This is a genomic window from Desulfogranum marinum, assembly GCF_963675105.2.
GTDB classification, from domain to species: domain Bacteria; phylum Desulfobacterota; class Desulfobulbia; order Desulfobulbales; family Desulfobulbaceae; genus Desulfogranum; species Desulfogranum marinum.
Window position 1 is genome coordinate 1 of sequence record NZ_CAXXRO010000004.1, and the last position, 57,671, is coordinate 57,671.

43 protein-coding genes and 11 pseudogenes (1 of these 54 running past the window's edge) are annotated in these 57,671 nt (G+C 43.0%); 26 read left to right on the top strand and 28 right to left on the bottom strand.

Going from position 1 to position 57,671, the window contains the following annotated elements:
- A partial coding sequence (locus ACHZCY_RS08800; protein ID WP_319548627.1) for a transposase occupies positions 1-578 on the top strand: 578 nt, incomplete at its 5' end.
- Positions 579-695: 117 nt separating this feature from the next.
- Here ACHZCY_RS08800 and ltrA (ACHZCY_RS08805) read toward each other — a convergent pair.
- On the bottom strand, positions 696-2,042 hold the full coding sequence (ltrA, locus tag ACHZCY_RS08805; RefSeq protein ID WP_319548628.1) for a group II intron reverse transcriptase/maturase: 1,347 nt from the start codon (positions 2,040-2,042) through the stop codon (positions 696-698).
- Between the two features lie 1,303 nt (positions 2,043-3,345).
- On the opposite strand from ltrA (ACHZCY_RS08805), the gene ACHZCY_RS08810 reads away from it, so the two are divergent.
- Entirely contained in the window at positions 3,346-5,058 is a 1,713-nt protein-coding gene (locus tag ACHZCY_RS08810; protein ID WP_319548629.1) for an IS1634 family transposase, read from the top strand.
- Between the two features lie 232 nt (positions 5,059-5,290).
- Here ACHZCY_RS08810 and ACHZCY_RS08815 read toward each other — a convergent pair whose 3' ends face one another.
- The 10 genes and pseudogenes from ACHZCY_RS08815 to ACHZCY_RS08860 form a co-directional block, all read right to left on the bottom strand.
- Positions 5,291-6,961, bottom strand: a complete 1,671-nt coding sequence (locus ACHZCY_RS08815; protein WP_319548630.1) for a putative transposase — start codon at positions 6,959-6,961, stop codon at positions 5,291-5,293.
- 55 nt (positions 6,962-7,016) lie between these two features.
- A complete protein-coding gene (locus ACHZCY_RS08820; RefSeq protein WP_319548631.1) occupies positions 7,017-7,496 on the bottom strand; it encodes a helix-turn-helix domain-containing protein in 480 nt (159 codons plus the stop codon).
- A gap of 235 nt (positions 7,497-7,731) precedes the next feature.
- Positions 7,732-8,928 (bottom strand): polysaccharide pyruvyl transferase family protein, encoded by a 1,197-nt coding sequence (locus tag ACHZCY_RS08825; RefSeq protein WP_319548632.1) that lies wholly within the window; start codon positions 8,926-8,928, stop codon positions 7,732-7,734.
- A gap of 483 nt (positions 8,929-9,411) precedes the next feature.
- Positions 9,412-9,807, bottom strand: a pseudogene (locus ACHZCY_RS08830) (integrase core domain-containing protein); the annotation flags it as partial.
- A 45-nt stretch (positions 9,808-9,852) separates the two neighbouring features.
- Positions 9,853-11,565 carry an IS1634 family transposase gene (locus ACHZCY_RS08835; RefSeq protein ID WP_319548633.1) on the bottom strand — a complete coding sequence of 571 codons (1,713 nt, stop codon included), beginning with the start codon at positions 11,563-11,565 and terminating at the stop codon, positions 9,853-9,855.
- 164 nt (positions 11,566-11,729) lie between these two features.
- Positions 11,730-12,297: pseudogene (locus tag ACHZCY_RS23605) on the bottom strand (transposase family protein); the annotation flags it as partial.
- Between the two features lie 7 nt (positions 12,298-12,304).
- Positions 12,305-13,690: an IS4 family transposase gene (locus tag ACHZCY_RS08845; RefSeq protein WP_319548634.1), complete on the bottom strand. Its 1,386-nt coding sequence runs from the start codon at positions 13,688-13,690 to the stop codon at positions 12,305-12,307.
- A gap of 88 nt (positions 13,691-13,778) precedes the next feature.
- Positions 13,779-13,910 (bottom strand): hypothetical protein, encoded by a 132-nt coding sequence (locus tag ACHZCY_RS08850; RefSeq protein WP_394713395.1) that lies wholly within the window; start codon positions 13,908-13,910, stop codon positions 13,779-13,781.
- A gap of 290 nt (positions 13,911-14,200) precedes the next feature.
- Positions 14,201-15,343, bottom strand: a complete 1,143-nt coding sequence (locus tag ACHZCY_RS08855; RefSeq protein WP_319548636.1) for an alkaline phosphatase family protein — start codon at positions 15,341-15,343, stop codon at positions 14,201-14,203.
- Positions 15,344-15,345: 2 nt separating this feature from the next.
- Positions 15,346-16,533 carry a hypothetical protein gene (locus ACHZCY_RS08860; RefSeq protein WP_319548637.1) on the bottom strand — a complete coding sequence of 396 codons (1,188 nt, stop codon included), beginning with the start codon at positions 16,531-16,533 and terminating at the stop codon, positions 15,346-15,348.
- A gap of 380 nt (positions 16,534-16,913) precedes the next feature.
- On the opposite strand from ACHZCY_RS08860, the gene ACHZCY_RS08865 reads away from it, so the two are divergent.
- Positions 16,914-18,131: an ISL3 family transposase gene (locus ACHZCY_RS08865; protein ID WP_319548638.1), complete on the top strand. Its 1,218-nt coding sequence runs from the start codon at positions 16,914-16,916 to the stop codon at positions 18,129-18,131.
- On the opposite strand, the gene ACHZCY_RS08870 is transcribed toward ACHZCY_RS08865, so the two are convergent.
- From ACHZCY_RS08870 to ACHZCY_RS08885, 4 genes are all read right to left on the bottom strand, one after another.
- On the bottom strand, positions 18,079-18,771 hold the full coding sequence (locus ACHZCY_RS08870) for an IS66 family transposase (RefSeq protein ID WP_319548639.1): 693 nt from the start codon (positions 18,769-18,771) through the stop codon (positions 18,079-18,081). The two genes, ACHZCY_RS08865 and ACHZCY_RS08870, sit on opposite strands and share 53 nt — an antisense overlap.
- A 73-nt stretch (positions 18,772-18,844) precedes the next feature.
- Positions 18,845-19,162, bottom strand: a complete 318-nt coding sequence (gene tnpB / locus ACHZCY_RS08875; protein ID WP_319548640.1) for an IS66 family insertion sequence element accessory protein TnpB — start codon at positions 19,160-19,162, stop codon at positions 18,845-18,847.
- On the bottom strand, positions 19,159-19,344 hold the full coding sequence (locus tag ACHZCY_RS08880) for a hypothetical protein (RefSeq protein ID WP_319548641.1): 186 nt from the start codon (positions 19,342-19,344) through the stop codon (positions 19,159-19,161). The genes tnpB and ACHZCY_RS08880 overlap by 4 nt, the downstream gene beginning before the upstream one ends.
- A 242-nt stretch (positions 19,345-19,586) precedes the next feature.
- Complete coding sequence (locus ACHZCY_RS08885; RefSeq protein WP_319548642.1) at positions 19,587-20,714, bottom strand: UPF0236 family transposase-like protein; 1,128 nt, start codon at positions 20,712-20,714, stop codon at positions 19,587-19,589.
- 918 nt (positions 20,715-21,632) lie between these two features.
- Between ACHZCY_RS08885 and ACHZCY_RS08890 the strand changes: the two genes are divergently transcribed.
- The 3 genes from ACHZCY_RS08890 (at position 21,633) to ACHZCY_RS08900 (ending at position 25,549) form a co-directional block, all read left to right on the top strand.
- Positions 21,633-22,790: a glycosyltransferase gene (locus ACHZCY_RS08890; protein ID WP_319548643.1), complete on the top strand. Its 1,158-nt coding sequence runs from the start codon at positions 21,633-21,635 to the stop codon at positions 22,788-22,790.
- A gap of 103 nt (positions 22,791-22,893) precedes the next feature.
- Positions 22,894-23,841 carry an IS1595 family transposase gene (locus tag ACHZCY_RS08895; RefSeq protein WP_319548644.1) on the top strand — a complete coding sequence of 316 codons (948 nt, stop codon included), beginning with the start codon at positions 22,894-22,896 and terminating at the stop codon, positions 23,839-23,841.
- A gap of 475 nt (positions 23,842-24,316) precedes the next feature.
- Positions 24,317-25,549, top strand: coding sequence for an ISKra4 family transposase (locus tag ACHZCY_RS08900; protein WP_319548645.1), 1,233 nt, complete (start codon positions 24,317-24,319; stop codon positions 25,547-25,549).
- Here ACHZCY_RS08900 and ACHZCY_RS08905 read toward each other — a convergent pair.
- Entirely contained in the window at positions 25,546-26,931 is a 1,386-nt protein-coding gene (locus ACHZCY_RS08905) for an IS4 family transposase (RefSeq protein ID WP_319548646.1), read from the bottom strand. The two genes, ACHZCY_RS08900 and ACHZCY_RS08905, sit on opposite strands and share 4 nt — an antisense overlap.
- Positions 26,932-27,070: 139 nt before the next feature.
- Here ACHZCY_RS08905 and ACHZCY_RS08910 point away from each other — a divergent pair.
- Positions 27,071-27,256 (top strand): annotated as a pseudogene (locus ACHZCY_RS08910) (ISKra4-like element ISDau4 family transposase); the annotation flags it as partial.
- Here the strand turns inward: ACHZCY_RS08910 and ACHZCY_RS08915 are convergent.
- Complete coding sequence (locus ACHZCY_RS08915) at positions 27,249-27,626, bottom strand: transposase (protein ID WP_319548647.1); 378 nt, start codon at positions 27,624-27,626, stop codon at positions 27,249-27,251. The pseudogene ACHZCY_RS08910 and the gene ACHZCY_RS08915 sit on opposite strands and share 8 nt — an antisense overlap.
- Before the next feature lie 577 nt (positions 27,627-28,203).
- Between ACHZCY_RS08915 and ACHZCY_RS08920 the strand changes: the two genes are divergently transcribed.
- The 3 genes from ACHZCY_RS08920 (at position 28,204) to ACHZCY_RS08930 (ending at position 31,037) form a co-directional block, all read left to right on the top strand.
- Positions 28,204-29,133, top strand: a complete 930-nt coding sequence (locus ACHZCY_RS08920) for a glycosyltransferase family 2 protein (RefSeq protein ID WP_319548648.1) — start codon at positions 28,204-28,206, stop codon at positions 29,131-29,133.
- A gap of 363 nt (positions 29,134-29,496) precedes the next feature.
- Positions 29,497-30,597, top strand: coding sequence for a transposase (locus ACHZCY_RS08925; protein ID WP_319548649.1), 1,101 nt, complete (start codon positions 29,497-29,499; stop codon positions 30,595-30,597).
- Between the two features lie 212 nt (positions 30,598-30,809).
- A complete protein-coding gene (locus ACHZCY_RS08930) occupies positions 30,810-31,037 on the top strand; it encodes a transposase (RefSeq protein ID WP_319548650.1) in 228 nt (75 codons plus the stop codon).
- Here ACHZCY_RS08930 and ACHZCY_RS08935 read toward each other — a convergent pair.
- The gene (locus tag ACHZCY_RS08935) at positions 31,026-32,243 is read right to left on the bottom strand and encodes an ISL3 family transposase (protein WP_319548651.1); all 1,218 of its coding nucleotides are present in this window, start codon (positions 32,241-32,243) and stop codon (positions 31,026-31,028) included. The genes ACHZCY_RS08930 and ACHZCY_RS08935 overlap by 12 nt on opposite strands.
- A 675-nt stretch (positions 32,244-32,918) precedes the next feature.
- Between ACHZCY_RS08935 and ltrA (ACHZCY_RS08940) the strand changes: the two are divergent.
- The 9 genes and pseudogenes from ltrA (ACHZCY_RS08940) to ACHZCY_RS08980 all read left to right on the top strand — a co-directional run.
- Positions 32,919-34,164: pseudogene (gene ltrA, locus ACHZCY_RS08940) on the top strand (group II intron reverse transcriptase/maturase).
- Between the two features lie 549 nt (positions 34,165-34,713).
- Positions 34,714-35,997, top strand: a pseudogene (gene ltrA, locus ACHZCY_RS08945) (group II intron reverse transcriptase/maturase).
- Positions 35,891-36,178 carry a hypothetical protein gene (locus ACHZCY_RS08950; protein WP_319548654.1) on the top strand — a complete coding sequence of 96 codons (288 nt, stop codon included), beginning with the start codon at positions 35,891-35,893 and terminating at the stop codon, positions 36,176-36,178. Before ltrA (ACHZCY_RS08945) ends, ACHZCY_RS08950 begins: the two are co-directional and overlap by 107 nt.
- 123 nt (positions 36,179-36,301) lie before the next feature.
- A complete protein-coding gene (locus ACHZCY_RS08955) occupies positions 36,302-37,249 on the top strand; it encodes an IS1595 family transposase (RefSeq protein WP_319548655.1) in 948 nt (315 codons plus the stop codon).
- Between the two features lie 286 nt (positions 37,250-37,535).
- Positions 37,536-37,838, top strand: coding sequence for a DDE-type integrase/transposase/recombinase (locus tag ACHZCY_RS08960; protein ID WP_319548656.1), 303 nt, complete (start codon positions 37,536-37,538; stop codon positions 37,836-37,838).
- Positions 37,839-38,554: 716 nt separating this feature from the next.
- Positions 38,555-39,166: a uridine kinase gene (gene udk, locus ACHZCY_RS08965; RefSeq protein WP_319548657.1), complete on the top strand. Its 612-nt coding sequence runs from the start codon at positions 38,555-38,557 to the stop codon at positions 39,164-39,166.
- Positions 39,167-39,547: 381 nt separating this feature from the next.
- Positions 39,548-39,868, top strand: coding sequence for a hypothetical protein (locus ACHZCY_RS08970; protein ID WP_319548658.1), 321 nt, complete (start codon positions 39,548-39,550; stop codon positions 39,866-39,868).
- An 810-nt stretch (positions 39,869-40,678) separates the two neighbouring features.
- A pseudogene (locus ACHZCY_RS23610) lies at positions 40,679-40,933 on the top strand (ISKra4-like element ISDau4 family transposase); the annotation flags it as partial.
- Positions 40,934-40,962: 29 nt separating this feature from the next.
- Positions 40,963-41,208: pseudogene (locus ACHZCY_RS08980) on the top strand (ISKra4-like element ISDau4 family transposase); the annotation flags it as partial.
- Between the two features lie 200 nt (positions 41,209-41,408).
- Here the strand turns inward: ACHZCY_RS08980 and ACHZCY_RS08985 are convergent.
- Positions 41,409-42,113: pseudogene (locus ACHZCY_RS08985) on the bottom strand (IS1634 family transposase); the annotation flags it as partial.
- Positions 42,114-42,209: 96 nt separating this feature from the next.
- On the opposite strand from ACHZCY_RS08985, the gene ACHZCY_RS08990 reads away from it, so the two are divergent.
- Both ACHZCY_RS08990 and ACHZCY_RS08995 read left to right on the top strand, forming a co-directional pair.
- Positions 42,210-42,518 (top strand): transposase, encoded by a 309-nt coding sequence (locus ACHZCY_RS08990; protein ID WP_319548208.1) that lies wholly within the window; start codon positions 42,210-42,212, stop codon positions 42,516-42,518.
- Between the two features lie 62 nt (positions 42,519-42,580).
- Complete coding sequence (locus tag ACHZCY_RS08995) at positions 42,581-43,555, top strand: IS3 family transposase (RefSeq protein WP_319548209.1); 975 nt, start codon at positions 42,581-42,583, stop codon at positions 43,553-43,555.
- 148 nt (positions 43,556-43,703) lie between these two features.
- On the opposite strand, the pseudogene ACHZCY_RS23615 reads toward ACHZCY_RS08995, so the two are convergent.
- Positions 43,704-43,892: pseudogene (locus tag ACHZCY_RS23615) on the bottom strand (IS1634 family transposase); the annotation flags it as partial.
- Between the two features lie 57 nt (positions 43,893-43,949).
- On the opposite strand from ACHZCY_RS23615, the gene ACHZCY_RS09005 reads away from it, so the two are divergent.
- The gene (locus ACHZCY_RS09005) at positions 43,950-44,264 is read left to right on the top strand and encodes a transposase (RefSeq protein WP_319548583.1); all 315 of its coding nucleotides are present in this window, start codon (positions 43,950-43,952) and stop codon (positions 44,262-44,264) included.
- Entirely contained in the window at positions 44,222-45,082 is an 861-nt protein-coding gene (locus tag ACHZCY_RS09010; protein WP_319548584.1) for an IS3 family transposase, read from the top strand. The genes ACHZCY_RS09005 and ACHZCY_RS09010 overlap by 43 nt, the downstream gene beginning before the upstream one ends.
- Positions 45,083-45,181: 99 nt before the next feature.
- Here the strand turns inward: ACHZCY_RS09010 and ACHZCY_RS09015 are convergent.
- The 8 genes and pseudogenes from ACHZCY_RS09015 to ACHZCY_RS09050 all read right to left on the bottom strand — a co-directional run.
- Positions 45,182-45,952, bottom strand: a pseudogene (locus ACHZCY_RS09015) (IS1634 family transposase); the annotation flags it as partial.
- A 279-nt stretch (positions 45,953-46,231) separates the two neighbouring features.
- Positions 46,232-47,437 carry an O-antigen ligase family protein gene (locus ACHZCY_RS09020; RefSeq protein WP_319548663.1) on the bottom strand — a complete coding sequence of 402 codons (1,206 nt, stop codon included), beginning with the start codon at positions 47,435-47,437 and terminating at the stop codon, positions 46,232-46,234.
- Positions 47,438-47,575: 138 nt separating this feature from the next.
- A pseudogene (locus tag ACHZCY_RS09025) lies at positions 47,576-48,571 on the bottom strand (IS4 family transposase); the annotation flags it as partial.
- Positions 48,572-49,002: 431 nt separating this feature from the next.
- Positions 49,003-49,827: an XrtA system polysaccharide deacetylase gene (locus ACHZCY_RS09030; RefSeq protein ID WP_319548664.1), complete on the bottom strand. Its 825-nt coding sequence runs from the start codon at positions 49,825-49,827 to the stop codon at positions 49,003-49,005.
- A complete protein-coding gene (locus ACHZCY_RS09035; protein ID WP_319550212.1) occupies positions 49,820-50,674 on the bottom strand; it encodes an exosortase/archaeosortase family protein in 855 nt (284 codons plus the stop codon). The genes ACHZCY_RS09030 and ACHZCY_RS09035 overlap by 8 nt, the downstream gene beginning before the upstream one ends.
- 5 nt (positions 50,675-50,679) lie before the next feature.
- Entirely contained in the window at positions 50,680-51,336 is a 657-nt protein-coding gene (locus ACHZCY_RS09040) for an exosortase C-terminal domain/associated protein EpsI (protein WP_319548665.1), read from the bottom strand.
- A gap of 17 nt (positions 51,337-51,353) precedes the next feature.
- Positions 51,354-52,772 carry a hypothetical protein gene (locus tag ACHZCY_RS09045; protein WP_319548666.1) on the bottom strand — a complete coding sequence of 473 codons (1,419 nt, stop codon included), beginning with the start codon at positions 52,770-52,772 and terminating at the stop codon, positions 51,354-51,356.
- Positions 52,773-52,785: 13 nt separating this feature from the next.
- Positions 52,786-53,544 (bottom strand): polysaccharide biosynthesis/export family protein, encoded by a 759-nt coding sequence (locus tag ACHZCY_RS09050; protein ID WP_319548667.1) that lies wholly within the window; start codon positions 53,542-53,544, stop codon positions 52,786-52,788.
- Positions 53,545-53,959: 415 nt separating this feature from the next.
- Here ACHZCY_RS09050 and ACHZCY_RS09055 point away from each other — a divergent pair, with 415 nt between their 5' ends.
- From ACHZCY_RS09055 to htpX, 3 genes are all read left to right on the top strand, one after another.
- Positions 53,960-56,251: a tetratricopeptide repeat protein gene (locus ACHZCY_RS09055; protein WP_319548668.1), complete on the top strand. Its 2,292-nt coding sequence runs from the start codon at positions 53,960-53,962 to the stop codon at positions 56,249-56,251.
- 41 nt (positions 56,252-56,292) lie between these two features.
- A complete protein-coding gene (gene hpt / locus ACHZCY_RS09060; protein WP_319548669.1) occupies positions 56,293-56,811 on the top strand; it encodes a hypoxanthine phosphoribosyltransferase in 519 nt (172 codons plus the stop codon).
- A 354-nt stretch (positions 56,812-57,165) separates the two neighbouring features.
- Positions 57,166-57,671 carry the 5' portion of a zinc metalloprotease HtpX gene (gene htpX, locus ACHZCY_RS09065; protein ID WP_205224298.1) on the top strand. It continues 328 nt past the right edge of the window, so 506 of the gene's 834 nt are visible here — the first part of the coding sequence; its start codon is at positions 57,166-57,168; its stop codon lies off the right edge, out of view.

A 57,671-nucleotide genomic window follows, 5' to 3' on the forward strand; every position in this document is an offset into this window, starting at 1 on the left:
AGCAAATCACTTTGCAGGAGTACATTGGAGCGATAGAGGAAACCAATGAACGTGTTGCCCGAATCACCAAGACAATAACCACGTATGTTAAAGAGTGGCGGCTTGAACCTGTTGTCACGGCAATACAAGCCTTGCGTGGTGTTTCGCTCTTGACAGCTGTTGTCATCGTGGCAGAGCTCGGCCCACTGACTCGCTTTGCTAAACCAACGGAACTCATGGCATACCTTGGCTTGGTTCCTTCGGAACATTCCTCTGGTCCAACCATCAAACGTGGAAGGATTACCAAGACAGGGAATGGCTATGCCAGAAGAGCACTGGTTGAATCAGCCTGGACGTATCGTTTTCCCGCACGGGTTACCCGCCATATCCGTAAACGCAGTGATCATTTGCCGATGCTAATACGGCAAATAGCCTGGAAAGCTCAAGTGAGGTTATGCGAGAAATTCAGAAGGCTTAGCGCAAAAGGGAAACCACCCCAAGTGGTGACTACGGCAATAGCCAGGGAGTTAATAGGTTTTATTTGGGCTATCAGTCAAGAGGTTGAACCTATAGGTCATTTGACAGGGGAAGCATTATAAATTTGTTGAGTAGTCATTGAATCCGTCCCACTAAGGCCCAAATCCTATCGGGTCAGAGGGAGCCCAACGGCTCCCGTCTGCCCACAGAACCGTGCGTACGGGTCCGTACACGGCTCCTCATGTAATTCGTATCCATCGATAAACACCAAACCAATGCTTCAGCATTGCATTCGACCTGAGTTGCTGTCCCAACACATCGGTAAACCAGCGGTTGGGGTAGGCCTTGTGCAAAGCCTTTGTCCACGACAATGCCCATCTTCCATTATTCGATTGCGCTGTTTTCGCAGCATGCCCTTTGGGAACACCACGCTTGATAAGTTTCTTATACAGATGGCGACGTCTCTTCTGCTGGTCGACAATGCGAGCTCGGAGTCTCCTCCTTATATGTGCTTCGATTTTAACGAACTGTGATGGATATTGGGTCATCAGGTAATAACCCGACCACCCCATATACCATTCATTTATTCGCTTCATTGTCTGTTCCAGCGATAAGTACGTACCTCGAGGTGTCAGCTCCTTTACTTTCTGCATAGCCCGTTGCATCGATTGGCGGGAAATAGCTACCGTCCCATCGATAATGGTCATGCCCAGGAACTTCACTTCCCGACTTAGACCAACCTTGCTTTTCTCTCGGTTGATCTTCAACTTGAGTTTCTGTTCGATGAACTTGCTGATGCTGGTCATCACTCGGTTCGCTGACTTCGGCGACCTAACGAAAATATTACAGTCATCAGCATAGCGGCAGTACTCAAGGCCACGTCGTTCTAACTCCCTATCAAGCTCATCGAGCACCACGTTACTAAGCAGTGGGCTCAACGGGCTACCCTGAACCGTGCCTTCTTCAGTGAGCTGCACAACACCGTTCACCATCACACCACTGCGCAGGATCATGCCGATCAAACGAAGTATCCGTTTATCGGCAACATGCTCGGCAAGCAGATAGATAAGGCGGTCGTGATTTACTCGATCGAAAAATTTGGATGGGTCAATATCAACTACATACTCTTTGCCGCCCTTCACGATCCCTTGCGCCGCTTCCACCGCCTGCTGCTGGTTATAGCCTGGGCGGAAGCCGTAGCTGTGGTCGGAAAAGGTCGGGTCGAGTATTGGCTCCAGCAGTATCTTGAGCGTAGCGTGAACCACGCGATCGCGTATACAAGGTACTCCTAGTAACCGGACACCTGCCCCTTTACCAGGCTTTGGTATTTCTACCCGGCGAACAGGATGTGGTTTGTAGCTCCAGCCTTCGAGATCCTTCTTCAGCCGGGCTAGCTCCTTGTCGAGGCAGCTTTCATATTCTTTGACAGTTACTCCGTCTATACCTGGAGCACCACCATTCTTCTTTACCGCCTTGAACCCCGCCTGCAAATTATGCAGGTCACAGAGCTTTACAAAAAGACTTCTTTCATCAACAAATAGGTTCAGTTGTCTCGTTTTGCTTGCTTCCTTGGGATGTTTCCTCATCGTTCCGCATTCACTTTGTTGTCACAGGATGTCTACGTCTCCCCTGCAAAGAGAACTCCAATGGCTGAACTCAAAACTTCCGCTCATAACGAGAGTCCTTTACCAATTACATGTTCCGCCCTTCGGCTCCAACGTCCCTGTCGCTTTCCGGTAGTTTTGCCCTCGGATACGTCACCGTATCGTCATCAGCTACCGATTTTACGCCTACTACGGCTTCTTCTACAGACCCTCTGTCCGTAACTTCACATTGCTGTGTTGCTTAGGGCTTGGCTGTCGCACTTACAACGGCCCGGCACAGACGGCCCTTCACCGGGTAAGATCACGCACTTTCCCTGCCCACCCACCTCCTATACCCTGCGGAGTACGGAAAGGATATCGGGCTTCGGTAGTTCGGGGTACCTCGCCCAATCCGCAAAGCCTTCCAGAGGTTCGCACCGAGCTTGTGTGACAGGTTTGGCTACGGCTTCCTTCAGATCCCTCATTGGCTCTCCTTCACCGGGTTATCCCTCCTCGGGCAGATCAAGAGAGTTTCTTCGGGCACCCTTGCCTTTGCCTACATATTCCCTCCTTTCAGGGGTTATGGCTGGACTTACACCAGCTAGTTCGTGACCATGCCGGTCACACCCGACGAGCAATATGGAGCCCATTCTCGGAATCGGGCCTTGACGGGACTACCGAAGTAGAGAACTGAAAGGACACGGTACCAACTATTAAAAAAAGGAGGCAGGCAAGGAAAACAAAAGAACAGTCCAGCCCTGAACATTGTCAGGGGCGCAATCACGGTATGGGGAATCCTCGGTCCGGGTTTTAGGATAAGGTTTAACCGAACTCCTGCAGTTAGAGAAAGGCAGCCCCACGACGTAGCCAAGTCAGGCGGTACCCAACCCGCGAATATCAGCGTGAACAACCGTCGTTATACTGATTCCGCCTCTGATAATGTCCAGGGAACTTAAGGCTATAACGCCGAAAAAAACGGACAAGAAATCTGCGCTTTTCCTTGACACTGTCAAACATATCAGCCCGCATTTCTCATAAGACTAAAGAAAAAAGGCCATAAATGTTGTAAAATTATCGTGTTCTCAGGACGATAACCCCAACAACAAAAGTGGCCTATGAAAACAGACAGGAGTTTAATATTTTTTAATTCCGCCAAGACATTTTCCATGTAATATCAGTATGTTGCCAGACATTAACCCGTAAGACCCCTCCGCTGTCCGATATCCACCCTTTAAAAAATACGGAAAAACAAACTTTTTTTCATTTTTATCTTGCATGCGTAAGACCTAATTATTACAATCATGACATGGCGCACATACACAAAAAAATGAAAAACGGTAGACCCTATTACTACGTCAGAGAGATGGCCAGGGTTGACGGCAAGCCAAAGGTTATCAATCAAGTATACTTGGGGTCGCCCGCCCGGATTCTCGAGATGGCCCAAGGAAAGAGCGACCTCCCCAGCAAGTTACAAACGCAAGAATTTGGTTCCCTATGGCTGGCGAATCTTGTTGAGCAGGAGATTGGTATTGCCGGGATAATTGATGGAATTATCCCTCAAGCCAAGGGCGCCGGTAAGCCCTCCATTGGTGATTATTTCCTTTATGCCATTTATAATCGTATGGTTGCCGCATGTTCAAAACGCGCCATGCCCGAATGGTATAAGCACACAGCGATTCAACACATTCGACCTGTTCAGATTTCGGAGTTGAATTCTCAAAAATTTTGGCTGAAATGGGATCAGGTAAGCGAAGAGCATCTAACTTCCATAACCGAAGAGTTTTTTCGACGTGTCAACGAAATCGAACCACCCGCTTCTGATTGCTTCATGTTCGACACAACCAATTACTACACCTTTATGGCCAGTCAAACAGATTCTAAACTTGCTCAAAGAGGGAAAAGCAAAGAGGGACGCAACTGGTTACGCCAGATAGGCCTTGCGCTCCTTGTGGACAGAGATAAGCGTATTCCTTTTTATTACAAAGAATACAAGGGAAATTGCCATGATTCCAAGGTGTTCTTGGATGTTGCAGGCGATCTTTTTTCGGTGATGAGAAAAGAGACTGCTGACGACACATCCCTGACCATTGTTTTTGATAAAGGGATGAACAGCGAAGAAAATATAGCTGCAATAGATGCCAAAGAAAATGTGCATTTTATTACAACGTACTCGACGTATTTCGGTGAAAAGTTAGCCTCCACCAAATTGGATTTGTTTACTCCCCTTGATACGGAAAAGAATAAAAAGTTGATCGAAAATGATAAACATGACGATCTCTTACAGGCCTATCGGACCACTGGAGAATATTGGGGGAAACAACGCACCGTAATAGTGACCTACAATCCACTAACAGCCGCAAAGCAGCGTTATGGATTTGAAAAAAGGTTGCTGAAGTTGCAGGACTTTCTGTTTGAAATGCAAAGTAAAGTGAGCCGCGGGACTTGCCATTGGCGCAACAAGGCAACCATAGAAAAACGTTATAAGGAGCGGTGCGCAGAACTCCATTTGCCCTCGGATATCTACAAGGTGGAGATTTCAGTTATCGATGGAGCCCTCGCGTTCAATTTTAAGAAAAATTATTATAAAATCGAACGATATATCGAAAGGCTTGGCAAAAATATTCTGATCACCGATATTGAGGATTGGGAAACCGAGGAGATCGTGCAAGCCAGTCTCGACCGGTGGGCAGTAGAAGAAGGTTTTCGTCTTACTAAAGATGAAGAGCAGATAGCCATGCGGCCTATTCGTCATTGGACAGACAGCAAAATACGTTGCCATATCTTCACATGCATAGCTGCTCTGACTCTTCTCAGACTCATTGAACTACGATTACGCAGGGCTGGCCTGAACATTACGGCAAAAACGGCCATGCAGAGCATGCGGCAACTGCACTCATGTCTCTTGTTTATGCCCAAAAAGAAAGAAACCGTCAGAATGCTGGAGGATCCGGATGACCTGCAGGGTCAAATTATTCGAACCTTTGGCGCACAGATAGTCGATGGGGTCTTACAGCGATGACAGGAGAATTGCGTCGACAAAACGGTATGTTGGCAAGATTAATCTTTTCTAACCGATAAACTCCTGACAGAGTGTACTCAAGTTAAAGATGTATTATAAGCACTTGGAAAACGGGAAATCGTAGCAGACTTTAACGGTGGTTCTATCACTGTCAGGGGCGACCTGAAAGTGTAGTTGGGCTTGCGTTTTCGGAATGTAGGCACATCTTCAGAACACCGGACCTCGGTAAAATTTAAGAAGATACCAGCTGGTACACCATGCGCAATTCTGTGCCCGGAAAGATGGTCCGGGTATCGTTGAGCTCACGGCAGAGACGCTCCACCGATCTGACACTCCTCCAATTTGCCAGTTGATGAAGCCGGACGATCAAGGTTTTTGCCTCATCGTCAGGAATAAAGTCCGCCTCGGTGGCATATATGCTTCGCGCTAAACTCCTGATATCATCTTTTCGTCTCACACCTGGTCGTAATGTGTTCACCATAGCTGTTTCCGCCCTGTAGGCGATCATCTTGACAGCATCGATCAGGTGCTTACTCTCTGCCGAAAGTTGCTTGAACTTATCCTCTTCGGGTAAGTCGTCTATTTGAACGTGCTGTGGAGTACCTTTGCGCAGTGCCTTTAAGTCATCCACTGATTTCTGTAGGGCATCGACCTCCTCCAGCAAGGTCGCCTTGCGGGTTTCATACGCATCGACTTTTTCAGGGTCGATGTCTTCCTTCAAGAGAACCTCGTTACATTCACACTGTTTCCGGCTGAGTTGACTTATCGCTTTACTGGCCTCACCGTCCACCTCCCTATATTGTGGGTTGACCACCTTGGTGGACTCAGGAATATCTGCAAGCGTGTAGCCTACAAGCCTATCCAGACCAAAGTGTTCGCGCATATACTTGAAAAAGTTTTCCTGGGACCATCTGGCGAACATGGCCCGGGCAAGTTCCGATGGCGACTTGATAAAATCAGTGGCGATAATAGAAGTCTGGTGCCCTGATTTACTCAGCTTACGTATCTCCCGGACCCACAAAACTTTGCCAAGCAAGGCGCCCCGTTCAGCCAGCAGCATGTTGACTTTTGATCCAGCTGCCAAGTTAACCTCATACTCTTTAAATTCACTTTCGTCCCATGCCTCGTCTGGGTACTTATGGTAGCTCAAACAGGCTATCCCTTTTTTCAGCATCTTGCGGATGAACCGAGGGCTGTAGCCTTCACGGTCAAATACCAGGGTGAAACGTGGGGCATCTTCCTTGGTGAACAGTTCGGATTGACACGGAAGGTATTGTTCAAGTCGAGGTACAATGTCATCTTCAAGTACCTGCAACATTCCTGGGTCGACCACTTTGTTCACCTTAAAAAATGGTTGCCCATCCATGGCATTGACCCAGTAATCCACTGTTGCTCGCAGACATAATTTTTGTCGCGCAACATGATGCCGGGGCAGTTCTGTCTGGTGACCATTGTAGACCCGGACATGTCCATCAACATACAGCACGCCTGCAGATTGCGGAAACAACCCCATCCATTCCCGGGCAAGTTCTGAGGCCCACAGCACGCTGTTTTCAGATAACCCTTTGATCTTTTGACGAAGCGTCTTAACGTCAGGTATGCGATCCAAACCAAGCAGATTACCCCATTCCCCCGGCGAGCTGTATCGCAGTGATTCTATCGTTTGAACTCGCCCCAGAGCCATGAAAGCAAGCAGTAGAAAAATGCTGTCCAGCCGGTAAAACCCTTGGGGTAGAGAAAAAAACCGCTGGGCATGGCGCAATAGCCCCAAGCTCAATAAAAAAGGTAAGGCAAAGAGAATCTCACCATTGGGAACGTCGAGTTGTTTTTCAAAGACTGGGTCACGCGGGCCAGCCTGATACAGGCTCGAAATAACACGGCCGACGATGTCGGTAGCTCCCATGCCAAGGGGAGAGGAAGCGTCCTCAACACTTCTGCTACTTTTACTGACGCCCTCCTCAACTATTGCCGGAAAGTGCTCTTTTTTTTTCCGGATGGTGCAATCTCCCAGCCAACACCGCTTTACGAAGCGTAGTAGCCTTCAAATCTAGCTTGCGTGCAATGTCCGGGATGCTTTGGCCGTTATCTAGGAGCCCTTGGACTTCTTGAACAACCGATGGCGTCAGGACCGCAGGACCTCGTCGTCTAGGCTCCTCAAAAAAGCCGGCTGCCCCCTTTTCGCGATAGAGTTTCACCCAGCGCTTCATGCTGATCTTGCTGACACCAAAAGCTCTGCAAATTTCTGCCTGCTTGGCACTGCCGTTGACATACAATTGGCTGGTAAACATCTTGAACGTTTTTTTGTCGTCAACATGGTGAGAAAATACTGGCAGGCTTCCATAAATGTACGTGAGGGTGTTGCCTTCTCGGACAACCCCGAGGTTGTTATTGATCGGGGTCACTCCTTCAGGGAATATGGGGAGTTGCATCTGTGGCATGGATAGGGTTCCGCCTAGGGGTAAATTGGACCTTTCAAGAATAAGTGGTATCTTATCTAAATCCATGCCACAGAACAAGTGTACTTCAACATTCAGCCAGGAAAATTAAAATTTAACCAGAAGTTCAGAGTGTTACCGTGCAGCATCTGACGTCGCGAAAACTACCGAGGCCCGGTGTTCTGGAGGTATGATACTGAAGTGTAAGCTATAGCGTCATGGATTCAGGGATAACTTATTATTCAAGGCTCCTTAGAGATTTGGCAAGAAAAGACATTGAGCACTTTCTAAGATCTTCAATTCGTTTTGATACAGCATTATAGTTTATTTGATGTTCAGGAAAAATATTATTTACACTTAAAATATCATCTTCTTTAATAAATCTATCCTCTAGTTTCAGTTGTCTCAATAAAGATAATAGTCTTTCGTTACCTCTTGACTCTGTGTACCTACAATAAAACTGCTTGTTGAATAAAATAGAAATACAAACACAATGATAGGAATCAGTAATAACCAATTCGCTTTCCCTGATATGGTGAAGCCATGAGGGCACAGAGTAATAACTTCTTTCGACAATATTTTTTTTAACTATTTCTGATTGATAATATATATTCTTGATTGTCGATCTTTTTTTGCTAGCATACTTGGTCAAAGCATTATAAAAGACTGGATTAATATCTAAAAGATAATAAACAATTTCTGGTTTTACTTCTTTATTTTTATCATTTTCAATTATAAGATCGAAAAAATTTCTACCAATTAACAATGTAGGATCTAGTACATGCTTAGCATCAACATTAAAAATTGCTTTACATATATCAACACCTGAACTTTCTCTAACAGATATAAAATCAAATCTATTTATAAGTTTTTTTATATTTTCTGTAAAACGTTTTTCATTTATTGATTCCCAGTGATCAGATCCAAAGCTTGCCGCGTAAGCAATTTTAAGACTTTTTTCATTAGCAAAGTTCAAAAAATGTACTTCTTTACCGTTTCTGCCGTAACTTGGTCTCCATACTTGATCGCTTCCAACAACATAAGCTATGTAGTTTAATTTTTTTTTAGCTATATCTTTGCTTGAATTGTAAGCAGTATCACTTATTGTTATCCACTTTTTTCTAAATGAATCAAAAATATTAGATGTATCTTTGTAAATAAGTATTTCATCTTTATCTTTTTTCGTTTTTATTTTTTTTATTATGTCCTGAAATCCAATTTCATTGTGTATAAATTTTACAAATAAATTACAAATTATTTTGAAAAAGCCGATATTATTGTTTTGCGGAACAAAATTAATATGTTCAGCTTCATACCCTGCGCTCTTTATCAGTTTTTCTAATGCTGCTGCCTGCAAAACTGCCCCATAGTTACTATTTGAATAAAAAAAATTAATTATTCCAATTTTTTTATTTTTATTTTGTTGGATATTCATTTTCCCTCATCAATGTCAGGTTTTTGTCTACCATTAGGGTTTATCGAATCAATTATTACAGTATACCAAATTAGCCTTCCACTTCAACTATCTGAAACAATGTCTTTCTGTTATATTTATTTATCATTTCACAAAACCGATCGTGAATACCAACGAACTTCAGCCAACTTTAAAAAGCGCTGTCGCATTGATGGTGTCCGCATTGCTACATCTAGCAGCAGATCAACCATGGTATGCAACTCAAACCTCCGATTGAATAGATAGCGAAATTCTGCAAGATACCGTGGCAGGTGACTTGAGCTCAAGGGAGGGCAAGTCCCATGTAACGAATTTTTATATTACCGATCATGATATTAAAAAATTTAAAAACACCAAACTCATCATATCCGTTGTCTGTACGGGAAATAATGGTTCATCGGGTAATCGCGTACTTTTGTGAAATAGATGGCGAAAGGACATAGCATAAGACATGTTGTTTGGAGTCTAAGTGTCAGGTCCTGAGAGATTGCAAACTCTTTTGCAAAATATTCTTGGGTGCGTTTTCTGCCAATTTTTCAGTGCCTGAATTGGTGTGATATGACCGAGTGATTCCTGAGCAATATGGTGATTATAGATCTGGCCGTATTTAAGCAAAGATTCCTTTAGGTGGCTAGCCGATATAAATTTGGTTTGCTTGAGGATGTCTTCAATTCGACCATTGAATCGTTCCACCATCCCGTTTGCTTGAGGGTTTCTTGGTTTGATCAGGCGGTGCTCGATACCATGATTGGTGCAAACTTTATCAAACAGGTGGTTGCCTGTTGGTTTCCTCTGGCCAGCTGCACAGAAGCGATCCGTAAATTCTTTGCCATTGTCAGTCAGGAGTTTATCGGTTAGAAAAGATTAATCTTGCCAACATACCGTTTTGTCGACGCAATTCTCCTGTCATCGCTGTAAGACCCCATCGACTATCTGTGCGCCAAAGGTTCGAATAATTTGACCCTGCAGGTCATCCGGATCCTCCAGCATTCTGACGGTTTCTTTCTTTTTGGGCATAAACAAGAGACATGAGTGCAGTTGCCGCATGCTCTGCATGGCCGTTTTTGCCGTAATGTTCAGGCCAGCCCTGCGTAATCGTAGTTCAATGAGTCTGAGAAGAGTCAGAGCAGCTATGCATGTGAAGATATGGCAACGTATTTTGCTGTCTGTCCAATGACGAATAGGCCGCATGGCTATCTGCTCTTCATCTTTAGTAAGACGAAAACCTTCTTCTACTGCCCACCGGTCGAGACTGGCTTGCACGATCTCCTCGGTTTCCCAATCCTCAATATCGGTGATCAGAATATTTTTGCCAAGCCTTTCGATATATCGTTCGATTTTATAATAATTTTTCTTAAAATTGAACGCGAGGGCTCCATCGATAACTGAAATCTCCACCTTGTAGATATCCGAGGGCAAATGGAGTTCTGCGCACCGCTCCTTATAACGTTTTTCTATGGTTGCCTTGTTGCGCCAATGGGAAGTCCCGCGGCTCACTTTACTTTGCATTTCAAACAGAAAGTCCTGCAACTTCAGCAACCTTTTTTCAAATCCATAACGCTGCTTTGCGGCTGTTAGTGGATTGTAGGTCACTATTACGGTGCGTTGTTTCCCCCAATATTCTCCAGTGGTCCGATAGGCCTGTAAGAGATCGTCATGTTTATCATTTTCGATCAACTTTTTATTCTTTTCCGTATCAAGGGGAGTAAACAAATCCAATTTGGTGGAGGCTAACTTTTCACCGAAATACGTCGAGTACGTTGTAATAAAATGCACATTTTCTTTGGCATCTATTGCAGCTATATTTTCTTCGCTGTTCATCCCTTTATCAAAAACAATGGTCAGGGATGTGTCGTCAGCAGTCTCTTTTCTCATCACCGAAAAAAGATCGCCTGCAACATCCAAGAACACCTTGGAATCATGGCAATTTCCCTTGTATTCTTTGTAATAAAAAGGAATACGCTTATCTCTGTCCACAAGGAGCGCAAGGCCTATCTGGCGTAACCAGTTGCGTCCCTCTTTGCTTTTCCCTCTTTGAGCAAGTTTAGAATCTGTTTGACTGGCCATAAAGGTGTAGTAATTGGTTGTGTCGAACATGAAGCAATCAGAAGCGGGTGGTTCGATTTCGTTGACACGTCGAAAAAACTCTTCGGTTATGGAAGTTAGATGCTCTTCGCTTACCTGATCCCATTTCAGCCAAAATTTTTGAGAATTCAACTCCGAAATCTGAACAGGTCGAATGTGTTGAATCGCTGTGTGCTTATACCATTCGGGCATGGCGCGTTTTGAACATGCGGCAACCATACGATTATAAATGGCATAAAGGAAATAATCGCCAATGGAGGGCTTACCGGCGCCCTTGGCTTGAGGGATAATTCCATCAACTATCCCGGCAATACCAATCTCCTGCTCAACAAGATTCGCCAGCCATAGGGAACCAAATTCTTGCGTTTGTAACTTGCTGGGGAGGTCGCTCTTTCCTTGGGCCATCTCGAGAATCCGGGCGGGCGACCCCAAGTATACTTGATTGATAACCTTTGGCTTGCCGTCAACCCTGGCCATCTCTCTGACGTAGTAATAGGGTCTACCGTTTTTCATTTTTTTGTGTATGTGCGCCATGTCGTGATTGTAATAATTAGGTCTTACGCATGCAAGATAAAAATGAAAAAAAGTTTGTTTTTCCGTATTTTTTAAAGGGTGGATATCGGACAACGGAGGGGTCTTACGGGTTAATGTCTGGCAACATACTGATATTACATGGAAAATGTCTTGGCAGAATTAAAAAATATTAAACTCCTATCAGTGAGGATTTTGTTGATAATAAAAGGTTCTGCATTAATGAGATTTTTTAAAAACCTTTCAGCTGATTTTGCCGACTTATTTGGCCTGATCTCAATGCAAATCCAGCGTGCTGCACGGTCAATAGCTGCAAAGAGGTACTCTCCTACTCGTTTCATCAGGCATTTGCGGCAGGAACTTGAGGTCAACATGGATAAATCCAGGTTCATATAATTTGAACGACTTTCTGGGTTTGGTCTCGGTTTCTTCAACTGGAATGAGTTGCTTCAGATTGGATATTCCTTGACGGCGCAAGCAGCGATCCAGGGCAGAGCGAGACATTTCAGGCTGAATGAATTCACGAATTACCACAAGAAGGTCATCTAGAGGTAAGAGCAGGGTCTTACGTAGTTCGACGACTATAGCCTCTTCCGTTTGAGAAAGTGTTGTTTTGAGATTATGTGGGCGATGAGATTTGTCTTCCACAGTGTCCCTGTTTTTACATTTTCTAACGGTGTCTTTGGTGATGTTATATTTCTCAGCAAGCTCCTTTACCGAAAGCTCAACTTTTTGGGTTGCCTCATTTTGCTGTTTTACCCTTTAAAACAGCGGTACACGCCTGGTGCGAATTCAGGATATCAACAGCCGTCCCCATGATTACATCGATCATTGATGAAATTATTTGCTCCGAGAATTCTCCTGTAGATCGTATTGCATCCAGGACCAGGGCCAACAGGCGCTTCATCGATTCCAGCAGGCTGATGTCGGCCACCTCATCACAACAGGCATGGAACAGGCTGCCTAGCGTCCGCGGGTCGTCATAATGCCTCTGTTCAAAAGCCAGGAAAATATAACGAGTCATGACAATGGTTGTATGTCCGATGAGGCCATCGTAGTCACGGAGTTGGACCTCACGCTCAAGGTTCAGGTGCTGCTTCGCCATTTTAAAAAACACTTCTATGTCCCAGCGTTTTCCGTATATCCTGACTATTTCCTCATCGGCAAGCTCGAGGTCAGTGCTGAGCAAGGCCAGCCATTTCCTTGTATTGCGATGACGAACAAAAACGACCTTAACCGCCGTTCCCCCTTTCATTTCTACTACAGTGCTGGCAAGGACTTTTGCCAGTCCCGGTTTTTTACGCAAACGCTTGTATAGTTCACTCAGCCGGACATGGACATTTTTGTGACAATAAAGAACGCTTTTGAGATCCTTAGCCATGCAGATTACCGGTATGTCTTTGCTCAGTCTGGCAATCAAGCCGGAAAAGCAGAACCAGCTGTCCAGCAGGAGGTAATCAGCTCGTACTCCTCTAGCCAGAACACGCTTGACCATTTCTTCCAGCACCGCTGGTGTTTTTGTCGTAGCTTCCTTCCGGCGCTTGGAGCCACAGCATCTTTTGTCCAGCTCTTTGGTGGATTCTTGAAGCCGGTTCTTTTTTGCCACTGAGGAGCGAAGGGCGAAATCCAACGGGACAAAGCTCGCTCCATCCGACCAGCCTAACTGCAAGAGTTTAAACCCATTAAGGTAGCGCCTGCTGTTATGGTCAAAAATTCTTGCCAGGAGTTCCACCTTTTTGGAACGGCCGCGATCGTAGACGCTGTCATCAGCAATCAGAACTTTTACCCGGTCATCATTAGTCAATGCATCGTAATATCGACAAACCAATGCACTTAATTTGAGCATGAAGGCTCGCCAATTGTACTTGGGCGATGCCAACAGCTCATAGGCAGCGTCTTTGCCAAAAGCAACATTATCATTGAGCACGATCCCTCGATAAAAGTTTGCTCCTTGGAAAGGAAGCATGAAGATCGCTTGAAAAATTACTAACGGTGTCGTGCCTTTGAGTTTGCGTATTCCGCTGGTATTGAGCAAAGTGCCGATCGTGAAGGTGTCAAAGAACGATGCAATTCGAGATTGCAGCTGTTTTGCCTCTTGTTGTGCTTCGAAATAACTGGTAGTTTCCATAAAAGCTCTTTCTTCCTGGTATTGTTGGTTTTTTCGCAGATCCCAATATACCAGAAAGCGAAGAGCTTTTCTTTTTTTTATGCTATTTTCAGGTGGTTGCTATATGTTTTCTGTCATGCGCTTCCAACCCCGAAAGTTGAGCCGAAAGGTTAGATCGCCTAACCTCTTCTCTGATGGCTGGAGTGGTGCGAGCCAGTTTGTGCAGTTTAATATTCATCATGGTCCCTCTGAAATTATCCTCTACCGCGCTTCGCTTGTTAACCTTGTTTTTCCTATCAGGCTTCGTTCCTCAGCCAGACAGAAAAAACAAGGTGCTACTCTGGACTAAGTACTCCGTGAAGCATGTGCCTAGCACGAAATAAAGGATAACTCATTTTTGAGAGATAATCACTCGGGACGTTACATCTAGCTAAAAATAATGGCTCTTCATGAAACAAAGTACGCTTTAGTAGGATGAACCAAGGTTCCCAGTGGTTAAAAAAATAATTCTATTTGTTCAAAGATGATAAATTAAACACTACTCTCTTGTTTAAAAATTGACATTAGGTCGATTATAGAATTAGGTGTATGCGTACCTTTGTTTGACAGGTAGCTGCCATACGAAAATTGATCATTTGGATGGAATCCATGCATACCTGACGGAATGTATGATGAAATAAAATTCGGAGCTATAACCGTCCCAGGATTTAACAAATAAATTATATCGCCGTACCTGTTGTCAGTAAAATTTAACCCAAATTCATTGAGCATGTTTTGATTCAAAACTGTTCCATTTTCGCAAGAATACAGCAGCTGAAGAATTTCATTTTTTGACACATCATTTTTTGCCCAAAATCTAGCCATAGTACTATCGTATACTGCAAAGTAATCAATACCTAGTTGAAGAGATGAGGATTCGATTATTTTTCTCAAGTCTAGGGTATGGTATACAGGTGTCATTCCATGGTCAGAAAATATAAAGAAATTAACTTCATCATACCTGTCTGTTGCAGTTTGAAAAATTTCGTGTAACAATTGAGAATAAACTTCAAGCTTTTCTTTTACAGCTATTTTTTCTTTGCACTTTTCATGTAAAAAAGAATCAATTTCCGCGAGATAAGCAAAGTGGATAGATGATTTTTTTTCTTTTATGTTTTTGTGTAGAATTTTTATTATATTTATATCATCATTTTCATGATATGTGTATGAGTAATATTTTATTGATTTTGACGTCCAATAATCAAAAATTGATTCACACCCAGGTATACCACCAGTCTTATATATGTTCTTTTTTTCTACTAAGTCAAAATATGGCAACATTACTGTTGGGACACCATATGAAGAAAAATAGCCTTCATGTTTTGTCACTTTTTTTGTGATTACATTTATTATTTTTCTTGAATACCTGTTTTCTACGCATCTCGTTGGGAGATACTTAAAAGGTTTTACCCAACGAAAAGGTGATTTTTTTTTGTTTAAATATAGCAAGTTCCATTGCCCATGGTTTTCGGGAGTTTTTCCAGTTAAAATCGAAGGTATTGCGCCCGAAGAGTACCCTAAAATAGTTTTTAAAGGGCGTCGAAATTGCAACCAAGGGGCAAAATCAGAATCATTCAAGTATGTCCACCCTAGTGCATCTATCAGGATAAAAACAGATATTTTTTCAACATTCATGTCTATGTAGTCCTTATGTAATTTTTCCAAGTTTTAGTAACTCGATCAATGTTACCCAAGTGAATGGCTTGCATGTCGTTTGTTACATGTGATTTGTTTATTTTATCACCATTCATCGAAGAAAACAATGAAGCGTAAATTTGATACATCTCGTAATAGCACAGTAACTGAGGGTTGATCGAGAAAAATCTAATTGAAAAATTGAATGTATAATTGCTTATATTTAAGCAGTATATCTTAACCCACTTGCCCCACATTTTAATATTTATAACAGGTGGTGTGGTTTCGTATATTTTTAAGCTTGACTTGGCGCTTTTAAGCTGGTTAGAATTGGCAATAATACTTTCTGACTCCCATTTCCATACGGGGATCAACATTCTTGCAACATCTTTCATGCAATTATAAACAACGTCCTTGTCAATATTTTCAAAATTTTTTATTTTCCAGTATTTTTCAAAGAGTTCAATTGTTGGATTAAGCTTGCTTTCGTAAGAAAGTACAAATTTATCTTTAAATTTTAAAAGATGAATATATATATCTTTATTGTTACTTTTTGTTTCTTCTATAAAAAAAGTTAGCCTCTCTCTGTAGGTCGGTTTGTAATTGCCATTAAAAATCATTACAGATCCCATGGTGTCTATATAAATTTTTATTATATTGTAAAAATCTATGATATCGATATGGTCGCTTTTATGAAATAATTTTTTAAAAAGCAAAAGTTGCTCTGCAACTCTGTTGCATATAAGAAAAAAAGCGTCTATTTTAGGCACTTTGAGGGGATCTATTTGATTGAAAATATTTGAAATGGAATTGTCTCCCCAGACTACTTGATGATGATGATACAGCTCAAAGTTAAAGATGGTGTTTGAAAGATTTTTTAAATAACTTGGGCAGGCAGGAGTGTACTCAACTTCACAATTTATCCCTAAATTATACAATGTTTTCTTTGCTTTTCCTGAAATTTCTTTTAGCCTACATTTAATTTTTGGCAATAGATTGGCTTTACTTTGAGGGAATATCACTATAAACTCGATATCACCTAGAACATAGCTATGATTCTTAAGGTAGAGTAGGCTTTGTTCATTTCGAGAAAAACTTCCAGTGAGTATGACCGCAATCGGAAGATTTTTGTCGATTGCGAGGTCTCTTATTAGTGCAGTTACACTATTATTTATTATGATATCTTTCATTTAAATGCTTTCCTTTGATAACTTATCGTCAACAGAGTATGGTCATTGGGTCAATGTAGTAACTCATAGGTGAATTCAAATTGCAAGTGCACTATGAGTTATTTTACTGAAAATATCATGCGGTGAGCATCCGAATTTTATGGAATTCTTTAACAACCCGACACTCTTTTTCTATGAAATTCGTTTGTCGTAGGTATTTCTCTCCGGGTGCATCCGACGTTTATGGAATCATTTAACACGCCGCATCCTCTTCTCTCGTGAGACCTTTTTTGGTTCTTCCGGATTAAGCGTACTTTACTTGCATAAACCTGATTGCCAAAGGACATGGGAGGAGACATGTTGTTTGTTGAGAACGCAAACAACAAAAGGAGGTCTCCGCCATGTCCACAAGTTTACTTTATCACGCTTTCGGGATTAAGGGATACGATTATGTGCGCACTCAGTATCACGGCGGGAATATTATCTTTACCATTGAGAGAAAGCCTTTTTGTCTTTACTGCCCCTGTTGCAAAGGAAAAGATATTATTCGCCACGGTGCCTTACCACGCTGGTTCTACTCTGTGCCCTTGGGTGGCCGGCCTAGTTATACCGTGACATATGTTACTCGGATTGAGTGCAAGCAATGTCGTATAACTCGGCAGGCTGACATTAGTTTTGCCGATAAGAGAGTAACTTATACCAAGGCGTTGGAACGATATGCCTTAGGGCTTGCCAGACACATGACCATCAAAGACGTTGCCAAACATTTGGGGATCAGTTGGGATATCGTCAAGGGGATACAAAAACGCTATCTTAAAAAACGGTATAAAAATCCCAAGCTCAAAGAGCTTCAATTAATCGCAGTGGATGAAATCAACATTGGTAAAGGGCGTTACTTCACTGTAGTTCTCAATTTCAAAACCGGAGCCATTGTTTTTGTTGGTGACGGGAAAGGTAGTGAGGCTTTGGAGCCCTTCTGGGCAAAATTAAAACGAAAAAAATCGGTTAAGATTAAAGCGGTAGCAATGGATATGTCCCGGGCATACATCAAAGCAGTGACCGAAAATTTACCCAATGCCACGATAGTCTTCGACCATTTTCATGTCATCAAGCTTTTTAACGAAAAACTCTCTGATTTCAGAAGGAAGCTGCTTGATACCGCCCATGAAATTATGAAGAAATCTGTTTTAAAGGGTTCTCGCTGGTTGCTTCTCACTGCCCGAGAGAAGCTTGCAGATAAACAGAATCGTAAAGTCAGACTTGAGCGGGCATTGGCTTTGAATGAACCCCTTGCAACTGCATATTACATGAAAGAAGACTTGCGGCAGCTTTGGGGGTGGGGCGACGACAAGCATGCTGCGACCTGGCACCTGGACAGCTGGATAGAAATGGCAAAAGCGTCTGGTATGTTGATGCTTGAAAAGTTTGCTCAGACACTTGAGCGACATCGTGACGGTATTCTTGCCTACTTTAATTATCAGATTACCACGGGCCCTCTTGAAGGTATTAATAACAAAATTAATACGATGAAACGACAAGCGTACGGCTTTAGAGACATGGAGTTTTTCAAGTTGAAAATAATGGCTCTTCATGAAACAAAGTACGCTTTAGTCGGATGAACCGAAATATATCGGCTCCAAGCCGGTCAAATTGCCGTTCCTGTCTGTAAAAAGGCAGAGAATCGACAAATTTAGCGGTAAGTATATGAGCCATGAGCCCACAGCTTGCGATGGCCTTGGGGAGTAGCTGCACTGGCACAGGAGCAATTTTCACCGTCGGCCCTTTTTCCGCCGCATTCTCACAATGCTTGCAGCTGTATTTGGGCCTGATGTGACGAACAACCTGGATGACGGCCGGAATGATATCGAGCTTTTCAGAGACCTCTTCACTAATCCTGCTCAGTTCGGCACCACAATGACAGATCTTCTCCTGTTCATCGATATCATGGATGATTTCAACACGTGGCAGATTATCAGGAAGTGGCTTTCTTCCTTTTTTCCGTCGAGTATGTTTTTCTACCTCAACAGGTGCTTCTGGAGTTGCATCAGGGTCCGGCTCCGGCATATCAAAAAGCGCAAGCTGCGGCGATTCTTCACCATACCGACTTTTTTCGCTTTTCCTGCCAAACAGCTTGTCGTAGAGATGTCGTACCTGTTTCTGGAGCAGACACACTTCAGCAGCGTGGGATTCCTGCAGTTCGCAGATGATTCTTTTGAGCTCATCAGGGTCGTCTGGCAATATGGAACAGTCTAAAATCATGGCAAATAATATACCATTACATGCCCTGGATTACCAGGCGTTTCAGCGGAAAGAATAGAGAGTTACACGGCATTTACCCAGTAGAATTATAGGGTAGTCGCTGGTGGGCATGGTCCATATCCAGGCCGTGCAATAACCATTCGAGCGCAACCTGATTCACCTCCATCACCTCCTCTTCTAATCTTTTCAACCAGATACAAAAGCCGTTATCAGCCCAGTAAAGGATTTTTACAATATCACGTTTCCTGTTGCAGAACGCGAAAAAGCTACCGGAGAAGAGATCCAGGCCGAACTGTTCTTCGACCAGAAGTGACAGTCCGTTTATGGATTTCCACATATCAGTGGCGCCTAAGGCAATATAGACCTTGGTGTCAGACGGCTTATAAATCATAGCTGCTCAAGTGTCTTTATCAGCTTCGTAAGCGTTGGTGTTGAAAATTCCTCTGCAAGGTCGATGCGATACTTATCATCGCCAATGCGTATCGATATTCCTGCTGAGGAAAAACTTGATTTGGTTTTGGAAACAGACTGCACGGTCAAGGGGTAAAAACGTGCTTTTTTCTGCCCGGTCATGCTCAACCGTCTTTTCCAGTAACCAAATGTTGCCAATGCTAGGGAGTGCTGGCGTGCTGGCGACAGTATTACGCTTGGGTGAGGGAACTGCTGTTGCAGTTCTCAATGTGCCGCCGCCAAAAGTCGGCTTTGGATTCGGTCTGGTTTTCCCTGGTCTCTGGTAACATGGTATGCCTCCTTTGAATTGGGGGCATACTGAAACATGTTGGCAAGAAGATGGAAAGATGATGTTCCTAAGTCGCTTACTTTGTTTTGAGATAGTTGACCAAGTTGCCCCGCTCTGCCTTTGCTTCTGCAGTTTTACACTTCATCCGGTTCAACCCGGCGATCACGTGAGAAGCATTATTATGAAACAAGCGCACCTTGGTTTGTTCTATCCATGAACGGGCCTTTTCCTTTTCAGGAAAGTGAATTTTGGCAAAAGCATGTAAATGTTCTGAGCAGTGATAATAATCGAGAACTTGCCGACATTCAGGGAAATACTCTTTGACGCAGTCCCATATCCACTTCGCTCCATCACCAACAAAACACAGGCGAACTTTGTCCAGTGGAATGACATCCTGTCTCCTCAGGTCAGCCAGAAACTCGCGGAACTCATTGACGTTACTGATTTGATGCCAGCTTAAAAGGTGGACAACTTTATCTTTGTCGAGCAGGTAACCACGAATACCTTTCGCCTCGCGCCAACAGTGGGGCTGCCCTTTTTCTTCTGTCCTGATCGGTACCATGGCACCATCAGCAGAAAAGACGAGTACAGGTCGGCGGTAATTGTCTTCAGAGATATACTCCACAATTTGAGCAACTTCCTCGGCAGTTGGAGTAATTTCGGCAAGGCTGATTTCCGAGGCGACCTGATTGGTAAGTTTATGCACTGTATCCGCACAAATATCAAAACGGTATATTTCGTTCATCATCTCTGCAGCTTCCTCAAAAGTTTCCTTGGCACCGAAAAGGGCTGCTATTTTCTGCATATCATATTGGTACTTACCATCCCTGAGATTAAGAGCATCTTCATATGGGGTATGAACAGCCTTGCATTTTGGGCAGACATAATACGGGCAGTTAATTGTTATTGTTCCAATTGTGGTAACGCATTCTCTTTTATTGTCATATTTCTTATGCACCCTGGAACCACAATCATTACACGCTGGCGAGGTGATGTGTCTGCCAAGTTCGCCTTGAACAATAATCTGAACCAGTTCTGGGTCTATTGCAGGGTACTTATTTCTAATGTTTTCGATTATCTCAAAAAGGGTATTATTAGGCGCATCAACACACTGGATAATATGATCAATTTTTCGATCAAGACTTGTATCGTACATGTCTTTATAGCTCTCTTTCCAAACCTGTGCTTTTTGCGCTCTCGCCATGGCATAACCTCTTGATTTTGCAGAGTATTATACCATAAAAGCGTTTGCCTTTGAACTAAAAAGCTAGCTCAAATATCTAAAATTACTAACTAAATTGCCCTTAAGAGTGCTCGGTTTACGCATTCCATAAACGTCGGATGCACCCCTCGCAAACTCGCAAACGGCCTTGCACTTGATAATGTTTGGTAGAAGTTGTAAAATGTACAAGTGACCCAACACGACACAAGATATTTTTCTTTAAAATGTAATAATTTAAACATATTTTCCGAATTTTATTGGCAACAGCAACAACTCAATATTTAAAAATATAATATTTACTCTATGAGCCTAGTTAAAAAATTAGCATTCAGTTTAAAAACGCAGAACCTTAAAAGCACCTTATTCTGGACAGTTTATGGCACTTTCCGTATTCATAAGTTTCTTGTTTACAGGTCTAGCTCAATTCCGACCCCCCCTCACTATGACTGTTCTATCCAGTTGTCTAGTACTACTATTGAAGAGCTTGATGCGTATAGATATAAAAAAAAAACTTACCACTTGAATTTTATATAGATAAAATAGAACATGTACAGCGTTGTTATGCTGTTTATGATAAAAAAATCATAAAATATATTCACTGGCTGTATACCAGTAGAGATCAAAGCAGATTTTTTATCTTATCAGATGATCAGGCTGAAATTAATTATTACACAGTTGTCAACGAATTTAGACGGAAAAATATTGCTTCATCTGCTTTGTATAAAGCAAGAAGTTTACATCATATAGAAGGTTTTGCTGACATTTTTTGCGCTGTTCACTCAGAAAATATCGCATCACATAAAGCTTTAGTAAAGTCGGGCTTCAAGCCTGTTCGAAAAATAATACACTTCGGTTTGTATCGTCCAAGAGTAAGCATAAAATCATAAAAGTGCCGAATAAATGACTGATTCAAAAAGAAAAATTAAACTGTTGTTTGGGTTAAATACTACAACCAGAGCAGGGGTAGAAGAACATGTTTTATCTCTATTAAGTAAATTAGACCCTAATGATTTTGATTTTTTCCTCCTTACAACTAGCTGTTTACATAAAAAAATTAAAAACGACCTGTCTTCGCTCCCTGTTAAACATATCATCGTAGATGTAAAAGGTTTTTTTGACTACAAATCATTTTTTAAAATTTTTTCAATCATTAAAGAAATCAAACCTGATATTTTACATTCGCACATGTTTATATCAGGATTCTATTACTCCCCAATAGGTTTCATGTTAAAAGTTCCAGTTATAATTGAAACTATTCACGGAATTGAAAGACATCGAGCGGAAAAGGGAAATTGGGGTAAATACAGTTTTTTTATTGACAAATGCTGGAGTCACTTTACCGACAAATATATAGGTGTAAGCAATGCTTGCTCACGTGACATCAACGACTTGAAGGGTATAGATAAAAATAAAATTAACACAATCCATAATGGCAGAAATTTAAATTATTACAAGCCAGTCACTTATAAGCAAAAAAAACTATCAAAAAAAAGATTTGGAATTAATAACAAAATATTCGTTTTCGGTACACTCGCAAGACTTGAATACCAAAAAGGACATGAATATTTACTTGAAGCCACATCATTGCTATTGAATAGAATAAGCAACTTCAAGGTGCTAATAGTTGGAAGCGGTAATCTTGAAAAACACTTAAAAAACAAAGCGGATCGACTTAAACTTTGTGACAATATTATCTGGGCTGGATTTCAAAAAAATATATCTCAATTTTTATCAGCAATGGATGTTCACATTTTGCCTTCTTTATACGAAGGATTACCTCTAGTTGCTATAGAAGCTTTAGCTGCAAAGGTGCCAATGATTGCGACTGATGTTGATGGGACTCCAGAAGTCATAATAGACAACATAACGGGACTATTGGTTAAGCCTCGTAATGCTCAAGATTTATGTGAAAAAATGTTTTTTGCATACTCCAACCAAAAAGAAATGGAGAGAATGGCCAGTAATGGCTATAGATTTGTCCATGATAATTTCACAGAAGAAATACAAATTTCAAAAACAAAATGTTTGTATCTCGACTTACTGCATAATAAAATGTGATTACCACTAAACTTCAGCCACATTTATTTTGAGGGTTAGTCACTATATGATAACCCCGCTATGTCATAATCAACCAAGATTAAAATAACCGGGAGATTAAGACATGGCCAAGAATCCAATTCAGTTTCAAAAAGGTTTGAGTTTGACAGCTTTTCTTGCCCAGTACGGTGATGAATCAAAATGTTACCACCCTTTATTTACATTCCGCTGGCCCCAGGGCTTTGTATGTCCCAAGTGCGGACATACGGACCATTGCCAAATCGCATCGCGAAAGGTTCTTCAGTGCAATTATTGTCATACTCAAACATCGTTAACCGCCGGGACCATATTTGCATCGACCAAATTGCCGTTAACAGTGTGGTTCCTTGCGATATACCTCATTAGCCAAGCCAAAAATGGTATTTCCTCGTTGCATCTTGGCCGCACCCTTGGAGTATCTGCCAATACAGCACTTCGCATTAAACATAAACTCCAACAGACAATGAAGGAAAGGGATGATTCCCAACCGTTGCACGAGCTGGTGGTTATCGACGACGCGTATTGGGGCGGAAAGAAATATGATGGGGTTCGAGGTCGTGGAGCAACAGGAAAAACACCCTTTGTGGCATCAATTTCACTCACCGAAGAAGGGCATCCTGTCAAAATGCGTTTGAGTAAGGTTATCGGGTTCACAAAAGAGGAACTGACAGGCTGGGCAAAAAAACACCTCAACCCTGATACCTTGGTGGTATCAGATGGCCTCAACTGTTTCCCCGGTGTTGAGGATGCTGACTGTGAGCACGAACCCATTATTTCCCGTACAGAGAACGGGTATGATGAATTTGGTGTCTTCAAATGGGTCAATATCATGATCGGTAGTGTTAAAAATGCGTTACATGGGACTTACCATCACGTGAGCCCAAGCCACCTGCCACGGTATCTTGCAGAATTTTGTTATAGGTTCAACCGGCGGTTCGAATTGCACACCATGGTTGATCGGTTAGCGTACGTGGCAATGCGGACACCGCCAATGCCACAGCGCCTGTTAAAGTTGGCTGAAGTTCGTTGGTAATCACATAATAAAAAAGACTCTTTGCATAGTTGCAGATGAGAAGGGGGCGCGTCCAGCCTTATATCCTTGTAAAGATATTCAAGATCTCGGTATCCGCATGCTCATTTTACGACTCTGCTAATAGTTGCATTAAATGCTTCAATTTTGGTAGAGGTAACCTTTTGTTTTATCTAGGCCACTATTTCATCTCTATCCCGATCAACTCTTTTTTGCAAACTTGAGGACGGTTTTAATTCGGTCTCCTTATCCCATTTGATTCAGTTATAGAGAAATTTAACGGTCCATTTTCGTCGAATATAACTCACAGGGTACTGGATGCATCTTTAAAAAGGGGTGCATCCGACGTTTATGGAATGCGTAAGCCGAGTGCCCTGGAGAATAATTTAGTTATTAATTTTAGGTGGTTGAGCTGGTTTTCAGTCCAGAAACAAGCGCTTTTCTGGTGTAATATTCTGCAAAATCAGTAGGTTATGCCATGGCAACAGCGCAGAAAGCACAGACGTGGACAGAGAGCTATAAAGACATGTATCATACGAGTCTCAATCAAAAGATTGCTCACATTATCCAGTGCGTTGATGCGCCTAATAATACTCTTTTTGAGATAATCGAAAACATCAGAAAACAACACCCAGCATTAGATCCGGAACTGGGACAGATTATTATTCAAGGCGAACTTGGCAGGCACATTACTTCGCCAACGTGTGCCGATTGCGGCTCCAAGGTTCACAAGAAATACGATAATAAAAGAGAATGCATTACCATGCTTGGAACCATAACGATTAACTGCCCGTATTATGCCTGCCCAAAATGCAAGGCTGTTCATACCCCATCTGAAGATGCTCTTAATCTCAGGCATGGTGAGTACCAGTATGATATGCAGAAAATAGCAGCCCTTTTCGGTGCCAAGAAAACTTTTGAGGAAGCCGCAGAGATGATGAACGAAATATACCGTTTTGATATTTCTGCGGATACAGTGCATAAGCTTACCAATCAGGTCGCCTCAGAAATCGGCCTTGCCGAAATTACTCCAACTGCCGAAGAAGTCGCTCAAATTATAGAGTATATCTCTGAAGACAATTACCGCCGACCTATACTCGTTTTTTCTGCTGACGGTGCCATGGTTCCAATCAGGACAGAAGAAAAAGGGCAGCCCCACTGCTGGCGCGAGGCGAAAGGTATTCGTGGTTACTTGCTCGACAATGATAAAGTTGTCCTCCTTTTAAGCTGGCATCAAATCAGTAACGTCATTGAATTCCGCCAGTTTCTGGCTGAACTGAGGAAGCAGGATACCATCCCCCTGGACAAAGTGCGTCTGTGTTTTGTTGGTGATGGGCCGAAGTGGATATGGGATAGCGTCAAGGAGTATTTCCCTGAATGTCGGCAAGTTCTCGATTATTATCACTGCTCAGAACAATTACATGATTTTTCCAAAATTCACTTTCCTGAAGCAAAAATGGCCCGTTCGTGGATAGAACAGGCCAAGGTGCGCTTATTTCATAATAATGCTTCTCATGTGATTGCAGGATTGAAAAGAATGAAGTGTAAAACTGCAGAGGCAAAGGCAGAGAGGGGCAACCTGGCCAACTATCTCAAGAAAAACAAGGATAGAATTGAGTACGGTCGCTTACGGCGTGGTGGCTATCCGCTTGGCAGTGGCAAAATAGAAAGTGCCAACAAGTTAATCACTCAAGTTTCTGACTTGTTTTAACCAGTTAAAATACTGCGATTAAAAGGTGATAACGTCCTACTCTTTTGTATCGTGTCAACAGCAACACTCATGATTGTATCTACCAGCATGAGTACAACATCTTCTGTCACGATGCCCGCTGCGCGAACCTTCTCCATAGCAATGCTGGTCAACCTTTGCAGCGCTTCGATCAGGTTAAGGTCTCTCATTTCGCTGCTGCAGGCATAAAAAAGAGTTCCTAGCGTTCTTGGATCGTCATGACAGCGTTGTTCAAACGACAGAAATATGTAGCGGGACATAGCGATGGTGATATGGGCTACCATTCCGTCATAATCACGCAGTTGAGTCTCTCGCTCAAGGTTCAGATAGTGCTTCATCATTTTGAAGAACACCTCTATATCCCAGCGCTTGCCGTAAATTCGTACTATTTCTTCATCCGGCAAGTCAATTTTAGTCGACAATACTGCCAGCCATTTACGTTTTTGGTGGTGACGAACGAAAACAATTTTAACCTGTTGCCCCCTTCTGGTTTCCGTTACCACGCTCGCAAGTATTCTTGCTCTGCCGGGTCGTTTTTTCAACTGGGCGAACAGCCTCCCCAGGGTCAGCCATTTTCCTTGGTACCGGTAGAATATCTTGGGCATATTTTTCGCCATACAGATAACCGGCAGGTGTTGACCAAGGGTGGCAAGCAGAGAAGGAAAGCAAAACCAACTGTCCATCAGGATGTAATCTGCACGAATACCTCCTGCCAGAACCCTCTTGACCATTGTTTCCAGATGGGCAGTCGATTTGGTTATAGCCTCCTGTCTCCTTTTGTACCCACAGCTGCGCTTATCCAACTTCTTCTTGATTCCCTGAATCCGTTTGTCAGCCTTTGTCGAGGAGCACAAAACAAAGTCCAAAGGCAGAAAACTGGCTCCGTCAGACCAGCCAAAAGTCAACAGCTTCAATCCCTTGATGCTTTTACCGCTGTTATGGTCATAAACCCAAGAGAGCAGCTCCACAACTTTGGAGCGGGAGCGGTCGTAGGTGCTGTCATCAAAAATCAGCACCTTTTCACGCTGGTCATTTGTCAGTACATCAAGGAACCGAACAACCAGCACAACCAGTCCCAGCATGAATTTTCGCCAGTTATGCTTTGGGTTCCTGAGAAAATCGTAGGCGGCATCCTTCTCGAATTCCAATGCAGGGTTGCCAGCAATTCCTTGGGCAAAGTTCACGCCTTGAAAGGGCAGCATGAAGATGACAGTAAACAACTCCAGAGGCTTGACTCCACGCATTTTACGGATGCCGCTGCTGTTAAGCAAGGTGCCTACTTTGAAGTCGCCTATGAAGGAAGTAATTCGATCATGCAGTCGTTTTGCTTCTTGCTGCTCGTGGTATTGTTTGGTAGTGTCCATGTAAGCCTTTCCTTGTTGATATTGTTGACTTTTTCGCAGAAATCAATGTATCAAAAAGCGAAAGGCTTTTCACGTTAATATATCGTAAAATCAATAAATTACTTTGCTAAATCATTTTAAAAAACCAAGTCAGGAAATTGAGTTAATCAGCAATATTTGTCTCAATAGGTCAGGTGCTTGGTGGAAAGTTGACGATGCCAACAACATATTGAAACTACGCTGCGCAAAGTATAACTCAAAATTTTATTCGTTCTTTGATCAATATGAGAAAAGTGCGCAAGAAAAAAAGGTCTCACGAGAAAAGAGGATTCGGCGTGTTAAATGATTCCATAAACTTCCGATGCACCCTTAAAGCGCTGGCCTTTGATAATTTTTTTTATCCTCCTTTTCCTTACTGCGCCATTCAGAGCGACGCACTTCGTCAACAACAGTATTGAGGTTGCTGACAATATGAATTTCATCGTAACAATCGTGGCTTTAGCCGCATACTCTTGAATAACAGCTTCACATTCACCAGCTCTATCTATGCAAAATGCTATTGATTTTCTTAATTTTTCCAGGGGGAAGCGCTCGAAAAAGGACTCTAGAGAGGTTTTCTTTTTTCCTTTAGCCATATGAAGGACTTCACCAGTTTCTCCATTCATAACTACGGTCATATATTGATGGTGATCCCCGATTGTCTTTTCATCGATCAAAACGACACACAGACTGTCAAGAATATGGCTTGGGCAAGTATTTAGCGAATATTTTCATGTCCCATCGTTTTGCTGTACTGGCCGAGATGGGCAGAGAAACAGGAATCTTGCTAGCAGGCATAAAACGAGATAAGCTGCAAACATAGTGCATAAGACGTCTTGAGGCATGAGGATAGCTGTCTATATCTGGTGAATGCAGAGCAAAATTGTTTTTGCTGTGACTGCAATATCCCTTCACCGCCTCATGCTGAATCATTATTAGACTGATAGGTCCAAGTGGCAGGTCATACGCTGTTTGTGAAACATGTCTGTTCAAGCCAGCTTTCCTGATGCAACTAGGGCAGTAAATAACGAGCCGTTTGGCACGATGAAGTTTGACAACAGCAAGTAATCGGGTCACTTGAATTTATAGAATGATCCAACCTGATAAAACCATAAGTGACGTAATGAGGAGTTGGTGGACATGATTAAGATTTACCATCGTTAAATATGTTGGACAATTATTTAATATGGCATAGCTTTCAACTAGTCAACCTCCCTTTGTTTTCTTCAACTGTGACAAAGACCCATAAAAAAAATGAATAAATTAAGTATAGTTATCACAACTTACAATAGGCCAATAGATCTTAAAGCTACGCTGAGTTCTATTTTTAGCCAAAAAAACAACTTAATTTCTGAAGTAATAGTGGTTGACAATAATTCTGACGAAATGACAGCTATAGTTCTATCTAGCTTTTCTAGTGTGAAAAAAATTACTCTTAGCACCAATATTGGTGCTGTTGCAAGAAATTATGGCATATTATCTGCAGAGAATGATATTGTTGTTTGTCTTGACGATGACGTTCATCCTCTTTTCCTTGATGATTGGAAACTTATCTCCGCCTTAATGGAGGGTAAACAAAACATTGCGGCTATATCTTTCAAAGTATTGGGAACAAATGAATCATTAGAGCTATACTCATGGTGCCATCCTAGAGACCCAAAGACACATGCCGATAAGATCTTTTATTCTGACTATCTTTCTGAAGGTGCATGTGCAATTCGGAAAAGTTCATTCGTAGCAGTTGGAGGATATTGGGAAAAACTGTTCATTGCTCATGAAGGCGAAGACCTTGTACTACGACTTTTAGATAATGGATATGATATATTGTACTACCCTGAAATTAAAGTTGTTCATTACCACTCGAATACTGGGCGCCCCTCATGGCGTGCATACTACTATAACCATCGCAACAATCTCTGGATAATCTGGAAGAATTATAGACTACTGTATGTTATTCCAGCAATGGTTTATGCTTCCTGCCATATGCTTTTTTTTTCATTAAGATCATTTCACTTTTTAGCGTATCTTCGTGCCTGGAAAGACGCACTCATTGAATTGCCCTTAATACTCGAAGAAAGAAAGCCTATAAAACAATCTACACATAAAAAGCTTTCTCATTACAGGGCAAAAAGACCGCATATTATACAAAGACTTAGACGCCACATTCTAAACAAAGTTCTTTAGTGCCCCGTTTGGTTAAGTTGTTTCGTCCCGAGTGATTATCTACCAAAAATGAGTTATCCTTTATTCCGTGCCAGGCATATGCTCCACGGAGTACTCAGCCCTGATTAAGACCTCGTTTTTTCTGTCTGGCTGAGGGACGAAGCCTGATAGGAAAAACAAGGTTAGCAAGCGAAGCGCGGTAGATGACATTTCCAGAGGGACCAGGATGAATTGGAGTGGTATAGAAAAAGTAGACACTGAGAGAGCCTCTTGCAAAATAGAAGAAGAAACTGTTTCCAAGTTAACATTTTGAAATAATTGAGCTTCATTGCCTTTTCATGGTATTGTTTTGTACCACCAAAAGCAAAACCAATGAGAATAACAATGAAGCTCAACGACAAGATATCATGGTTAATGGGGCGTGTCCAAAAGAGTTTATTTCCTCACTTGGACGAATACCTTGATAATCCATTTACTGAGCAGGAAAAACGATTGGTAGCAATTCTTGAAATTGTTCAGGTAGAAAAATATATTTCTAGTCCTGCAGTCTACCAGTGGCGAGGGCGAAAGCCTTTTGATCGACAATCATTAGCCAGAGCATTTGTAACAAAGACACTATATCGTATCCCCACAACTAGTGATTTGATTCGTGCGCTTCAGGCTACAAAGAACCTGAGGCGAATTTGTGGATTTTCGGCTACGGGTAACGTCCCGTCAGAATCCACCTTTTCCCGTGCATTCGCAGAATTTGCTGCCAGTGAGCTTGGTAAAGAGGCGCATAATGCCCTGGTGCAGGAATACTTGGCCGATGAACTTATTGGACATATCAGCCGGGATTCCACAGCTATCGTTGGCAGGGAGAAGCCTGCCAAGAAGGTGAAAATGCCCCAAAAGCCTCGTAAGAGAGGGCGGCCTGCGAAGAGCGAAAAACGGGAACCAGCTCCATTAAAACGACTTGATCGGCAGGTTTCTTTGTCTGCGGAAAAGGCAATCTTGGAACTGCCAACTCTTTGTGACCGAGGCACCAAAAAGAATGCAAAGGGATACAAAACATCTTGGAATGGCTACAAATTACACCTGGATATTAACGATATGGGCCTACCTGTCAGTGCCCTTGTCACCTCTGCGTCATTACATGACAGCCAGGTTGCTATTCCATTGATCAAGCAAACCAGCAGTAAAGTTACTTATCTTTATGATCTAATGGATGCTGCATACGATGCCAAACGGATCAATGAAACAAGCAGGAAATTTGGTCATGTCCCAATCATTGACAAGAATGCTCGGGGTAAAGAAGTCATTCCAATGGCACCTCATGAAGCAGAACGGTACAAAATCAGATCGTCTGCAGAATGGGCTAACGGTCGATTGAAAGAAGATTTTGGTGCCAACAATGTCATGGTAAAAGGGTACTGCAAAGTAACTCAACATCTAATGTTCGGAGTGATAGTCTTATTCGCCGATCAACTCATACGCCAGCTTTGACAGAATATTAAAGAACACAAAAATAGCTTCATCGTTGCAAGGTAAGTGTGCCTATGGGACCATAATTTAACAAAAAATGTAGTGTTGAGGCGACATGACCAATACGATCGGCTAATGTCAATACCCCTGTCTGTCGTTAGCGCTTAATTTGATCATTTTGCAAGAAGCTCTGAGAGTGTGCGAATTATACTGAGCACTTCGGAGGTGTCACATTGGAAAACAGAGCCAAAAAAAGATATACAAAAGAATTCAAAAAAGAAGCGGTTAATCTCGTAGGGAAGCAGGGTTATACCAACACGGAATCAGCAAAAAACCTTGGCGTAAGCGAAGCCACAATAAGGCATTGGAGAAAGCTGTTTGGAGCAGCTAGGAGTAGTGTTGACCTAAAGAAAGATTCAGAAATTAAACGCTTAAAGGAAGAAAAAGGTTCATCCGACTAAAGCGTACTTTGTTTCATGAAGAGCCATTATTTTCAACTTGAAAAACTCCATGTCTCTGAAGCCGTACGCTTGTCGTTTCATCGTGTTAATTTTGTTATTAATACCTTCAAGAGGGCCCGTGGTAATCTGATAATCAAAGTAGGCAAGAATACCGTCACGATGTCGCTCAAGTGTCTGAGCAAATTTTTCAAGCATCGACATACCAGAGGCTTTTGCCATTTCTATCCAGCTGTCCAGGTGCCAGGTTGCAGCATGCTTGTCGTCGCCCCACCCCCAAAGCTGCCGCAAGTCTTCTTTCATGTAATATGCAGTTGCAAGGGGTTCATTCAAAGCCAATGCCCGCTCAAGTCTGACTTTATGATTCTGTTTACCTGCAAGCTTCTCACGGGCAGTGAGAAGCAACCAGCGAGAACCCTTTAAAACAGATTTCTTCATGATTTGATGGGCGGTATCAAACAACTTCCTTCTGAAATCAGAGAGTTTTTCATTAAAAAGCTTGATGACATGAAAATGGTCGAAGACTATCGTGGCATTGGGTAAATTTTCGGTCACTGCTTTGATGTATGCCCGGGACATATCCATTGCTACCGCTTTAATCTTAACCGATTTTTTTCGTTTTAATTTTACCCAGAAGGGCTCCAAAGCTTCACTACCTTTCCCGTCACCAACAAAAACAATGGCTCCGGTTTTGAAATTGAGAACTACAGTGAAGTAACGCCCTTTACCAATGTTGATATCATCCACTGCGATTAATTGAAGCTCTTTGAGCTTGGGGTTTTTATACCGTTTTTTAAGATAGCGTTTTTGCATCCCCTTGACGATATCCCAACTGATCCCCAAATGTTTGGCAACGTCTTTGATGGTCATGTGTCTGGCAAGCCCTAAGGCATATCGTTCCAACGCCTTGGTATAAGTTACTCTCTTATCGGCAAAACCAATGTCAGCCTGCCGAGTTATACGACATTGCTTGCACTCAATCCGAGTAACATATGTCACGATATAACTGGGCCGGCCACCCAAGGGCACAGAGTAGAACCAGCGTGGTAAGGCACCGTGGCGAATAATATTTTTTCCTTTGCAACAGGGGCAGCAAAGACAAAAAGGCTTTCTCTCGATGGTAAAAATAATATTCCCGCCGTGGTACTGAGTGCGCACATAATCGTATCCCTTAATCCCAAAAGCGTGATAAAGTAAACTTGTGGACATGGCGGAGACCTCCTTTTGTTGTTTGCGTTCTCAACAAACAACATGTCTCCTCCCATGTCCTTTGGCAATCAGGTTTATGCAAGCAAAGTACGCTTAATCCGGAAGAACCAAGAAAAATGAACGATTACGAATGGAGCGCGATATTTTAAAAAAGGCGGCAGCCTGTGTGCTATGAAAGCTATATAATCGATGAAGGTAGGTCCTTCGACATCGCCTTGTAGGAGGAGGTGTCAAACTGCCTCAAGCTGCTGTGGTTAAGAGTCATGGTAGTGAGCGTTGAGGAAAAGGCATGCAAGACATGTCAGGTGTGTTGTGAGGAGACGAGTGTAAACGAACCATTGATGAGGTGTCGATAGCCTTTACCAGATGTCGTCAAAACCGTTCCCCAGGTTGCGGACCGGGACAAATCAAGTGGAAACCTACTTACTGACTTGATGGCGACCGGCATTAAAGTGGCGTGAACTCACAGCTAGGCGATTATATGGAACATAGGAACCTGTCGTTCTGATGCTAAGAGAGAAATCGAACTGATAGTCCCAGGAAGGTGAGAGTACCGATGCAGGGCACAGGGGCGGAACGTTTCGTAGTAGTGATGAAGCTTCCGTAATGGACGTGAAGCGAAGGAAACGTGTCGTTCAGCAAAACACGTTGGTCAACCAGATTTTGGAGGAACCAATGAGTCGAGCAAAACCGTTTGAACTATCCAAGCGAGCTGTTTTTGATGCTTGGTGCCAAGTAAGGGCAAACCGGGGAGCTCACGGTATTGACGAACAGACTATCCAGGAATTTGAGGAAAGACTCAAAGACAACCTCTATAAACTTTGGAACAGGCTTTCATCAGGGAGCTATTCCCCGCCAGCGATCCGTGCAGTGGAAATACCCAAGCGTGATGGTAAGATGCGTCAGCTTGGCATACCAACTGTCTCAGATCGGGTTGCGCAAACAGTTGTGCGTAATCACTTTGAAAAACAAGTAGAACCTCACTTTCATCCGGACTCGTATGCGTATAGGCGAGGGCGATCAACGCTTGATGCTATACGTGTTACGAGAAAACGGTGCTGGCAGTATGATTGGGTACTGGAGTTTGATATAAAGGGAGCTTTCGACAATATCGATCATGCGTTGATGTTGAAAGCAGTGCGGCATCACACCGATTGTCGATGGACCGTCCTGTATGTTGAACGGTGGCTCAAAGCGCCTTTGAAAAAGGCTGATGGAGAAATAGTTGAGAGGACGCAAGGGACACCACAAGGTGGAGTAATAAGCCCCTTACTTTTCAATCTATATCTCCATTATACCTTTGACGACTGGATGAGACGGCATTTCCCAAATGTCCCTTTCGTTCGCTATGCCGATGACGGTCTTTTACACTGTACAAGTGAGATGGAAGCGGTTTTCCTGCAAGAACCGATTGGTAAACGACTTCGGGAATACAACCTCGATTTGCACCCTAAGAAAACCAAAATAGTATACTGCCGCGATGCCAACCGGCGAGGGCATTCCCATACTACTCAATTTTATTTTCTTGGATTCTGTTTTCGAGGTAGGCTGGCGAAAAGCAAAGTTGGGAAGTATTTCAACAGTTTCAGCCCAGCCATAAGCAAGTCCGCAGTTATTGATATCCAGCAACAAATGCGGGAATGGAATCTTGCTAGGTGGACCAACGCCGAATTAGAAGATATCGGGGAAAAGGTAAATGCTTCACTTCGAGGGTGGTGGAATTACTATGGTGCATTTTATCCGAGTGCGCTGAAGCGTGTATTTTCACATCTGAATGAAATATTAGTGAAGTGGGTAGTGAGATAAGCGTTTCAAAGGTAGTAAATGCAAGGCGAGGAAATGGCTACGTGGCCTCTCGGAACGCGAGACAAGCGCCCTTTACCATTGGCAGTTAGGTGTATTACCTGCGGTTGAACGATAGGAGCCGTATGACATGAGAATGTCACGTACGGTTGTGTGTCCAGCTAAGGCTGGTATGTTCAGCAGGAGTTAGTCCTGCTAGAGTAAGAATCAGAAGTTCTATAGCTTGGATGGCAGGTATGAGGGGAACCGATTGTCTGAAGCCCATCGACAAAGCGATCCACAGGGATTGTGAGCGAGTCACCGGGCCATAACGAGAGTGAACGCATAGGTGGCCCCGAAAGTGAGAATCCTCGGAAGCCGAGCTCGCAACCGTAGGGCGAGGCAGCATAATTAGCCGAAAACTGATTGATACTGCTGATTCATTCCGGCGGGGTGGTAGCGATAGCACGGTGACAAGGACATACCGAGCAACTGGAGAAGCCCTCCTCGTCCCAGAGAGAAATCTGTGGAGCAAGGTAGGTTCTATAACCGTAAACAGCGGGAAGTGAATCGAAAGGCGAGAGGGTGGCGGAGGGGTTTGTAGTAGCGATGAACTGGGGTAACGCCTAGTGAGCAAAGGAACCCCACTGTTACTAATCTTCTGACAACACTGGGAGGCAGGGGCGAAATGATAAAAGCGTCCATCGGTCTGCAAGACCTGAGAAGGAAGATATATTTGAAGGCGAAGTCTGATAAGGCATGGCGGTTCTGGGGTTTGTATGTGCATGTCTGTAAAATGGAAACACTTGATTTTGCTTATCGTGAAGCGAAGAAGAACAACGGTGCGCCTGGGTATAGATGGTGTGTCGTTTGCTGACATCGAGAAGGCAGGGTTGAGTGGGGTTCTTGTACAGATCCAAAATGAACTGCACTCCAGGACATATCGACCTATGCGAAATCGGATCAAAGAGATTCCCAAGGGTAATGGTAAGGTTAGGACTCTTGGAATTCCAGGGATAAGTGATCGCGTGGTTCAAGGCGCACTTAAACTCATTTTAGAAGCAATATTTGAAGCCGAATTCCAGGAGGGGTCATATGGATACCGTCCGAAGCGAACTGCTCATGCAGCGGTAGATCGTGTCGCTTCGGCAGTTGTGAAGAACAAAACACGTGTCATTGATCTAGACTTAAGTGCCTATTTTGACAACGTTCAGCATGTCACTCTCATGAGAAAGGTGGCTGAACGGGTTAATGATGACGATGTGATGCGATTGCTGAAGTTGATCTTGAAAGTAGGAGGAGCGAAAGGCGTTCCACAAGGTGGGGTAATTTCACCTCTACTCAGCAATGTCTACCTCAACGAGGTAGATAAAATGCTGGAACGAGCTAAAGCGGTGACCCAGAAAGGCAGATCCACGTATATTGATTATGCCCGTTTTGCTGATGACCTCGTGGTCTTGGTCGACGGTTTTGGAAAGTGGGAGTGGTTGTTACAAGCTGCCTACAAAAGGCTTGCAGAAGAGTTTGAAAAATTGGGTGTTCAGATGAATTTGGAAAAGACCCAAATAGTTGACCTTGCACAGAATGAGACTTTCAGTTTCCTGGGTTTTGATTTTCGGCGGTCCAAAACACGCCGTGGAGCGTGGGGGGTACGAGTTACTCCACGCATGAAAGCACGGACAACCTTGTTGCGAAAGCTCAAGGGTGTGTTTCGTCGACATCGGTCCCAACCTGTGGGTAGGGTAATTGCCCTCATAAATACCATAGTGGGGGCTGGGTGAACTATTTTCGGGTTGGTAACTCCAGCGAATGTTTTTGCTATGTGAAAGATTGGCTGGAGAAAAAGATCAGACGACACTTAATGTATGCCAGGAAACGTCGTGGCTTTGGCTGGAACAGATGGAGTAGGGCTTGGTTATATGAAACTGTGGGATTGTATAATGACTACGGAGTTCGATATCATCGTGCCTGAAAGTGCTGCCAGTTCAATAGGTCTCATTAACCTTGAAATGAACATAACAGTGAAAGCCCAGTGCGGGAAATCCGCACGCTGGGTTTGTCGAGGCGGAGGTTGGAAACGGACTTTGGGTACCGCGCCAGCCTTCGACCCTACCTGGGAGAGCATTGAGGGGCGGTTCCTCTTTGCTACTTAACTCTTCGTGATTACCACTGAACTTCAGCCACATTTATTTTTTTTTTTGGGGGGGGGTAGTCACTATATGATAAACCCGCTATGTCATAATCAACCATGACCAAAACAAATGGGAGATTAAGACATGGCCAAGAATCCAATTCAGTTTCAAAAAGGTTTGAGTTTGACAGCTTTTCTTTCCCACTACGGTGACGAATCAAAATGTTACCAAGCTCTGTTTGCATTCCGTTGGCCCCAGGGCTTTGTATGTCCCAAGTGCGGACATACGGGCCATTGCCAAATTGCATCGCGAAAGGTTCTTCAGTGCAATTATTGCCATACTCAAACATCGTTGACCGCCGGGACCATATTTGCATCGACCAAACTGCCGCTTACGGTGTGGTTCCTTGCAATATATCTCATTAGCCAAGCCAAAACCGGTATTTCTTCGATGCACCTTGGGCGCACCCTTGGAGTATCTGCCAATACGGCGCTTCGCATAAAACATAAGCTCCAGCAGACAATGAAGGAAAGGGATGATTCCCAACCGTTGAACGAACTGGTGGTCATCGACGACGCGTATTGGGGCGGGAAGAAATACGATGGGGTTCGAGGTCGTGGAGCAACAGGCAAAACACCCTTTGTAGCATCAATTTCACTCACCGAAGAAGGACACCCTGTCAAAATTCGTTTGAGTAAGGTTATCGGGTTCACAAAAGAGGAACTAACAGAGTGGGCAAAAAAACACCTCAGCCCTGATACCTTGGTGGTATCAGACGGGCTCAACTGTTTTCCCGGTGTTGAGGATGCTGACTGTGAGCACGAACCCATTATTTCCCGCACAGACAACGGGTACGATGAGTATGGTGTTTTTAAATGGGTCAATATCATGATTGGTAATGTTAAGAATGCGTTACATGGGACTTATCATCACGTGAGTCCAAGTCACCTGCCAAGGTATCTTGCAGAATTTTGTTATCGGTTCAACCGGAGGTTCGAATTGCACACAATGGTTAATCGGTTAGCGTACGTGGCGATGCGGACACCGCCAATGCCACAGCGTCTTTTAAAGTTGGCTGAAGTTCGTTGGTAATCACGTAACTCTTTGCCAAAGAAAATCTTTAAGGTATCAGTTCATTACCCAGGAAAAGAAGGCGTACCCGGTAACATTACTCTGCCATGTTCTGCAAGTTCACCGCAGCAGCTATTTTAGCTGGCTTAATCGTGGTGAATCAAAGACCTGCAGAGAAAACAAAAAGATGGCGCAGATATTATAGACTACTCACGGTTTCAGCAGGGAATCATATGGAGCACGCAGGCATGCAGATGAACTGACATCTTAGGGGTTTCCTTGTGGTAGAGCTCGCGCCAAAACAATCATGAACCTTGCAGGTGTAAAGGCTAAGCAAAAGAAAAAATATAAAGCCACCACTGATAGCGATCATACCCTGGAAGTCTTTCCAAATTTACTCCAAAGGGAATTTTCGGTAAGCGGCCCCAACCAGGCTTGGGTCTCAGATATCACGTATATCTGGACATCCGCTGGCTGGCTTTGTCTAGCCGTTGTTGTAGATTTGTTTAATCGAGAAGTTGTTGGCTGGTCTATGTGTGCGCGCATTAATCGGCACTTGGTTATCAAACCCGGATGGCTATCTGGAGAAAGAAGCCGGAGAGCGGTTTGATTTTCCACTCAGACCGTGGCAGCCAATGTTGCAGCAACGATTTAAATCATATATAGCAGGGCATGGGCTGCGAGGAAGTATGAGTCACAAGGGTGACATAATTGACTACATTGAAATGTATTACAACAGCTTCAGACGTTACAGTTATCTTGGCAATTTATGCCCAAAAGAATTCTTGAACAATTGGATGAAACTGAAAATGGTCGCATGAAAAAACTGTCTACTTTTACTTGACCATTCCAGACCGGGAGCACCAAAGAAAATAAACACAATCTAAAACCCTGTCTCGGGGGGACATGCTTTTGGCCTGCTGGCTCAAAAGACAGATAACTTCATGACTCGCGAGCAGCCAGCTATACTCGGGTAACTGTCGAGTCCCGAGATGATCTTCAGGGTCATAGCAACGCCCGAATAGAATCGCGTAATGGCATTTTTCAGGCCGCCAGAACCAGATGCTTTTGCCAAGACGTGATGTTTATTAGTATAATATACCTGCTGGCTTTACAGGTACACAATTTGCTAGAATCCACCTGAAACGTTGAGGAGCCAAAAGAACTCGATGTATGGATACAAAGCTCCTGATCTCTTGGCACAAGAGTGGTGAAAAAAGGGCCAATAAACGCTTCGATTAAACTCCTTAATATCATTAATTTACATACTACAGAGTGAATCAAAAAATATCTTTAGGAAAACAGATTCGAGAAAGGAGAATGGGCATGGAGATTGCAAAAAGACTCTTGATTGGAGTATTTGGTGGCTCAGGATCGGGCAAGACATCTATTTGTAATTGCATTTCAAGCTGGTCGAGTTGCACATTGATTGTACCAATCGATTCATATTACAATCCGGTTTTATTCAGTGATTCTATCAAAACCAATTTTGACAAACCAAATTGTATTGATAAAAAATTGCTAGTAAACCAAGTCACCAATCTTAAAAATGGTAAAGCTGTCCATAAGCCTGTATATGATTTCACAACACATCAACGACTTGATATACCGGAAAAAATAATACCCAAAAGAAATATTATCGTAGAAGGACTTTTCTCGTGTTATTGGAAAGAACTGAGGGACTTATACGACCTGATCGTATATATCCATGCTCCAGCAGACGTGAGGCTTGCAAGAAGGATAAGAAGAGATGTGGTCGAACGAGACAGGAGCGTTAATTCAGTACTTAATCAGTATTTAGATACAGTTAGACCAGGGCATAAAAATTTTTTATTACCAATTATCAAATACGCTGACATTACCCTTGATTCCAATAAGGTTGACATAGAGACGAACGCAACAAATCTACAAAAATATATCGATAACCTAGAGGTATAATGACGCCTGAAAGAAACATGGTCAGTCCTGAATGGCGCTAGTTTAAGGCGTTTTTCAACCATAAAACCGGCAGGTATAATTGGTTGAAAATGTTACTTTTAAACATGAAAAATCTAGCAAATCCAACACCTATGTTACCCGGTTTTTACCTGCCACGTCGAGGAAGGAAACCTCGTTCGACTCAACAGTTATTGGCAGATAAAAATTGCCTCCCTTCGACAAAAAACGTTTAAACAAGGGAGCATCTGCTATTTATGGCATAATTCTGTCATCTGATTTTTGCCAATTTTATTTTGTATTTTTAAGTACTTAAAGGAATTTTAAGTTTTAAGAAGAAGCACTTTTATGGTATAATACCTTGCAAAATCAGGAGGTTAAGCCATGGCAAGGGTGCTGAAAATACAGACTGGGACTAAGTATTACAAAAACATGTACGACAATAGTCTTGATCAAAAAATATCTGATATTATCCAGTGCGTTGATGCGCCCCAAAATACACTTTTTGAGATAATCGAAAATATTAGAAATATTTATCCAGCAATAGACCCTGAATTGGTTCAAATCATTATTCAAGGTGAACTCGACAAACATTTAACTTCTCCCAAGTGTACCTGTTGTGGTGCCAAGGCTCATAAAAAATATTCCAATAAAAAAGAATGCATCACCACCATTGGGACAATTACTATTAACTGCCCCTACTAAGTTTGCCCAAAATGTAAGGCCAGCCATACTCCATACGAAGATGTTCTTAATTTGAGAGATGGCAAGTACCAGTATGATATTCAAAAAATAGCAGCCCTCTTTGGTGCCAAGGAAACCTTTGAAGAGTCTGCGGAGATGATGAGTGAAATTTACCGTTTCGAAATCTCTCCTGACACTGTGCATAAACTTACCAATCAAGTCGCCACTGGAGTCAGTCTTACCGAGATTATCCCTACTGCCAAAGAAGTGGCTAAAATTGTAGAAGGTATTTCGGAAAATAATCACCGGAGACCAATTCTTGTTTTTTCTGCCGACGGAGCCATGGTTCCTATCAGGACAAAAGAAAAAGGCCTCCCTCACTGCTGGCGCGAAGCTAAGGGGATCCGTGGTTACTTGCTCGACAAAGACAAGATCGTCCATCTCTTAAGTTGGCATCAAATCAGCAATGTCGAAGAATTTAAAGATTTTTTAGCTGATCTTCGAGGCAAGGACATCATCCCTCTCGACAAGGTTCGCCTCTGCTTTGAGGGTGATGGAGCCGATTGGATATGGGACTGTGTTAAAAAGTATTTTCCTGAATGTCGGCAAGTTCTCGATTACTACCACTGCTCGAAGCATTTATATGATTTTGCCAAAATCCAGTTTACTGAAAAGGTAAAGGCAAACACATGGGTAGAGCAGACCAAGGTTCGGCTATTTCATAATAATGCCACCCATGTCATTGCGGGCCTCAATAGAATGAAATGTAAGACAGCGGAAGCCAAAACAGAGAGGGCCAACTTGGCCAATTACCTCAAAAAGAATAAGAAGCGAATTGAATATGGTCGGTTACGCCGAGGGGGTTACCCTCTTGGTAGCGGTGCAATTGAAAGTTCCAACAAGTTCATTAGTAATATTCGTCTCAAAAGATCCGTGGCCTGGTGGAAGGTTGATTATGCCAATAATATTTTGAAACTGCGTTGTGCCAAATATAATTCTAAATTTGATTCATTTTTTGATGAATACGAGAGAAACGCCAAAGACAAACGAGTTTCACGGGAAAAGAAAATCCGGGTTGTTAAATAATTCCATAAACTTCGGATGCTCCCATTGAGTATGGCCGCTTACGGCGTGGTGGCTATCCGCTTGGCAGTGGCGCGATAGAGAGTGCTAACAAGTTTATCAGCAATATCCGTCTCGAGAGGTCAGGCGCTTGGTGGAAAGTTGACTATGCCAACAACATCTTGAAACTACGCTGCGCCAAGTATAACTCAAAATTTGATTCGTTCTTTGATCAGTATGAGAAAAGTGCGCAGGAAAAAAGGGTCTCACGAGAGCAGAGGATGCGGCGTGTTAAATGATTCCATAAACGTCGGATGCACCCTACCTTGCTTGATATAATCAGGCCAGGCCGCATTCAAAGCTTGATAAAAAGACACCTGATGAAGCGTATGGAATGATGCTGCCTGCGGTAAACTTGCGTTTTCGCGCCAAATCCGAGACCTGCTCGCGAAGCCGCCTGCAAGGCGGGCTGACAGGATCCATATTTTTTCGCGTGTGCCTACATCATTGCAGTATCTTTTTTCACGGCCTGGATGCCAAAAACCTTGCGGGGACAGGCAAATGCAAGCTGTTCCATAGTAAACTTCGCTCCAATGGGTAGTTCATTTAATTGGTAAAAATGGTGACCTGGCGTTGCGAACTCTGTCGCTTGTATTTTACTCAGGACCAACCGGATTTTTCGCCAGGGCTTATCACATGTCAACTCCGCTACGCGCTCTATAAGGAGAGCCAGCACACATATTTTTACATGCGACTCGATACGATTCGGTAGCCAGTGATACATTGGCATCATTTTGATCTGGGTCTTTTTCAAGGAACGAAAGCAGCGCTCAATAACCATAAGCCCCCTATACCCGCAGGCGGCATCTTCGACGCTTATGTTTTTATCATTGGTTTCCAAAACCCATTTGCCATCATATTTTGCAGCCTCCTTGATAGCCTTACGATCGATACGGATCGTGTCGTGTCCCGTGATGGTAAGATAACGCTTGAATCGTCGTGAAGCCAACAGCTCTATCGCCCATTTATTATTAATCTTTCGATCTTTATGCTTGGAGATTTCCTCCTCAAGCATGGCTACTAATTCTTCTCGATGCAAGGCCTGCCTTTTCGCTTCCTTGGGATTGTAGCAAAGGATGTAGCGCTTGCCATTTTCGAGTAAGACCTCCTTAGCCTGAAGACTTTCAGATATCTCTCTAAAACGGCCAGGGGTAGAAAGTACTGTTTGCTTTGTACTGGTTCAGCGTGAATTGGAATTTTCAACCGTCTGAGTTAGTTTACTCATACGGAGGAATATTTCATGACCAAGAAACGAAAACAATACACCCCAGAAGAAAAAGTATTTATTTTAAAGCAGCATCTGGTGGACAACGTGCCGATATCAGATGTATGTGATCAACATCACCTTTCTCCAGCGGTATTTTACCGCTGGCAGAAACAGTTTTTTGAAAACGGTTCAGCGGCTTTTGTCACTAAACGAAAATCCAAAGAAAGCAGTCAAGAGCGCCGTATACGCGAGCTCGAGGAGAAGCTTGCGAACAAAAACGAAGTGGTCTCTGAACTCATGGAAGCCCATCTAAAATTAAAAAAAAATCTTGGGGAAATTTAAAAGGCAAGTGGGTTCCTCATGACATTCGAGACAATTGTGTTGATTTTGTCAAATATTGGGCTATGAAAACAGAATTATCATTCAAACTGTTTATAGCGTGGCTTGGCATATCAGCCAGTAAATTTTATAGCTGGAAAGAACGCTACGGCAAGAGTAATGAGCACAACGGCCAGGTCCCTCGCGATTTTTGGCTTGAAGAGTGGGAAAAGGCTGCTATCGTCGACTTTCATGATAAAAATCCACTTGAAGGATACCGGCGACTAACCTTTATGATGCTTGATAATGACATCGTTGCAGTTAGCCCCAGTTCTGTCTACCGGGTTCTGTCCTCAGCAGGGCTCCTTCAGCGCTGGGGCGCCAAGCCGAGCAAGAAAGGGACTGGATTTGTGCAGCCTCTCAAGCCACATGAGCATTGGCATATTGACATATCTCATATCAATATTTGCGGAACTTTTTATTATCTTTGCAGTATCTTGGATGGTTGTAGCCGTTATATTGTCCATTGGGAGATCCGGGAGACCATGACAGAGGCTGAAGTTGAAATAATTATCCAACGAGGGCGTGAACGTTTTCCTGATGTTGCTCCACGAATCATCTCAGACAATGGGCCCCAATTCATTGCCAAAGACTTCAAGGAGTTTATTCGTATCGCAGGAATGAAACATGTTCGGACCTCTCCCTACTACCCTCAAAGCAACGGTAAGATAGAGAGATGGCACAAATCATTGAAGACAGAATGTATCCGCCCAGGAGTTCTGTTATCTCTTGAAGATGCTCGAAAGGTAATTGCCGGTTTTGTTCGCCATTACAACACAGTTCGACTACACAGCGCCATCGGTTATATTACGCCGGAGGCTATGCTTGAGGGGCGGGATAAACAAATTTTAAAAGATCGAGATAGCAAGCTGGAAAACGCAAGAGCGGCTAGAAAAGCCAAGAGACGGCGACGACTAAGTTGTACCCCCGTAGCAAACGAGATTAATTTGGCAAGGCCAAGCCCTACGGGTGCTCGCAAGCTCGCAGCCTTGCCAAATTAATCTCGTTTGCTGGACCTGAAGGTGGCGATGACGGAGAGGCGTCTCCGACGGGGCTCCAACAAAAAGGCTTTTATTAGCTGGCAACAATCCGGCTATTACCAACTAACTCAACAGGCTTAAAATTCCAGTTCCAGCTGAAGCAAAACAGCTTTACTTCACTCACACTTGCCATCCTGGTTGCCAGGAGATATGTTCCGCAGGCTTTAGCAAGTTCTGTGCGATTATCTGTTGAGTTCATGCCTGAGTCAGCAACAAACAGTGCACGCCCAAGATTCCAGCCACGGAGATCCTTTTTTATAGTCTCTACCGTGCTGACAGAAGTGGTGCCGCCAATCCAGACCAGTAGCTAAGTTAACATTTCTGTAGTTCCTCAACCATGTTAGAATGAGGAATTATGAAAAAGCAAAGACGGAAACACAGTGCAGAATTCAAGGCCCGAGTGGCATTTGAGGCTATCCAGGGCTTGAAAACCCAGAGTGAAATAGCCAAGCAGTTTGAGATCCATCCGATCATGGTCGGCAAATGGAAAAATGAACTGCTTGAGCGAATGCCGGAGCTGTTTGAAGGCAAAAGAAAGCAAGGACAAGGTGGGACTGACAAGGAGCGACAGCAGCTCGAACGCAAAGTTGGCCAGTTGACGATGGAGGTCGATTTCCTCGAAAAAAAGTGCGAACAGTTGGGAATTCCCGTGAAAAAGCCAAACTCGTAGAGCGGAATTGTCAACTGAGCATTCGGCGTCAATGTGAGTTGCTGGGCATTCCACGTTCGGTTGTTTATTACCAGTTATCTGGTGAATCTCCAGAGAATCTTGCGTTGATGGAAAATATCGACAAATTACACCTCGAAGACCCGGCAGCTGGCAGTCGTAGGATGTTCAAATATTTACGCCGATTAACGGGCAAACAAATTGGTCGTCGAAAAGTCCGTCGGTTGATGCGGGTAATGGGGGTTGAGGCTATATACCCCAGAAAACGAACAACTATTCCTGGTGGACCGGAAGGAATTTTCCCATATCGTTTGCGAGGGCTTACAATTTCTCGCCCCAATCAGGTGTGGTGTGCTGATATCAGCTATATTCCAATGCGTAGAGGCTATGTGTACCTTTTCGCTATAATGGATTGGTATTCGAGGAGAATTATAGACTGGGAGATTTCTACAACCTTGGACACCGCTTTTTGCATCCTGTGCCTAAAACGTGCTTTAAATGATTTTGGAGCACCGGAGATCATGAACACAGATCAAGGCTGCCAGTTTACCTCTGAAAAGTGGATAGACTGTTTGCAGGATGCAGGCGTTACGATCAGTATGGACGGCAAGGGAAGATGGGTTGACAATGTGATGATTGAGCGTTTTTGGAGAAGTATTAAATATGAAGATATATACCTGAAATCATATGAGAACCCTAAACAATTGACGCAGGGGATTGCAGCTTATGTTCTCCGGTACAACACCATTCGTCCCCATGAATCACTCGACGACAAAACCCCGGATGAGATATATCGGGGAGAAGTAAAAAAAGCGGCCTAAAAAAACTCCCTCTTCCCCGCGGGGAAGAGGGAGGACACATGGAACTACGAAAATAACTTAGAACTCCATGGTGTTGGTCTAAAGAACGAGACCACTTCTGACATCGGCAGTATTTCCTGGAAAGACCCAACTTTTGACTGGTATACCTTCCCTGGTGACGGCCAGGGCAACGATAATTTGGGGTGCCCAGAAACCTTCCTTGGCATGGCCATACTGACGGAGCCCGTCATCCTCGTCTTCATAGTCGATGGAAAAGGATGCAGTGGTGGTGTCATAAAAAATAATATCCACTGATAAGTTCAGAAGATTTGCAACCTGGTGAAAAATCTGCTTTTCAATTTCCTCCGCATTTTCATGCAGAATATCCATGGCCTCATAAAGCTGGCGTAGTTTGAAATGACCACACTCAGGCAGGTAAACCGTATTGAGCCACCTCTCCCACACTCCGAGCTTAGATTCCGGACAACAAAAGCGATTGGCAACCATCGCCAGTATGGCTTTATCGTAATCGACGCCCTTGTCATGGGTTGCTTCACGGATAACTTTACCGATCCCAAGCTGCTCCCACAGTTCTGCTATGACGCGGACAGTTCCGTATTCTAATGTCCTGAGTATCTTGACATCGGCAGGTAGGCCTCCCTTTGAACAAGCCGCATCCAAAGGATCAATAACCTCAACCCCACAGACCCTGGCAATGGATCGGCACAAGCGGACAAGTTCATCTCGATCAAGTTCATCAGCCCTGCCGAAGCTATGGATGATCTTGGCTGTAGTCCGTTTGGTCTCTGGGTGTCGTACGTTATGGGCGAGCTGGTAATATTTGGTTACCGAGCCGTCTTTGTTCTTTCGTTGTGTTGTTCGCAAGTACATGATTGCCTGTTAAAATAACACAACATTCTATATTAACAAGTGTAAATCAACATCGCGTGTGCCCACATGCTTCGACCATTTTGAAGGGCTCAAAAACAGCAACTCCCTAAAGTTACTGGAAAATAAAATTTGCATTGATCAAAAATGTGCCTACATTCCGAAAACGCAAGGTAAACCTGGCAGCATAAAAAAACGGCAGAGAGTCCACTTAAGAAACAGCGGCAACTGTTCAAACAAGTGGGGCCACTTCTAACTGCTAAAATTGGTTGCAATCGCAATTCATCTAGAACTAACTTTTTCAATAAAACAATTATAAAAACAAATTGAAATAAATATTATTATCCACAATAATTTTTCCCACTCTGCGCTCAAAAATGTTGCAGTAGCCACATAGGCTACCAAACTAGTAAAAAGTGCATTTGATATACTAATAAAATTATAACATTTGGTGTTTTTTGTTAATCTCTTTACTGAAAGCAATCTTTCCAGTGTCAAGTATATTATTGATATAAAAATTATGAATCCAAAAATTCCTTGTTCAGCTAAAATTTCCAACCAAGTGCAGTGAGCTATCTGAGAACTAGAAATTTCTGAATTATAAGAAACAGAATAATACTTGAATTTTCCGTGCCCAACGCCAAAAATAGGTTTTTCTTTAACCATATTAACTCCAGCTATTAATAATTTTTTTCTAGCATCGGTAGAAACCTTAGCGCCGTACATTTCACTATTCATCTCACTTTCCATGTCAATTATGTTTCCAATACCAAATCTACCAAATAAATGACTTGGTAAAATTTGAACAATAAAAAAAAGAGAGATAAATAAAAAAAAGCAAATTTTTTTTCTATTTACTTTTTCGCTTAACAAAAATACTAATAATCCAACGAGTAAACCAATGACACCGCCTCTTGAAGCTGTTAGCAACAATGTTGCAATCATTATTAATGATAATAGAAAAATAAATATTTTTTTATTTTTATCTAATTTAGAATAAAAAATAAAATTTAGTAAAATTATAATACATAAGACTAAAGCCAAAGCAAAATAGTTTGGATCGCCGAACACTGACTGTGGTCGTGCAATTCCAAGATAAAAATATTCTTTGAGCCCTCGGTATGTAGCGAAAAACACTCCTACTATTATGCATATAATAGATTTTTTTACTTTTTCTATAGAATCTATACACCTTATACTTACAAAAAAAAATATTAAAAGGGATAGTATTGTCTGAAATATATAATTTTCGCCAAACTCATTAGAAATTGCAATTCGAAAAATTCCATATAAAAAAAACACTACTATTAAAAATTCTAGTGTTGATGAGCGATGTACTGGCCTCGATTCTACCCTCCTGTAAAATATACTATAAGTAAAACTTAAAATTCCGAATATTTTTACAAGTGATAATCCAGCAAAAAGATTATAAAAAGCTGGATACTGTGAAAAAGGTGTAGTTACAATGAGGAGGTAAATAAAAATCATTTAAGGAAACCTTGAAAAATACACTTTTAAAATATCATTTATCTTAACTGGAGCGATGAAAGCTGTGGAGAATCAACAGGTTGCTTCCTGGCGACCTAAAAAGCCTGATAAAATCATTTCAAGCAAAGAGGATGAGTGTAAAACCCGGAGTATTTGTGTCATCGAATAGCTCAACTTTGCTTTGGATTTCAGAAAAGCGACAAGAAGGTAAACACACAGCGCAATCCAGACTTGGGTGAGTACGGCATTTTCTGATGTTCCCAAGAAGGTTCGGATTTTCAGGTTTTGTTTGATCCACTTGAAAAATTGTTCGATCTACCAACGCTCTTTGTAAATATCCGCAACCTCTGCTGCTTTCAGGTGATGGGCGTTGGTAACAAACGGTATTGCTTGCCAGTATGCGGGTCAATGAAGCCCACAAGGCGAAGCGGTTGCTCGATGCCCTTGCGCCCAGCCCGCTTGAGGAGGTATTCGACCTCAGCATTGCTTTTGAGGCGCGTCACAAAGAATAGACCATTGCGAGTGAGATCTCACCGTACCAGTCATAATCGGTGAACCCTCTATCAAAGCAGAGGAAAGAGCCCTTGGGTAATGTGAGTGTCCTAGCCCAGTTGATTGCATTAACTTTGCCGTTGGTCATGTCCATAAATGCAGGGAGATAACCACCTGCATCCAGACCAGAGTGTAACTTAATTGCTCCTTTTGACTTCGAAATTCGGCCCATGGAAATGCAGCAAGACAGAGGTTGATGGTTGTCGTATCAACGGGGTAGAGCTTTCCGCTGAATGAAAATTTGTAATGGGAAGCAATTCTTTGGCACTTAGTGAGGAGTTCACTGAAAATATTTTTATAGAGACTTGCGGGTTGCCGCTCATTGACTCGGGCTAAAGTAGCCCTGGAAGTTAACTTCATCCCGAGGTGGTAGAGCTTACCTTGTTGGACCTTCAGATTATGAATGATGTCCCGAAGGCTTTTGCGACCTGAGAGCTGCCCTATCAACATCGCCATGAATTGGCTCCAGCGGTTGCATGAGCGAAACTTCTGTCCTGCGTGATGAATATCGGCATAATAGTCGAAAACATGTCGTGGGATAGATGCAGTAATTTGATGAAGGATGGTGTTATAATGTGCCATGGCTCGGATATCCTTACTGTTATGTTGTTTTTCGCAAATTCATTACAATACAAGCAGCTCTCTGAGCCTTTATTTATGGTCCTGTCATCACGACAGTAACAGGGTTTACATACAGGGGACTTGCACCCCATTAGAGCACGCCCATGCCGGGCGTACACCACGCAGTCAAGCCGACTCCGGTTGTCATCAAAATACATTTTAATCCCAATCCTCGCGGCTTATTGCAAGCCCCGTTCAATTTTGCGGGGCCACCTCTGTTGAGCAATTACCTTTTCCAGCTACATTCTAGTTCAACTTGTGCAGTTCTTCGAGAAGGTTCAAGCCGTTAAATTAGACTACACCTGTAACCATCCTTTTTTTTGGGGGGCTACAATTGAGTTGTTTTTTACGTTTTTGATTGATTCCACAATCTTTTTTGGAATGTTTGATTATCAATTAAAATTGGTTTCCGGTAGTGGCTCAAAAGAAAAATCACCCAGCAAACTTCGCAGACGGTTTTCAGTATCTTCCAAATGATTATAATGCCTGAAACGTGAGAGGAAAGAGGCAGTTTTGAAACGCGGTTGTTTGGGGTCTATCTCCCACGGGTGCAGGTAAAAGACATACGGTTGTTTTTCTTTATTGTTGATTGTCTCCAATGCCCACCTCGTAAACCAGTAAGGAAATAAACGGAAATAGCCTCCGCCTGAAACCGGGATAGTTCGACCGAGTATCCTCGCAGTGGAAATTGGATATTCGTACAATTTGACGTGCTGATGGCCGTAAGGGAAACGAGGGGAGTCGGGTATCCCATAATTATCGTGCATCACAGGAAATATGCTTGAGTCGTATTCGAACCCCAACTCTGCTAATATTTCAAGAGCCCAGAGGGATTTCTCTGTTATGGAGTAGCTTGGTGCACGATAACCTAGTATTGGCTGCCCTATAATCTCCTCAAGCAACTCCTTAGCCCGTTTTGTATCCTCTCGAAATTGCTCAGGGGTGAGAGTATATATTTTGCGATGTAAATAGCTATGACACCCTATGGGATGCCCTGCTCTCTGAATGGTTCGCACTAGCTTAGGATGCTTTTCAGCTATCCAGCCAACAATAAAAAAAGTCGCTTTGGTTTCAAACTCTGCTAAAATATCAAGAATTCGCTCTGTATTATTAACAACCCGTGACTCAAAGTTGTCCCATTCATCCACCTTAATATTTTTCTCAAATGCTGAGACCTGAAAGTAATCTTCAACATCTATGGTCAAATAGTTATTCATGAGTTTCAGTAGTAGAGGTCTTAACAAGTAATACATTTACTCCTATGAGCAGAGCAAGCCCCAGAACGAAAACCACCATCCCTGAAAAATCATGCAGAAACCCTTGGGCAACCTCCTCGCCATACCTTGAAGCGAGAACGGCAGTACCAGTCAGTCTCAAAGTATTGGCTAGCATGGCGATGGGAGCGGCAGCAAAAAACAACATCCAATTTTTGCCGGCGCTGAGACTTGAAAACATTGTGAGTGCAGCACTCAAGGCAAACATCGTCATCAGAGATCTGAGTCCTGAACATGCATTAACCACCTCAAGGGTTGTATTGGCAAGGTGGAGGATGTTGCCTTCACGAAATATTGGAATGCCAAGGGATCTTACTGCTCTTTCAGTAATTGCACTGGCAAAAAGCTGCATAGGAAAGGCAATTTTATTCCAAATAATTGCAGGCAATGGCACCATAAAGACGAGATATGCTATAGGGGCTGACAATCTCTTAGTGATTTGGCTCCCCAGTAAAAAGAGGCTGCACCCGAACAGAACCAGTATTAACGAAGTCCGCTGAAGAAAGTATTCTGTCCCTACAGTGGCAACATACAGCTGGATGAGCCCTAATAAAAAAATAGCCAATCCCCAGTTCACTGGACGCACGACCATTTCCTTCAATTCATGACGCATCCCGTAAATCATGTATCCGCTTATTAGAGGGATAAAAAAACCATGGGAATAATCTTCGTTTACCCTCCAATCATGGAATAACGATACAAACACATGGTAATACAACAAAACAACCGACGCCAAAACAATCGCGACACACCACGTGCGTGGCTTTTGTGCAGACGGGTTTACTTCCATCTCGCTCACAACTGCCCTCCTGGAATGAAATTATCCAGCTCTGGCAAAGAAGCTTCCGCAAACGCTATAAGCCTTTGGCGAGCACCCTTAATATCTTTATTAGGAGCATAAGACATTAGCCTTATAAAAGTGCCGTCACGTCTATTCTTAAAAATTGAGTCTAAAACCAGATAAATTTTTTCAAAATACTCAGAAGAAATAATTCGCCCACGATTTTGATACCAATAAAAAACCACTTGGTACTCACTACCGTTGCGAATAATCATCTCTGAAATTTTCACAGACTTACTACGCTCTTTAGGTGTGATGGAAATGGTATTAATTTCATCGATTCCCCATCCCCCACCGGGAATACAATTTTTAGGTGAATGATAGCCAGTACCATTGCCCACCGCCTCGTAAAAAGCAGCATAAAAGTTAACGGAATGGCCATCAATATCTTGATAATTATATTCTATGTAATCATCTACACCCAACAGTTGAATGACACTGTCGCTTGAGTTACGTTTGGATATAACTTGCCAAGTATCTATTTTTGTAGGGAAATAACTCAGTGACTTTTTAATGGGTACCCTTTGCACCCCCGTGACATCTTGCAACAAAAAAAACGTTGCCAGTATAATTCCAGAAAGGAGTATTGTTCTATACAAAGAAAGGTTCATAATTCAAAAAGCTCTATTTACCAGCGCCACAGATCAGCACTCGCCGAAAGTGTAAACAATATCCTGTGATCATTATATTGGTCACTATCAAGCTCGCCATCAGACATGTAATATGAATAGCGAAGCTTGGCATTGTAATATCTTAAAAAATCGTAATTTAAACCAACCCCTATTTCATATATATTTTTATCATAGGTAATATCACCAATCGACTCCTCACTAGTTGCGTTAGCACTTGCAACAGCTTCGGTCAGCGTGTCTCCCTGTGGGTCAAGGTTGGATTCCCATCGGTATATTGCAAACACATCTCCTGAAAGCCCTTGCGTGAGCTGATGGTTGTACAAAGCCTTGGCCTTGTAAGTATCTTTAAAACCAGCATCGGTGCTACTCCCGCTGAAATTACTGGTATCATATTTTTTTTCCATGAATAAGTTGAATGACGAGTGGGCGAAGTCGCGGGTGAAATCCAGATAGACATTATAATCCCATTCTCCTTTAACGCCTTCACCATTAACATAGGTCGGGCCACCGCCGATTGTAAGATGGGTTCGCGAATCAAAATCTTGTTCCCAGCCAACAGTCAATTCATGCGCATAGCTGTCCCGCTGCAGCTCATTGTCATATTTCACTCCAACAAAATTATACACAAACGGGAAGGAATCTGCGGGGCCATGCAGGTAATCGAATCTCAATGTCGCCCTGTATTCATCCAGATCCTCGGAGACAGGTTTTTCTGTTTCAGCATCAATGGTGTCATCATACAGGCCTTTTACATAATCCAGGAGAATAGAAGACCTGATAGCCTGACTATACCGGTAGGCAAAGGTTGCAAATATGTTATGCCGATCGTACTCTCTATAGCTGCTGTCGTCCGAATCATTACGCAAGACCTTAAACCCATAACCGCCCCCGACACTGTTTTCCTCCCCGAACGTATAATCGGTTTGTAATCGCAAGTCATTGATCCAATATCTTTGACGACCTTGATCTCTTGTTAACTCCTCGCTAGTACTCACCTCCTGCGATTCCGTATCGCCAGTGGAAGAACTGGGATCATCGGTCTGTTGGAAGTTATTGTCAAGCATTACCGACCAATGACGGGAGATGAAACGCTCCCCACTGAGATCAAGGTAATGATCCACCTCGTTATCAGAGGTCACATCATCATACTTAAAGACAGGCGCATAGCGTAAAGAATAGGAATCTTTTATTCCCTCTGAAATTATGGATACTTCAGGCCAAATACCATATTGCTGTTTATCTCCTTCGTCTGCATCAGTCAGGGTGCCTTCGCTTGCTAAACTGTCCTCTTTATCATACGTTCTTTCCCAAAAATCTAAACCAACTCCCAATTTTCCGTTTACCACAGTCTCTCTTGCCATTGCGGGTGAGACCAGAAGAGCTATGCCAATGATTGGTAATATTTTTTGTTTCAATTTTATTATCCGCTCAATGCACAACTATAATATCGCCAGATTTGATCATGATATTTTTTTCCAGGTCTTTTCCTTTCAGAAAATCGTCGTAATCAAAGGTGAGTTTTTTTTCTTTACTGTCAGCTCCTGCATCTGAGAGCTGAGAAAAGGTATTCTTCTGGCGAATAATTGTGATTTCTGAATTTGCCCATTCCGTAAAGCCACCTGCTTTGGCAACGGCTTTGACCACAGAGAGAGGAAAGTCGAGATGAAACAAGCCTGGTTCTTTTACTTGCCCCATCATGGTATATTGCCGGCTGTTGCTCTGGACCAAAGTAGTCGTCACACTAGGACTTTCATAGATGGAGCTATAGAGTTTTTTTAGGTAGTCGGCGAGTTGAGTCAAGGTCATGCCAACCACATAGACATCACCAATATGTTTCAACGACATCCGGCCGTCCATCCTTACCTCTGCCCCAGTGCCACGTCCGCGTATAAAATCGTCTCCCCTTTCTGTGTCTATCGTGGCTGATGCGGGGCTCCCCGCACCTACTCCCATGGAGCCTTCGCCATAGATCTCGACATACACTATGTCTCTATAACCTATTACATATTCGTCGTCAGCAGTAGCTTTGGCCTGGTTGCCTATTATTTCTTGACGGAATTGTTCTTTCATGGCCTTGTCAACCGGAACATCACTAGTTGATTCTGCTGCAAAGCATGGTAAAGCCCAAAAAATAATGGCGATAAAAAAAACGGCACGGCTGGCTACTTGGGGAAAAATTTCTCTCATTTTTTTGCTCCATGATTTTTTCGGAAAAAATGGAATTAGAATATGGTACATGTAAAGTATACAGAGGTCAAGCAAGGGAAATTCATTGTGCTCGTCCATAGATGATATTTGGACCCAGCTCGGGCGGCAGACTAGAAAATAATGCTCGGTGGCAAGCGTAGGGTGGTAAGCGATAGCGCATCCACTAACATCAGGAATTCGATTCCGTGTGGATGCGCTGCACTCATCCACCCTACATGTAAAAAACGTACAGCCTATTAAAAAAAATACTCCGATATGCTACAGCTGCCCAAAAATATCTCTCATGGGTTGTTTTATATGGAACTTACTGAAAAGCAAACTTTTTTTTTCCTTCATATTTTGATAAGGTGCCGTACATGCACAATTTTTATTACTCAAATTCGACGGAGTCGTCATGCGAATGAGAAGCTTGGGTTATTACACTGTAGCCATTGTAGTTATTACTTTATTGGCGCTTTTATCCGGCTGTAATGATCCTGCCAAGGACAAGGAAATCCACTTTAAAAAGGCCATGGTCTATATTGAGCAGGCCAAGGACAAAGAAGCAATAATTGAACTCCGCAATGCCATCCAGATAGATCCGAAATTTGCTGAGGCCCGTTATCAACTGGGTCTTCTGTATTTGGAAAACGGCAATCCTCGCCAGGCCTTTGGCGAATTGCAACGTGCGGCAACACTTGATCCGAGCAACCTTGATGCAAAAGTAAAGACTGCCGAATTTTATCTCCTTGGCCGTAAAAAAGAGGAAGCGAGGACTAGTCTTGAGGATGTACTTGCCAAGGACCCCAACAACAAGGATGGTTTAGCTCTGCTGGCAAATCTGGAACTCGTCGAGGGTAATTCTGATAATGCTTTGGAAAGTATTGACAAAGCTCTTGCCATAGCCCCAGATGAGGATCGTCTATACGCGATAAAAGGCAGGATACTTGCAGTAAAAAAGCAGATTCCTGAGGCCGAAGAAGCCTTTAACAAAGCTCTTGAGCTTAACACAGAAAAACAAGGCAATTACGTTACGCTGGTATCTTTCTACTCCAGCCAAAAGCAATTTGATAAAGCAAACGATGTGTTACAGAAGATGGCGGCTGCTTTTCCAGAGTCACCACAGCCATATTTGCAAATGGCGTCTCTTTCCCTAAGGCAAAATAATGTAGACGCTGCTGAAAAACACTTACTCGAAGCAATGAACATTGCTCCGAAAGATGCAGGGCTCAAAGTTTCAACCGCTGATTTCTTCAGCAGGCAAGGTAAAAAGAAAAAAGCTGAGCAGCTGTACAAAGAGGCTATTGAACTTGCAGACCCACCTGAGAATGTTAAAGCTAAATTAGCAGATTTCTATTTTGAGCAAAAACAGTTTGAAGATGCTAAAAGAGTAATGGAGGAAATTTTTGCCGCAAATCCTAAAAATGGTGGTGCTAAGCTCGTACAGGCAAAACTCTACCTCAATGATTCCAAGCCGCAAGAAGCGTTAGAAATAGTTACTGCACTTATTCAAGATTACCCTAGATGGGGTGAACTATTTTTTGTTAAGGCAATCGCACACAGTAACTTAAAAGAGACTGATCTTGCTAAAAATGCCCTGCTAGAAGCTGTTGAAAAAAACCCTGCCCATGCGAAAGCACACTCCATGCTGGCCTTACTTTTTCTGCAAGATGGCAACTTTGAGGAAGCTAAAAAAGAAGCTGCTATCGCGTTAAAGCTTGATTCAAAAAATTTCCAAGCAGCCATGATATTGGCAAAAGGAGTCCTTTTTTCCAAAGAATTTGAAAATGCGGAAAAGATGTTCTCCGAGCTTGACGCAAAAGTGCCGAACAATCCTGAAATATTAGGTAATCTTGGCCTGGCTTATCTTGGTCTCAAACAACCGGATAAAGCTAAAGAAGCCTTTGAAAAAATAATGGCTGTCCAACCAGGCAATGCAAAAGCGTTTACCTTTTTACTGAAACTGTCGCAGGAAAAAGGCCAAGACAAAGACGCCTTAATTGCGATGACTCGCAAGCAAATAGACAAGGCTCCAGACAGCGCAGGGCTGCAGATTTTATTTGCCAATCTTATGCTCAGTTCAAATCAGCCTGAAAAAGCATTAGAGGCATATAAGACAGCACAGGAACTTGATCCGCAAAATCCACGCCCTTATGCGATGAGCGCCCTCATCCTGACCAAACAGGGAAAAACAGAGCAGGCCATTGCCGAATATAAAGATCTGCTCGCCAAACAACCTGATACCATTGGTGCTTACATGGGCCTCGGTGCCATCTACGAACAAACAGGGAAAACCGAATTGGCCATGGAGGCGTATAAGAACGCGCTCCAGCGTAATCCTAATTTCGCGCCTGCAGCCAATAATCTGGCCTGGATGATTGCAGAAAGCGCTGATCCTGACCTTGGCGAAGCTTTACGTTTAGCTATGATTGCCAAGCAGGAATTGCCGGACAACGCGCATATTATAGATACGCTCGGATGGGTGCATTACAAGCGCGGTTCCTACAGTCTTGCTCGTAATGAATTTGCCCAGGCTGTGGAAGTGGATAAAAACAACCCTATTCTTCGTTATCATCTTGCACTTGCCTTGTTTGGCGAAGAAAAGAAAGATGAGGCAATTGAGCAGATGGAGCAGGTGGTTGCCAGTACTCAATCCTTTAGTGAAAAGGAAGCTGCCAGCAATTTACTGAAAGAGTGGAAACAGTAAATCACCATTTGACACACAAGGTAACAAACAAATCAATCAAGATGAGTAATAGAAAAGAAGTTCTTAGCAAGGTTGCGATTAACGACCGCATACACGAGCTTGGCAAACAAATTACTGCGGATTATAGTGGTAAAAAAGTTGTGTTGCTTGGCGTTCTTAATGGCGCTTTTATATTTTTAGCAGATCTTTGCCGGGCAATTGACCTGGACCTGGAAATAGATTTTATCCGTGTTGCCAGTTATGGCGATGCTACCCATTCTTCCGGGACAATTCGTTTGTCCAAGCCATCCGAGATTGATCTTAAGGGAAAAGATGTGATCCTTGTGGAAGACATTGTGGACACTGGCCACACTATGGCGTGGTTGATAAATCATTTTGCTGAGATTGGTGCAAATTCCGTGAAAGTCTGCACCTTAATAGACAAAACCGAACGAAGAGCCGTTGATGTGTCCATTGATTACCCAGGATTTTCACTCAACAAGGGGTTTCTGATTGGCTATGGTTTGGACCATGCTGAAATATATCGTAATTTGCCGGAGATATTCTCGCTTGACGGATGATTGAGTTTTTACTTCTGTCAATTTTTAGCGAAAATACTTATTTTTTAAACCAGCAACGGTATTTAGGAATCCGCGTGGATGCGCTGCGCTTATCCACCCTACGTTACTTTTTAGATTACGTACTATACTCAGCCAATTTATCTACCTAAGCAGACAGGGGACTGATTTTATTTCTCTTTTAAACCCGGGAGACAGATCGAAGTCTTCGCTATCTAATTTTCATAAAAAGCCATGAAAAAAAATCAGTCCCCTAGCTCTGGTACTGAGAAATTCAATCTGTCTCCCGATACCAAAAAAATGGCTGAATTTCATGGGTAATCAGATTTACTTTTTAGATTACCGAGGAGGGGTCTCATGAATACGATGAAAACATTCATTTTAATGGCAGCATTAACTGCTCTTTTCATGGTTGCAGGGCAGGCTATGGGTGGGCAGCAAGGCATGATGATTGCCCTCTTGTTTGCTGTGGGATTAAACTTTTTTGCCTACTGGAATTCAGATAAAATGGCCTTGGCCATGAATAAGGCCAGGGAGGTTTCAGAAGCTGAGGCACCGGATCTGCATAACATGGTCGCATCGCTTGCGGCTCGCGCACAACTTCCCAAACCAAAGATATATGTGGTTGATAACCAGACTCCCAATGCCTTTGCGACCGGCAGAAATCCTGATCATGCTGCGGTAGCGGTTACAACCGGCATTATGCGAGTGCTTAACCGGGATGAGTTGGAAGGGGTGCTTGCCCACGAGCTGGCGCACATTAAAAATCGTGACATCCTGATTGGCTCCATTGCTGCGGTTATGGCAGGAGCTATCTCTTACCTGGCAACCATGGCCCAATGGGCAATGATTTTCGGGGGAAG

Bases quoted from the DNA above. Each gene is read 5' to 3' on its own strand.
- ACHZCY_RS08950 (WP_319548654.1), top strand. From the start codon at position 35,891: ATGCCAGGAAACGTCGTGGCTTTGGCTGGAACAGATGGAGTAGGGCTT.
- ACHZCY_RS08820 (WP_319548631.1), bottom strand. From the start codon at position 7,496: ATGCCACAGATGCAACTCCCCATATTCCCTGAAGGAGTGACCCCGATC.
- ACHZCY_RS09040 (WP_319548665.1), bottom strand. From the start codon at position 51,336: ATGAACCTTTCTTTGTATAGAACAATACTCCTTTCTGGAATTATACTG.
- ACHZCY_RS08960 (WP_319548656.1), top strand. From the start codon at position 37,536: ATGAACCTTGCAGGTGTAAAGGCTAAGCAAAAGAAAAAATATAAAGCC.
- ltrA (WP_319548628.1), bottom strand. From the start codon at position 2,042: ATGAGGAAACATCCCAAGGAAGCAAGCAAAACGAGACAACTGAACCTA.
- ACHZCY_RS09035 (WP_319550212.1), bottom strand. From the start codon at position 50,674: ATGGAAGTAAACCCGTCTGCACAAAAGCCACGCACGTGGTGTGTCGCG.
- ACHZCY_RS08835 (WP_319548633.1), bottom strand. From the start codon at position 11,565: ATGGCGCACATACACAAAAAAATGAAAAACGGTAGACCCTATTACTAC.
- ACHZCY_RS08900 (WP_319548645.1), top strand. From the start codon at position 24,317: ATGGCAACAGCGCAGAAAGCACAGACGTGGACAGAGAGCTATAAAGAC.
- ACHZCY_RS08860 (WP_319548637.1), bottom strand. From the start codon at position 16,533: ATGAAAGATATCATAATAAATAATAGTGTAACTGCACTAATAAGAGAC.
- ACHZCY_RS08920 (WP_319548648.1), top strand. From the start codon at position 28,204: ATGAATAAATTAAGTATAGTTATCACAACTTACAATAGGCCAATAGAT.
- udk (WP_319548657.1), top strand. From the start codon at position 38,555: ATGGAGATTGCAAAAAGACTCTTGATTGGAGTATTTGGTGGCTCAGGA.
- ACHZCY_RS08895 (WP_319548644.1), top strand. From the start codon at position 22,894: ATGGCCAAGAATCCAATTCAGTTTCAAAAAGGTTTGAGTTTGACAGCT.
- ACHZCY_RS08970 (WP_319548658.1), top strand. From the start codon at position 39,548: ATGGCAAGGGTGCTGAAAATACAGACTGGGACTAAGTATTACAAAAAC.
- ACHZCY_RS08850 (WP_394713395.1), bottom strand. From the start codon at position 13,910: ATGATGAATATTAAACTGCACAAACTGGCTCGCACCACTCCAGCCATC.
- ACHZCY_RS08925 (WP_319548649.1), top strand. From the start codon at position 29,497: ATGAAGCTCAACGACAAGATATCATGGTTAATGGGGCGTGTCCAAAAG.
- ACHZCY_RS08815 (WP_319548630.1), bottom strand. From the start codon at position 6,961: ATGGGAGCTACCGACATCGTCGGCCGTGTTATTTCGAGCCTGTATCAG.
- ACHZCY_RS09055 (WP_319548668.1), top strand. From the start codon at position 53,960: ATGCGAATGAGAAGCTTGGGTTATTACACTGTAGCCATTGTAGTTATT.
- ACHZCY_RS08810 (WP_319548629.1), top strand. From the start codon at position 3,346: ATGGCGCACATACACAAAAAAATGAAAAACGGTAGACCCTATTACTAC.
- ACHZCY_RS09020 (WP_319548663.1), bottom strand. From the start codon at position 47,437: ATGATTTTTATTTACCTCCTCATTGTAACTACACCTTTTTCACAGTAT.
- ACHZCY_RS08885 (WP_319548642.1), bottom strand. From the start codon at position 20,714: ATGGCGAGAGCGCAAAAAGCACAGGTTTGGAAAGAGAGCTATAAAGAC.
- ACHZCY_RS08935 (WP_319548651.1), bottom strand. From the start codon at position 32,243: ATGTCCACAAGTTTACTTTATCACGCTTTTGGGATTAAGGGATACGAT.
- ACHZCY_RS08865 (WP_319548638.1), top strand. From the start codon at position 16,914: ATGTCCACAAGTTTACTTTATCACGCTTTCGGGATTAAGGGATACGAT.
- ACHZCY_RS08880 (WP_319548641.1), bottom strand. From the start codon at position 19,344: ATGACCGGGCAGAAAAAAGCACGTTTTTACCCCTTGACCGTGCAGTCT.
- ACHZCY_RS09050 (WP_319548667.1), bottom strand. From the start codon at position 53,544: ATGAGAGAAATTTTTCCCCAAGTAGCCAGCCGTGCCGTTTTTTTTATC.
- ACHZCY_RS08870 (WP_319548639.1), bottom strand. From the start codon at position 18,771: ATGATTTTAGACTGTTCCATATTGCCAGACGACCCTGATGAGCTCAAA.
- ACHZCY_RS08995 (WP_319548209.1), top strand. From the start codon at position 42,581: ATGAAAACAGAATTATCATTCAAACTGTTTATAGCGTGGCTTGGCATA.
- ACHZCY_RS08955 (WP_319548655.1), top strand. From the start codon at position 36,302: ATGGCCAAGAATCCAATTCAGTTTCAAAAAGGTTTGAGTTTGACAGCT.
- ACHZCY_RS08890 (WP_319548643.1), top strand. From the start codon at position 21,633: ATGACTGATTCAAAAAGAAAAATTAAACTGTTGTTTGGGTTAAATACT.
- ACHZCY_RS08990 (WP_319548208.1), top strand. From the start codon at position 42,210: ATGACCAAGAAACGAAAACAATACACCCCAGAAGAAAAAGTATTTATT.
- hpt (WP_319548669.1), top strand. From the start codon at position 56,293: ATGAGTAATAGAAAAGAAGTTCTTAGCAAGGTTGCGATTAACGACCGC.
- ACHZCY_RS08905 (WP_319548646.1), bottom strand. From the start codon at position 26,931: ATGGACACTACCAAACAATACCACGAGCAGCAAGAAGCAAAACGACTG.
- ACHZCY_RS09005 (WP_319548583.1), top strand. From the start codon at position 43,950: ATGAAAAAGCAAAGACGGAAACACAGTGCAGAATTCAAGGCCCGAGTG.
- ACHZCY_RS08855 (WP_319548636.1), bottom strand. From the start codon at position 15,343: ATGAATGTTGAAAAAATATCTGTTTTTATCCTGATAGATGCACTAGGG.
- tnpB (WP_319548640.1), bottom strand. From the start codon at position 19,162: ATGATTTATAAGCCGTCTGACACCAAGGTCTATATTGCCTTAGGCGCC.
- ACHZCY_RS09030 (WP_319548664.1), bottom strand. From the start codon at position 49,827: ATGAATAACTATTTGACCATAGATGTTGAAGATTACTTTCAGGTCTCA.
- ACHZCY_RS08825 (WP_319548632.1), bottom strand. From the start codon at position 8,928: ATGAATATCCAACAAAATAAAAATAAAAAAATTGGAATAATTAATTTT.
- ACHZCY_RS08845 (WP_319548634.1), bottom strand. From the start codon at position 13,690: ATGGAAACTACCAGTTATTTCGAAGCACAACAAGAGGCAAAACAGCTG.